This window comes from Streptomyces roseus (assembly GCF_001044425.1).
In the GTDB taxonomy this organism is placed as follows: Bacteria; Actinomycetota; Actinomycetes; order Streptomycetales; family Streptomycetaceae; genus Streptomyces; species Streptomyces roseus.
Genome location: NZ_LFML01000093.1, coordinates 1 through 56,071, shown reverse-complemented (window position 1 = coordinate 56,071; position 56,071 = coordinate 1). Strand labels below are relative to the sequence as shown.

Sequence of the window (56,071 nt, the reverse complement as noted above, 5' to 3'; positions counted from 1 at the left end):
CCGGTCGCCGCGCTCGCCTCCGACATCGCGCGCGAAGGCAGGGGACGTGAGGCCCGTCGCGTCTACACCGAGGGGGTTGCCGACTTCGCCGACTTCCTCGCCACCGACGACCAGGACGGCATCGCCCGCCTCTGCACCCTGTTCGGAGCGCTGGTCCTGTCCCGGGCCACCAACGGCTCCCCGCTCTCCGAGGAGATCCTCGCCGCCGCGCGCGCAGCCTTGACCGAAGCAGGCTGATCAAGGGCGCGTCGCGGGTGTCCGCGGCGCGCGCCAGCGGCGGAAGGATTTCGGCGGCGGGCCGGCCCCGGTGCGTACGCGCGAGCTCCGCGAAGGCCTCCTGATACGGGGCGCCGCAGGTGCCGGAGCTATCGGTGAGCATCCGGTCCAGGTGCTTACCGCTCATAACAAGAACAGCTCGACGAGCTGCGCCGCACCCGCACCGTGCGGGCCCGCCGCCTGCGCAAGGACGCCAAGAAGGCTGAGACCCGTGCCGGATCCGGACGTGGCGACCCTGGCTGCTCAGTTTTCGGACCGGCCGTCGCCCTCCAGCATCAATCCCCACAAGGCGGCCTCGGGGATGTCCGAGAGGGGCGTGAGGTCGGCCTGCCAGGCCTCCAGAGGGTCCGGGCAGCCAGGCCGGCGGGGCGATGCTCGGTATTCCACCACCGAGCCCGGTCCAGGACCTCGGCGGTGAACTCGGCGGATCTGCGTCCTGCCCGACGGTCACGAGTCCTCGATGGAGTAACCGCACTGGGGACGGACCACCGAGGCCGGCCGATCGTGTGGGTGGGCAGCGCACCCGATGACTAGTGACGCTGTGAGCCGGCAGGCAGGACCCCGGGGGCGCTGGAGCGTTTTTGGGCACCGGCCCGCGTCCTGAAACTCCCGCAGTGACGGCGGATGCAGCCGCCTCGGGCCTGCCCGCGGATCCGGGGTCCGGGAGCTGCGCGACCCCCCGGCCCCCTTCTCCCGCCGATCTACGGGGTCCAGCCGCCCAGCCAATGCGAGACCTCGTGGGATGCGGCCTGGGCGTCCGTCAGGTGGGGCCGCTCGGTGCTCTTTGGACCGGCGCCCGGGCCGGTGTTCATGTACTCGGCGAAGCGGTCGTCCTTCCAGGCGAAGCCGCCCATGTCGGCCCAGGGCGTGCCCTTGATCGCGGCGCTGAGGTGGGAGTTGCGGACGGTGGCCTGGGGGTCGGTCGTCTTGTCGCCACCGGGATGCCAGTTCCGGCCGAGGTGGAAGGAGGACGCGGCCACATCGCCGTTGACCGTGGAGCGGTTGATGAGGATGCCGTTGCGGCCCGCCGGGGTGCTCGGGGCGGTGATGTAGCCGGCCGAAGTACCGTTCCAGCGCTTCTTGAGGGTGATGACCGACTGGTCGATCACCGCGGTGGCACGGCCGAAGATGAAGTCGACGTTGCCGACGACGTAGGAGTTGGTGACGTAGACGCGGCCGGGCTTGTCCGGCGCCGCGGTTTCCATCTCCAGGGTGTCCTGGTCGCCGGTGACGATGACGCCGTCCAGCACAATTCTGTCCGCAGCCGTGAGCAGGGCGACTGCCTGGTGGCCGTTCAGGGACTGGTTCGCGGCCTCGTCGAAGTCGTTGGAGACGCTGAGGTTGCGGAGCTGGGAGTCGTCCGACCGGACGGCGACCGTGGCGCTACCCGGTGTGCCGTACGTGCCCGAACCGTCCGGCTTCCGCGTGCCGGCCGCGTTGCCGTACACGATCACCGTGTCCTTGCGGCTCGCGCCCGAGCCCTGGATGGTGATGTGCGGCTTGCTCGCCGGAACGTCCACCGTCTCGCGGTACGTGCCCGGCTTGACCGAGATGACCAGGCGGGAGGGATTGCCGACGGGTACGGCGTCCACCGCGGCCTGGACCGTCTTGTACGTGCCGGATCCGTCCTTGGCCACGGTCAGGGTTGTCGCGGCCGTAGCGGAGGGGGTGGTCGCCGCCCTGCCGATGGCAGGGCGGGGGCCGGCGCCGGACTTCACCTTCGAGGGGACGTCGGCGGCCGCGTCGAGGGTGTAGCGGTAGTAGGTCGTGGGGTCGAAGGCCGTGCCACCGCTCTCGTTGCGGCCCGTGGTGTCCACGAAGACATTGCCGCGCTGCACGAGAGCGGCCGTGCCGTCCTTGATGACCGGGTTGTTAATCCCCTCGAAGTAGCTGTTCTCCAGCACCATCTTCGTCCCGCCGCGCGCGTAGTTGCCGTAGGAGGAGGTGATGGACGAGTCCGGGTCGTCCTGCAGGAAGTTGTTGTAGAGGTGGGCGTGTGCCACGTTGTCTGTCGACGGGTTGCGCTGCTCGGTTTCGTGGAACCAGTTGTGGTGGATCGTGATGTCGGCGGTGACGTGGTCGGTCCAGCCGATGCCGAAGGCCTTGTTCTCGTTCTTCAGCTGGTTCCAGGACACCGTCACGTATGTGGTGTCCTTGCGGCTGTCGATCAGTCCGTCGGCCATGTTCCGCAGGTTGTTGTGGTCGATCCACACGTGGTGGGCGCCGTCCATCTGGATGGCGTCCCAGTCGTGGTCCTTGTCGTTCCACGTGCCGGCGTAGGAGTCACGGATCGTCAGGTTCCTGATGATCACATTGTGGACGCCCTGGCCGAGGAAGAACCCTCCGCCGACGATGTGTCCCGAGGTGCCCGCGCCGACGATGGTCTTGTCAGAGGCGACCGCGATCTCCTTGCCCTTGGGGTTCATGGTGATCGTGCCCGCCACGACGATGACGTACGGCTGCGGGGCGGTCGCGTATTTCTCCAGGTGGGCCAGGGTCTTCACGGTGACGATCGCGCCGTCCCGGCCGCCGTAGGTGCCTTTCTGTCCCAGCGCGTTGACCGAGGCGAAGCCGTCCGCGACCTCACGGGCCCAGGCCGGTCCCGTTGTGGCGGCCGCGGCCTTCGGCCGGGCGGCCTCGCCGAACACTCCGAAGGCTCCGCCATACGACATGCCCACTGCGGTGGCCGTGACCAATGGGATGCTGACGGTCAGGCCGAGTCTGCGCCTGCGGTGCCGTGCCTTGGGCTGCGTGGTCTCCATTGTTCACTGTCCTTGAGGGAGGGTTGTGGGGCGTACACCTGCCAGTTGCCACCGCGGGTGGAAAAGTTGCCGCGTGCCCGGGGCACGACACCCGTTCCGCTCGCCTGGTAACCGCACCGAGAGGCCGATCCACGCCACGGGTCCGCTGCTGGGCGGTCCCGTGGCCTCCTTCCGATCCGCTGCGCTGAAGAGAGCCCCGCCTGGAGGGCCTCCTCGCAGCTCGCCTCTGACCGCCCCATGGACTCTGTGCCCACGACCACGACCTGGACAAGGCCACGGAGTGGCCGGAGGACTGGGCGGACATCACTCGCCGCTCTCGTGTCGGTGACCGCTGGCACCCCGTAGGGCGGAGGTAGGCCCACCGTCGGTGAGGCCCACTGGGGCCAGTACGTTCCCGTGCACCCCGACCCGTCGACCGGGGTGGTCCTGGCGGAGGCCCGGGTGACCATCCCGCGCGGCCGGGTAGCCGGGCTTTGGGCATTCGCTGGAACACCCGATCCGTAGTGCACCCCTGACCTACGGTGCGGGAGAGCGGCGGGTTCTGGCCGGGGCCGCTGTTGCACCACAGGGGTGCAACGCGGTCTTCAGCTCGGGCAGTCATGCCCCTTCCTAGCGTGGGGAAGATCTTGCGCCCTCTGGTCGCCACGGGTGGGGAAGGGTTGCCGCGTTTTCGTCTTGGTCAGTTGTCGTGGCGGGCGAAGTCGCCCGAGACGGCGAGCTGTTCGCTCCGCGTCCGGGCGGTGGCCGCGTAGCGGTCGTTCCGGGCGTCACGGCCGCCGCCGGCGTGGTTGTACTGCCCGGCGAACACCCACTGGCCGGCCGGGACTGTACGACCCTGCTTGAGCACCCAGGTGTGGACGAGGTAGCCGTCCTTCTCGGCGATCGTCAGCGTGAAGTCGGCCTCGGGCAGCGACCGCCACGCACCGGTGGAGGCGACCTGGCCGGTCTGAGCGATCCGCAACTCGACGGTCAGCGCGGTCAGTTCCTCACGATTCTTGAGGGTGACGTTGCTCTGTGCCCAGAAGTCGTTGCTGTGCGGGTCCACGGAGCCGTCCGACCACAGCGATCCGTCCTGCTCACGGGCGGCGGGCGGGCCGGCATCGGGCGTTCGCTTCGGGGAGACGCTCGGGGCGCCGGAGCCGCTCGGTGTCGGGTCCGCGGGCGCCCGATCCACGGGCGCCGGATCCACCGGTGAGGCAGCCCGGCGCGTCGCCTCCGTCGACGGGGCGGGCTTGGAGGTGGAGGCGGGGGCGGGCCTCGGCGGGACCGAGACCGTCTGCTGCGGAGGCATGTCGTTCACCAGGGAGGCCACGCCGTAGCCGCCTGCGGCAAGGATCCCCGCGACCGCCGCGGCGACGCCCACCGCGCGCAACCAGCCGAACCGCCGAGGGCGGGCCGCGCGCGAACGGGGCCGGTCCTCCTGCGCCATGCCGCGTTCGAGCCGTGCCAGGATCCGCGCGCGGTCGGGCCGGTGCGCCCCGGCCGCCTCGTGCAGCCGGGCGCGCAGCTCGTCGTCCACGTCCCCCCGCATCGTCATCGGTCCCTTCCTCCGGCCGTCCCGGTACGCGCCATTGCCGCATGCACCTTACGCGGAGCGTCCTGCGCGCCGAGCAGCCGCTGCAGCTCGGCCATCCCCTTCGAGGTCTGGCTCTTCACCGTACCGACCGACACGCCCAGGGCCAGCGCGGTGTCCTTCTCGGACAGGTCGAACGCATGGCGCAGCACGACGCACGCCCGCTTCCGGAACGGCAGCCTGCGCAGCGCCCGACGTACGTCCACCGCCCCGGCCACGTCCGGATTCTCGGTCTTCTCCTCCCGCTGCGCCCAGAACAGCGCGACACGCCGCCGCTCGCGCACCGCGCTGCGTATCCGCGCCCGGGCCAGATTGGCGACCACGCCCCGCGCGTACGCCACCGGCTGCTCGCTCGCCCGCAGCCGGTCCCAGCGGTGCCACAGCGCGAGCAGCGCATCCGCGGCCAGGTCGTCGGCGGCATCCGCCTCACCGGTCAACAGGTGCGCGAGCCGGGCCAATTCGGCGTGGTGCCGCTCGAAGAAGGCATGGAACTCCACGGAAGCGGCGTCATCGACGATTGTGGCCACGGGCGATGTCTCCTCGCAGCGACCTCGGGGCCCCGGAACCGGGCGCCTGTGCCTGTCATGTGTGCGACATGTGAATGTCCGGACGAGATCCGCAAGAGTAGCAGTGACCAAGCGCTTGCTCTGCCACGTCTCCAGGCGCACAGGGGCGCCCGCAGCCGTGACGGCGATCGGCTGAATCGCTGCGGCGACCGAACCGGGACCGTGGAGCGCGTCTTGGACGCGCAGGCAAAGTCAGAGGCAGACACTCTCGCAAGCTGACCTCCACCCGCCCATGTGGGGCTCGGGCCGGCGGGATGTGTACTCGTGACCTCTTGGTCCCGAATCAGGTTCGGTTGCCGGCCTGGCCTGGCCTGGTCTGGTCTGGTCTGGTCTGGCCTGCAAACCGGCTTCCCGCACGCGGCAACCTTTCAAAGGTCGGCGGCCACTAACAAGGCGTCACCCCGTTAGCCTCTTTCTCCCCTTAAGGAAGCCCCGTGGCTGCTCGCTCCCACCGCCGGTCCCTCCGATCCCGTCGTGGCGCCGTTCTCTGCGCGGCCGTCGTCGTCGCATGCGTCGGCTCTGGTGCTGTCGTGATGAACGCCAACGCCGGGACCGCCGACCTGTACCACCAGACGCTCACCGCGAAGGACGGCTGGGCGTCCTCCGGTACGGGGACCATCGGTGGCACGGAGGCCGACGCCGCCCACACCTTCACCGTCTCCACCCGTGCGCAACTCGTGAAGGCGCTGGGATCGGTCTCCGACACCACACCCCGCCTCATCAAGATCAACGGCATGATCGACGCCAACACCGATGACAGCGGAAAGAAGTTGACCTGCGCCGACTACGCCCTCGGTACCGGCTACTCACTGTCGGCCTACCTCAAGGCCTACGACCCGGCCACCTACGGCCGCTCCAAGCTTCCCTCCGGCACCCAGGAGACGGCACGCGCCGCCGCCCAGGCCAAGCAGGGCAAGAACACTGTCTTCAAGGTCCCCGCCAACGCGACGATTGTGGGCGTGCCCGGCACGAACGCGGGCCTCACCGGGGCCATGCTCCAGATTCAGAACGTGGACAACGTCATCGTCCGCAACCTGACCTTCGCCGCCACCGAGGACTGCTTCCCGCAGTGGGACCCGACCGACGGAGACGACGGCAACTGGAACTCCAACTACGACTCGGTGTCCCTGCGCGGCGCGACCCACGTGTGGGCGGACCACAACACGTTCACCGACGCGCCGCACTTCGACAGCGCCAACCCGAAGTACTTCGGCCGCGAGTACCAGATCCACGACGGCGCCCTCGACATCACCAAGGGATCCGACCTGGTGACCGTCTCGCGCAACCAGTTCACCAACCACGACAAGACGATGCTGATCGGCAGCAGCGACACCGACAGCGTCGGCAAGCTGCGCGTCTCCATCCACCACAACGTGTGGAAGGGCATCATGCAGCGCGCCCCGCTGGCCCGCATCGGCCAGATCCACATCTACAACAACTTCTACGACGTCACACCCCTCAACGGGTACACCCCGCAGTACAGCATCAACTCCCGGGCCAAGGCTCAGGTCGTCGCCGAGAACAACTACTGGAGGCTGCCGTCCGGTGCGAAGGCGGCCAAGCTCCTCAGCGGTGACGGCACCGGATCGGTCAAGGGCTCCGGCAACCTCGTCAACGGCACGGTGACCGACCTCGTCGCCGCCTACAACGCCGCCTCGTCCAAGGACCTGAAGACCACGGCCAACTGGACACCGACCCTCACCACGGGCCTGGAGCCCTCGGCGAGCAACCTTCCGACGTCGCTGGCGACGACGACGGGGGCGGGCGTGCTCAAGTAGCGCCCGGGACACGCGAGGGCCGGGAGGCGACGCCCCCGGCCCCCGCGTACCGCGCCGCGCGGTCCGCCGCCACGAACGGCGAGCGCCCGCCGGGGGGCCTCGCCCAAAACAGCCTCTACGTGGCACCGCCACCGCCGAGCATGCGATCTTCCCGCCGGAAGCCCCCAAGGCCGGAGAGCCACCCGCCCACCATGGCGGGGGCCCCATGCCTGCCGCGTTTCACGCAAGCCACCTGCCTGACCCGCTGTGAGGGCCGTCAGTGGCCGACTTCTCTTTCATGCCCGCTCGTCTGGCCCGCGCCTGGTCGACGTCTGACTCCGACGCGTTCGGCTCACTGTTCGCCGAAACGGCCACCTCCACCGGCCTCGGATACGCAACCAGCCCTCAAGGAAGATCCGAGATCACGGCCCGGCGATCGGAACCTGCTTCACCGCCACCGACCGCCTGTGCGCCACCTCAACCCCCGCAACCGCTGACCCGACTCGGCGCCCTGTCCGGCCGTACGGGCCAGCGGCGCGAGGGCGAAGGCCAGGGTGGCTCGCCATGAGCCTGGTCCACCGGCATGGCCGCGCCGTCCCTCGGGCCGGCGTCCTGCTCGCCGCCGCAACGCTCACCGGATACCACCAGCTCATCACCACCGACCCCGCCGGCATGGGCATCTGGCGCACCGCCGCCCCGATGCTGGCCGTCGGCTTCGGCCTGGGCATGATCGGCGCCCCGCTCGCCGACCTCACCCTCGGCAAGGTCGCCCACCAGCACGCCGGATCCGCCTCCGGCCTCTTCAACACCGCAACCCAGCTCGGCATCGCCCTGGGCACCGCCGCCACCAGCGTCGTCCTGTTCACCCACACCCCCGCGGGCACCCAAGGCCCCGCCATGAACAGCGCCTTCGCCCACAGCCTCTGGTACGTCATCGCCGCCCTGACCACCATGTGGGCACTCATGATCCTGCTCCCCAAACAGACCCGAACCGCCTGAGCCGAGAAGGCGCCGGTGCAACGACAGCGCCGCCTTCTCACAAACGGTCTCTTCCCAAAGCAAGATCAATATCGGGCTGCCGAACCCCCGCCGACTCCGGCTGACCCCTTCAGAGTCGGGAGCGGGCCTGTAAAAGGAACGGTGTAACTCCGATCATGGAGGATTGCACCTGTGACCAGCGAGAACATAGCTATGGAGCCTGAGGCTGCAGCCTCGCCGGCGGCTGTCGATGACCGGTTCCTGAACGAGCTCGTGGCCCGGGCCCAGGCCGAGGGCCTGCAGCTGACGGGCGAGGGTGGTCTGCTCCAGCAGCTGACGAAGCGACTGCTGGAGTCGGCTCTCGAGGGCGAGATGACGGACCATCTCGGCTATGACCGGCACGATCCTGCGGGCAAGAACGGCGGGAACTCGAGGAACGGGAAACGCTCCAAGACCGTCATCACGGACGTCGGCCCGGTGGAGATCGAGGTGCCGCGGGACCGGGAGGGAGCGTTCGAGCCGCAGATCGTGAAAAAGCGTCAGCGCCGGCTGACCGGCGTCGACGAGATGGTCCTGTCTCTGTCGGCGAAGGGCCTGACCCACGGCGAGATCTCCGCTCACCTGGCCGAGGTCTACGGGGCCGAGGTCTCCAAGCAGACCATCTCGACGATCACCGATTCGGTGATGGAGGGCATGGCCGAGTGGCAGGCCCGTCCACTCGACTGCGTCTATCCGGTCGTGTTCATCGACTGTATCAACGTGAAGATCCGCGACGGCCAGGTCGCCAACCGCCCCATCTATGTGGCGCTGGCGGTCACCGCCGAAGGCCACCGCGACATCCTCGGACTGTGGGCCGGCGGCGAAGGCGGCGAGGGTGCCAAGCACTGGCTGCGGGTCCTGACCGAGCTGAAGAACCGCGGCGTCGAGGACGTCCTGATGCTGGTCTGTGACGGCTTGAAGGGCCTGCCCGACGCGGTCGGCGAGGTCTGGCCCCAGACCGTCGTCCAGACCTGCGTCGTTCACCTGCTGCGGGCCTCCTTCCGCTATGCGGGCCGCCAGGACTGGGACAAGATCGCCAAAGCCCTGAAGCCCGTCTACACCGCTCCGACCGAAGACGCGGCCACCAGCCGATTCCTCGAGTTCTGCGAGGAATGGGGCCAGAAGTACCCGGCGATCGTCCGGTTGTGGGAGAACGCCTGGGCCGAGTTCGTCCCGTTCCTGCAGTTCGACGCAGAGATCCGCCGCATCGTCTGCACCACCAACGCGATCGAGTCCGTGAACGCCAGGATCCGCCGGGCAGTCAGGGCCCGCGGCCACTTCCCCTCAGAGAACGCCGCCATGAAGTGCGTCTACCTCGCGGTGATGTCCCTCGACCCGACCGGCGCCGGCCGCAAACGCTGGACCACCCGCTGGAAGCGAGCCCTCCAGGCATTCGACATCGCCTTCGACGGACGCCTCACCCACAACCGAATCTGACCTACGAACCAACCACGGTTACACCGTCTACTGGACAGGCCCGCAAGGAACGGGACGCCCTCGGCGCATAGACCGACGCGTAACCCTCCTGAGGCAGCGGTGCGGGCCGTCGCCCGGTAGGGGGCGACGACCCGTGCGCGCGTGGTGTGGGTTAGCGTCGGCGGCCCCAGGTTTCGGTGTCGACGGTGCGACCGCGGTCATCGCGCAGGGTGGCGGTGTCGCCGTTGTTGCCCCAGATGTACTCGCGGCTGTTCTGGAAGAGGTCGGTGCGGGTGTTGTGGCCGGTGCCGGTGTGGATGCGGATGGTGGCGCGGCCGTTGATGCGGGTGTTGTCGAAGCGGTAGCGGTTGCCGTCCGCGTCGCGCAGCGTCCAGCCGCGCAGGTTGATCGCATCGCGGGTGGTGTTGGTGATCTCCACCCACTCGTTGTTCAGGGAGCGGTTGGTGTGGTCGTCGCGTCCGGGACTGTCGGCCTGGACCCGGCTGATCTCCACCCGCGGGTGCTGACGCTGGCCGTGGTCCTGCGCGGCGGCCGGCAGCGCGGCCGCACCGACCACGGCACCCGCGGCCAGCACGGTGGCGGCGATACGGCGCACGGAAGAGGCAGAAGACATGGGTGGCGCTCCCTCAAGCACAGCACTCCACCAGCCGAAACAAGCCGGTGAAGGCTTCTGTCGTGGTCGGCCCGGATGAGCCGAGGGCCACACTCTCGACCCGGCACGCCCTGCGCCGCAGCCCCCGCCCGATACTAGTTACCGGACGCGGACATATCCGTCACACTCACCTGCACACCGCATACATCCCGCCCGGGTGTGCCCCTGACATCCATTGACCGCTACACGCACCAGCCCCGCGAACCGGACAGCGGGGTCGGCGTGCTCCGGCGCACCACCGGGCGCACTCCTTCTCCGCCTCACCCGGCTGGACCAGTTGCTCGGGTAACAGCCGTTCTGCGGAGTTCTTCGCACACCTGTCCGTTCTTCGTGCGCGCGTCGTTTCCTGCGGCGGGTCGATGCCCTGGGCAGCACGTCTGCGTCCGCCAGGGTTGCGGGCTGCCGAGGGACAGGTCCCGTACCGCTTTCGGTGGATCCCGGTACGCGCACGCCCGGGTCACGGCACCCTGAACGCGTGGAGCGGCCGGTGGGCCGGCTCGATCAAGGCACGGGGAGGGGTTGGTCGTGGTGGACAGGGTGCTGAAGGCGCTGGGAGCCGCGCATCAGGGGGCGGTGGGGGTGCTGCTGGCCGACGGCAGTGAGCCGGGCCCGGTCTACTTCGACGTGGGCAGCGGCCCGGACGTGCCCTCGTCAACGGAGTGGCACGCCTACGACGGCCGGCGAGGGCGGCCCCGGGCCGAGCTGCTGCGGGGCAGCTGCTCGTGCGGCTGGCGCGGCGCGGCCGAGTACCCCCTCGACTGGACCACCCTCGCCGACGACGAGCCGCTGTATGAGGCGGACGTCGACCTGTCCGGGCCGATCGGCGACTACGAGGCCCACGTATCGGTGGTCCGGGACGCATCCGTCCCGCTCCCCGCAGAGCTGACCGGTCTGCTCACCGAGCTCGTCCGGCAACTCGATGTCCTCGCTGTCGAGGAACCGCTGGCGGTGTTGAAAGCGCTCGCCGACCTGCGGTATGTCATCGCCCAGACCGGCCAAGAGGCCGCGTACGAACTCGCCGCCCTCGACGTGCCTCTCAAGGACGTGGCGACCGCCCTCGGCACGAGCGAAACCGCCGCCCGCACCTACCTCAACGACTACCTCCACCCCTGACCCAGTGGCGGGCCTCCAGCCACGACCAGTCCTCGTGACGGTAGCGGGTGCCGAACGTCTCGTCGGAGTACAGCGGAAGGCGGTGCTCGCGCGCGCAGCCGCCGGGCCGGAGCCGCGCTGCCACCGGAACAGCCATGTGTTCGGCAGGCAGAGCGCCGGGGGCCCGGGGGCGTCAGGTTGTCAGCGCCAGTGCGCGGCCCATGTGCGGGCGGCTGTGATCGTCTCGTCGAGCTCGGTCATCCCGTGCTCGCGCCAAGCCTCCCAGGATCGCGCCTCCGCCTCCGCAAGAACCCGTACTCCCTCGCGGGGAGCCTGGGCGAACGCGGGGATGGTGCGGGCCCAGCGTGCTGCGTCCTCGATGCTCTGCTTGCCGTCGAGGACCAGGCGGAATCCCCAGAGTGCGGCGTCGATCCATGCGGGGCCGCGCATGGCCCATGCCCAGTCGATCATCCATACCCGGCCGCTGCGCTCGACCATGAAGTTGGTGGCGGCCGGATCCGAATGCACCAGCCGGTCCCCCGTCAGGAGGCCTTCCTGGGCGGGGTCGCAGTACTCGCCCCACCGGTCCCACGGGGTCAGCCGCACGCCGTCAGGCGCGGGCAGCAGACTCAGCTCGCGCAGGGCCGCGGCGACCGGCTCCAGATGGTCACCGTCCTCGCCGAAGTACGCCCACGCGGAGGCGTGGGCGCCCTCGAAGCAGAGCAGCAGCCACCCGCCGGCCTCCTCCTGCCACAGCATCCTGGGGGCGATCGCAGGCACGAAAGGGGCAACGGCTGCTTCGGCCCGCAGCTCACCGATCCGCGGGTGGTCCAGGGGGAGACCTTTGACGAACACCATCTCCGGGCCCGACTCCGGCCAGAACAGCGACGCGAGCGCGGAACTGGTCCCCGACTCCACCTCCGCCCGCGGGCAGTCCTCCCCCACCCGGGCCGCGATCGCCTGCCGGGTATCGTCGGGAAGCTCCTCGAACGGGAGCCGGTCAACGCGCATGACCGGTCAGCCTCCCGGCCGGGGCTGCTGAGGATTGTTCGGCGGGAACGGCGGGTTCTTGTCCGGACGGGTCGGCGGATCCGTCGACGGACGCCCCGGCGGCGGCTTCGACGTAGGCCCGGGAGACGACGGACGCCGATCAAGCACAGGAACGGTCATGGCGGCGAAAATACCGGCCGTCGGATCGCCGCCACCCGGCAATGGGCGAGATTGGCGCTATCGCGCCGCCACCCCGCCCACCGGGGACCCTTGGGGGCTCGATGGTGTGATCCTCCCGCAGAGGCGAGAACCACGGCCAGCCGCAGACGGTTCCTGGGGTATGAGCGACGAGAGCGTGATCACGATCAAGATCCGGGGCCAGGAGAAGGCCGCACTCGAAGCCGCTCAACGAATCTCGGCCCTGTTCCTGTCCTCAGGTCCGTGCCGGTTGCGCCGTACCCCCGGTGAGGACGAGGTACAGCTGCTCGTGCACGCGGACGTCAGCCGGGACCCGGGTGACGGCGGGTACCTCGACCACAACGAAGCTGAGGGAGCAGGCGCGTTTCTTCGGTGAATCCGGCCGTCCGCACGGGTGAGTTGTCCCCGGGAGCCTGTCGGGGTGGGTATCGGGCCCGCTACACCGGCCTTTGTGATCAAGAACCTGATGCTGCGCGGCCTGCCTGCGCTCGCCCTCTGCACCCTGCCCCTGTTCACCGCGGCTCCGGCCGCGCACTCCGCACCCACCGTCACGGCGGCACCCGCGGCCGCCTTGACCGGTGGCCCGGCCGGGCTGCGGGCTCCGATGCCGCTGTTCGAGGCCATCGACCGCCTGCCCGTCGGCGTCGAGCACCGCGAGGGCTACAAGCGGGACCTGTACAAGCACTGGAACAAGGGCCTCAACGCCGGGGACGGCTGTGACACCCGCAAGGAAGTTATCCTCGCCGAAGCGGTTGTGGCGCCGCAGGTCGCGGCCGGCTGCAAGCTGACCGGCGGATCCTGGCGCAGCGCCTACGACGACGTGGTCGTGACGGACGCGGCGCGGCTTGATGTGGACCACTTCGTGCCGTTGGCGGAGGTGTACGACTCGGAGCAGGTGCCGTGGTCGGCGGCGCGACGAGAAGCGTACGCGAACGACCAGGCCTCCCCGGACACGCTGATCGCGGTGTCCGCCGCATCCAACCGGTCCAAGGCCGACAAGGACCCGGCCGAGTGGCTGCCCTCGGACGGCTCCTACCACTGCACCTACGCCGCCACTTGGGTCGGAACCAAGCTGCGGTGGGACTTGGCCGTCGACGAGAACGAGCGTCAGGCTCTCCTCGGTCTCGCCGAGGACTGCCCCACGACCAGCGTCGTCTACGAACCCGCGCCCTGAGTCCCGGTCGGCTGGCTGCGGTCTGAAGGCCAAGGTCTTCGCCGACCGCAGTCAGGCGTCTGGGTTGAGGCCTGCCTGGCGGGCGGCATGGCGCCGGACCTCCTCGGACACCGGGATCCGGGGCGTGGCCGGGCTGCGGGTGAGGACCAGGCCGTCCATCACCGTCCGGTAGGCCGTGACGAGCACGATCAGCAGACTCGTGCAGAGCAGGACCTGTGAGGTGCGGCCGTATTCATATGTTCCGGCGCCCCAGCCGGCGACCGCCACGAGCACGGCGAGCAGGAATCCGTCCACTGCGATGCGTTCACGACGGCTCAGCATGTCCAGATCCTTCCGACGTGTCCCGCGGGCCGGTCGGAGCCTGCCACCAGCGGCGACTGCCCATGCGGACCGTGAGGGTGACCTGCTGAAAGTGTGTCCGGCCAGCCTCGACCGAGAGCTGCGCGTGCGTCCGGGGACCGGCCCGGCTGCCCTTGGCGCGTCGTCGGCACCGGGCGCCTGTCGCGTCCCCCCACCCCGGCCCGGCTAGCGGCGCCCCTGGGCCGGCTCTGCACAGCGCAGCTCGGCCGCCGGGATGCCACTCCATCACCAAAGCGGCGCGTGACCCTGCTCGGCGCACCACGAGACCGAGAGGCCGTCGCACTCGCTCGGGGCGTATGCGCGGCCTCTCTGTCGTGCATGCGGTAGGCCGGCAGCGGCCGGTGCGCTGTGCGAAGCGCTCGCCGATCCACGCCGCCGCGGTGCGCTCCTGCTCCTGTGCCAGCGGCCTATGTGTAGCGCATTTTCCAGGTGTCCGGAATCGAGTTTTCCATTTTCCATTACCTGATGATCGGATGGGGAAATTGCCTCTTTAGAGTGACAGCCCACGCCGGGGCGCGGCGCTAATCTCATCGCCACACCCTCGGCCCATCAGGGGCTTTCCGAACTTTCCCAGTTTTCCTGTGCGGGTGGCACAGGGGCAGGCCTGGAGGGCGGGAGCGGGGTGTGCAGGTGATCGCTACGGTGTGAGGGAGCTGGTGTGGCCGAGTTGGGTGAAGTGGTGTCGGTGGGGGTGGCGTGGCAGAAGTCGGCGGCCTGCAACGGGTTCGAAGACTGTGTGGAAGTGGCGCGCCTTGCCAATGGGAACGTAGGGTTCCGGAACTCGCGTTTACCTGATGGGCCGATGGTGGAGTTCACCGGTGCCGAGCTGTCGGCGTTTGTGGAGGGCGTTGTCAAGGGCGAGTTCGACTGGATGACCATCTGATACGCGGATTCGGTTGCGAAGAGCCACGCGAGGAACTCAGACTGCGACGGTGGTGAGCGTTCACCACCCTTTGCAAGGGAGATTCGCGTGGCCGATCGGCCCATCCGCCCGCCCGCTCGGACGTCGTTCCGGGAGGAGCTCGACAGGGGCGAGTCCGACACGACTCTGGCCCGTCGGCTGTGGGGATTTGAGCTGCGGGAGGCCCGCGACAGTCTCGGTTGGACCAACGCCGAAGCCGTCCGCCGGGGCGCGGCATCCTCAGCGACCGTTCTGAGCCGCCTGGAGCAAGGGAAGATCAAGGCCAAGGTCACCGAGGAGGTCGCGCAGACCCTGGCCGTCCTCTACGGGGCTGATGAGCGGACTGCCGTGTCCTGGCGCAACCAGGCTGCGCAGATCTCGCAGGAGAGGACCGGGCGCGACGGCGAAGCCTCGCCCGCGGACGGCGATTTCAAGGAATCGCCGGCGTTTGCGGACATCCTCCGGCTGGAGCGGCGCGCCTCGGAGATCATCTCGTTTGCGGGGTTGTACGTCCCCGGGCGGGTGCAGACCAGGCAGTACAGCAAGGTGGTGATGGAGCGGGCCTGTGACGGGCGCAAGGAGCTGCTGGATCTGGTTCCCGGGCGGTTGCGGCAGCGTCACGAGCGGCAGGAGCTGCTGGAATGGGGCACCGCGCTGCACTACTCCATGATCATCGACGAGCATGTGCTGACGACCCCGATCCCGGGGGACGGCCCCATGCTGGAGCAGCTGTTGGAGCTGCAGAAGCTGGCAAAGACCCGCGAGTGGATCCACCTGCGGGTTTTGCCTCGCTGTCAGTGGGAGCACGAGCTTCCGAAGGCCATGACGATGTCGCTCTTTCGCTTCCCGGTGGAGCAGGGTGCGGAGTTGGAGCAGGCGACGACGCCTCCGGCGATTCTCTACCTGGAGGGCAGTAGTCCGGAGCTCAGCCGCCTGTATACCGATCAGGCCAAGGTCGATGCGCACGATGCCAACCTGACCATGCTCTCCAACCTCTCCCTCGACGTGGAGGACAGCCTGGGCTTCGTCGAGGAGCACATCAGCCGTTTCGAGGCGAAGCTGCGGGGCGGCAGCCGCTCCCGTCGTCCCTGCCCGCCGCCGGGGCCGTCACGGTACCCGGGCCACGCCACCGTATTGGACCCAGCCTCCGGGGCTGCGGGGCGCGGGCTGGGGGGGATGACCCGGGTTCCAGCCGGCCACATCGCCGGGAGCGTCCTGGCCGACCATGCGCAGGCCGGTGAAGAAGCGGGCGACGTCGCGGCGGGGTCGGATGTTGCCCCAGTGCCGGCCCAGCGCCTTCCCTAGAAAGTCTCCGACCTCGGCGCGTACGGCGGGGTCGTCGTGGGTGAGGTGGGAGACGACGAGGTAGCTGCCGCCGGGCAGGCGGCCGGTCAGGTCGCGGACCAGGGCCCAAGGGTCCTCGTCGTCGGGAATGCACTCCAGGACCCAGCCGCACAGGACCGCGACCGGCAGGCCGGCTTCGAGCAGGCGCGCGACTCGGGGGTGGCGCAGGATGCTCGCGGTGTCTCGGATGTCGGCACACAGGACGGTCGCGGCGGTGGGGTCCTCGGCCAGGACCAGTCTGCTCTTGCCCAGCGCGACGGGGTCGTTGTCGACGTAGACGACGTGGGTGTCGGGGCGGGATTCGCGGGCGATCTCGTGGACGTGGGGCCGGTGCGGGATGCCCGAGCCGAGGTCGAGGTAGCGGCGGACCTCGTGCTGGGCGGCGAGATGGCGAACGGCGCGGCCGAGGAAAGCCCGGTTGAAGGCGGCGAGTTCACTAAGACGTGGGGCCAGGTCCAGCAGCTGGGCGCAGGCGCGCCGATCGGAGGCGTATCCGCCCTGCCCTCCCAGTAGGTGGTCGTACATCCGGGCGATGCTGGGCTTGGTGACGTCGATCGGCACGGGCTCCCCTGGGGCACGGCTGTTTTCCCTGCCGGGCGGCCGGCGGGGAAGGCAGGGTCGTGGGCGGAAAAGCGTTCATCATAGGGGGTCACCCCCTTGTGAAAATACCTGCCCAGGACAGGCGAGGATCCAATCTCCGGAAATCCGGCGCAATCCTTGCCGATGTGTATTCGTGCTGGTAGGGGGCGCGCGTGAACGCGCCGGTATCGCATTTAGCAGGTGTATATGCCGGGGGACGTTTACGCTGCCGGGTGGGGCACGACGGTTCGGTAGAGCGACTCGAACGCGGCTGATTCCATGCCCATCGCCTCGGCCGCCCGGTCCGCCTGCAGGCCCACGCGATGTCGCAGGAGGAACGCGTCGGCCGCTGGCCTCGGCAACTCGTCGAGAGCGGATCTTGGCCTGCGTGGGTGGTTGTGGACCGCCGAGGACAGCCGCTGCCAGGCGCAACCCGCGGTGGAAGCACATGTGAGCAGCCCGGCCCAGTCCCGCTCGATCTGCGTCCACACCGCTGCGGCGATATCGGCGCCGGCGCCCTCGTCACGCAGGCACACCACCGCGAACTGCCGGTAGGCGGGCTCGAACCGGGCCCTGAAGGCAGCTCTAGCCACGCTCTCGGCGGCTTCTGCATCCATGCCCTGCGTTCGAACTGTCCTCTCTGCGCCGGATTCGTCAGCGCCGGGAGTACCGCCGTGAGGGCCGCCTCCGTAGTTGGCCGTGATCATGGAACGATTCCTCGCTCGGGTGGAAAGGAGTAGCACTGACGGCCGTGACTCTGGCCGGATCTCGTGCCGCCAAACGGGCACCTGCCGACCACAACACGGTCCAGGAGCAGCGCCGTTCAAAGGACGGCACGAGGCCGCGGGCCACCTCTGTGGCGGAGCCGGGATCGCGGGCAGCGGTCCCGGCCTGCACGATGGCCGGCGCGCCCCGGGCAGGGCGCACCGGCTGCGTCAGCGGCGCACCAGCACCCTGAAGAGGAGAGCGGTCCGGTCGCCGAGGACCAACGGCGTTGCCGCCAGCACTGCGGCCTCGTCCACCTCTCCGACGATGACGCCGACCACGAGGAGGGTTGCCAGCACTGATGACCACCGGGCCACACCCGAAAGCGTGGCGTGGAAGCGGGTTTCACGCGGTGGCGGAACCGGAATGCTAATTTCTGGGCTCATCGGTCCCCAGGACCGATCTGCACGTTCGATCATGTCGTTCCTTCGAAGCAGGGCGCAATGGTCGAACCCCCGCGGGGCTTCGGGGCGGGCATGCCCTGAAGCCCCGCTCATCGGGGGATCGAATGCAGCGAAACACGGCCCCCCGGCTGGCCCAAGCGCTTCCACCCGCCGGAACAGCAGCCTGGCGTAGGGCTCTCGACGGGGCCTGAGCCCACCACGGACGACAGAAGTGGACACGATCTGTCGTCTCGGATCACATTGCCTCGCTGCTGGAACATGATCGGGCGGAAATATGCCCAACCCTTCGGAAAATAGAGCAAGTAGCCCGGATGGGCTTCACTCCTGAGGGTGAGCGTTTTCCCTGGGGTCGCCTCGATCCCGCCCTTTCCGGCAAACGCACCCACGTAGCGTTCCATCACGCCCGCGCGCAGCAGGATCAAGGCGGTCAAGCCTTTTCCGGTCTGTCCCTTTCCCAGACGCACCGGGGCTGGCGAGGGCGCGGGCTGCTGACTGGACCGATGTGAAGCCGCTGGGACCTGGTAGTCGCCACGTCCGCGCGCCAGGCCCCCGCAGCCTGACCCAGACCTGCCCCACCACCGGGATCTGCAAGCCTGCCGTGCGACACCGGCCTGGTTCACCTGCACGGTTCGCAGGCGGAGTCGCCCATCAGCGATGGTGGGCAGGCAATCCCCCGTTCTCCGGCCGCCGTCCCCTGTTTCCTGCTCCACTGGGGCGAGCGCAATTTCCCGCAAGCACAGCGATGCAGGGGGCAGACATGGCATTACGGTTCATCGGTATCGACCCGAACTCCGACACCGGGCAGTGCCCCACGGTGTGGGTCGACGAGGACACGGCCGAAGTGGTCATCCAGGGCTGGAAGGCCGACGAGGCCCTGCTCACGGAGTGCCTGGAAACCGGGGCAGTCCCCGAGACCGAGGGCGTGGTGCGGATCCCCGTACGGATGGCGGCGATGCTGAGGGAGGCCTGTGATGCCGCAGAGCGACGTGCCGGGCTTTGACGCCCTGCTCGACGGCGCCCGCCACTCCGCCCTCCACCTGGAGATGCGCGACGGCTACGGCGTCGCGGCGGAATCCGCGGGCTTCGCTCACTGGCTGGAGACCGGCGAACGGAACATTGACCCCGACTCGGAGTACTGGGCGTTCTGGACCAGTCTGGTGCGCCGCACCGTGGCGCGCGGGGTGAGGGTGCGGCGGGCCCGCATCGTCTCGGAACCCCTGTCGGACTACGCCCGCTACAGCCACGCCGGCGCGGTCGTGAACATCGCGGCCGGGGAGGAAGTCCGCTACCTGCCCCGCCGCCGAGCCTCCGACATCGCTCTGCCCGGGAACGACTTCTGGCTGATCGACGGACGGCTCATCCGCTGGAACCACTTCACCGGGAACGGCGCCACGGCCGGCGGGGAGATGTCGGATGACCCGGCCTCGGCCGCGCTGTGTGCCTCAGCGTTCACGGCGGTGTGGGAGCGCGCTATTCCGTATGAGGACTACAAGCCGTAGCCGGCGCATCGTCGATGACCTCGCCTCTGTCCAGTGCCCAGGCTGCCCGCAGCGCGCTCGCCACGCGCCTGCGGCACCTGCGCCTGGACGCGGGCCTGGCCGGCCACCAGCTCTCCCAGGCCTGCGGGTGGCATCCGGCGAAGACCTCCCGGATCGAGAACACCCGGGCCGTGCCCTCCGACGCCGACATCCGCGCCTGGTGTACCGCGTGCGGCGCCGACGGTCTGGCCGAGGACCTGATCGCCGCCGCCCGCCACGCGAACTCGATGTATGTGGAGTGGAAGCGGCTGAACCGAGCCGGGCTGGCCAGCCTGCAGCAGGAGATCGTTCCTCTGCTGGAGCGTACCCGTCAGTTCCGTGTGTACTGCTCCCACGTCGTCCCCGGCCTGCTTCAGACCCCCGCGTACGCGGCCGCCGTCATCACCGCGTACGGCACCTTCCACGGCACCACCGACGACATCGAGGGCGCCGCGGCCGCGCGGGTGAAGCGGTCCGCGGTGCTGCATAAGCGCGGCCGCCGGTTCGCGTTCCTCATCGAGGAGTCCGTCCTGCACTCCCGCATTGCCGACCCTGAGAGCACAGCCGCCCAGCTGGAGCACCTCGTCGAGCTCGCCGCGCTTCCCCAGGTCTCCCTCGGCATCATCCTCACCCGCGTGCCCCGCCCGCTGTGGTCGATGGAGTCCTTCACCGTCTACGACGACGTTCAGGTCGGCATCGAGCTGCTCTCCGCACGGGTCACCATCACCGCCCCCGGCGAGATCGCCACCTACGAGCGGGCCTTCGCCGACCTCGCCACCCACGCCGCGTATGGTGCCAGCGCCCGCACGCTGATCCGACGGGCCGCCGCAGCGCACCGGTGAACCTCCGCAATTTCCCGCAAGAACGTTGAACGGCCACCCGCCCGCTACCTAGCTTCGAGGGTGTTGGGATTCCAGCAGCGGCACGGAGGCCCCTGATGAACACACCCACCAACAGCCCGGACTCCGCCCGGTGGAGCCCCGTCCGGTCGAATTGCGGCGCCCCTTCCCCGGCGCTTCGGGCCCGCGCGAAGCGGGGCCTCGCCCGCTTCCCGGGCGCCCCGGACGCGGAGCGGGCGAGCGCCACGGACGGGGGCGAGGAATGAAGGGCGCCGGCCTCGGGTTCGGGCACGAGGACCATCCGCTGCTGGGCCGCCGGGTCCGCGACCTCGCCTCCGGCACCGAAGGCGAGCTGATGGCCGTCGTCGCCGAAGAGATCCCCACCCACGCCGGCCGACGCTGGACCAGGCACGCATACATCCGCCCCGAAGCCGGAGGACGCGAACTACCCACCGCGGTAGGCAACATCGAACCCCTCGGCACCGACTGAACCAGCCTGCGTTCGAGCGGCGCTGGGGAGCGGCGTACGCGGGCTTCGGCAGCGCCGTGGGCAATCCCCGCGACGAGGCCTTGCGCGGGCGCCCCGCCCTAAGAAGTCGTTTCTCTTGGTGAGAGGGCGCCGGGCATCATGACCACCGGTAGAGGTCACTGTTTGAGAGGACGAGTAAGGCAGATGTCTGGAGGCGTAACGACGGCTTTGACCGAGCTGTGGCAGCAGCACTGGCCCAACTGTCCTCCGGTCGGCTACAAGCTCCGCGACCCGTATCGGAATGTCTGGGTGCGCTTCCACAGCCTGCCGGAGTCGAAGCGATACGCGGAAGACGAGAGCGAGTACACCGTCGTCCTGGAGCGGTACAACACCGCCCTCGATGAGTTGTTCGCCGGTGGGCATGTCTACGTGATCACCCCAGTTTGGGCGACGGAAGCCGAGGTTCCGTCATTCCAGCCAGATGCTGGCTACTGGCAGACCCTGCTGGTGGAGGACGATCCAGACCCGGAGTTCCGTACCTACTGCCACCTCTTCGCCGCCCGCCGGCCCTGGCGATACGGCTGCCTCGACGAGCTGCTCCGTGACATCGCTGACGACAAGGTGGCGGGAGTCCTCATCACCGACACCCAGATGCGGCGCATCTATCACCCCTACGACGGTGGCGCCGATGTCTTCCTCGCCACGCCCGAGGAGCGGGATCAGACGCGCGATCGGCATGCCGACTGGCTTTCCAGTCACCCCTCGGGGCTCTGACGGGACTGGCTCACCACCCCGCCCACGTCGTGGGACTCAGGAAGTCAGCCGACGGAAGCAGATTCGGAGGGCCGCTATGCCGACGAAGGCGAGGAAGTGTTCGGCCTTGCGCTCGTAGCGCCGGTGGAGCCGTCGGCAGCCCGCCAGCCAGGACACGGTCCTCTCGACCACCCATCGGTGGCGGCCGAGCCGCTGCGAGGACTCGACGCCCTTGCGGGCGATGCGGTGGCGGATGCCACGGCTGCGAAGCCACCGACGCAGATGGTCGTAGTCGTAGCCCTTGTCTGCGTGCAGCTTCGCCGGGCGCCGGCGGCGCGGGCCGCGGCGGGAGAGGATGGGCGGGATCCCGCGCACGAGCGGCTCCAAGCCCAGGCTGTCGTGCATGTTCGCACCGGAGATGCCTAGGGACAGCGGCAGTCCATTCCGGTCCGTGATCAGGTGGATCTTCGATCCCGGCTTGCCGCGATCGGTCGGATTCGGTCCCGTCAATGGCCCCCTTTTGCAGCCCGGACGCTGACCGAGTCGATCGCGCACCGCGACCAGTCAAGCTCGCCTCGGGCACCGAGTTCATCGAGCACGACCCGATACAACCGGGCCCAGACCCGGTCCCGGCTCCACTGGGCAAAGCGCCGGTAGACCGTGGGCCAGGCCGGTCCGAATGTCGGCGGGAGCTGCCGCCAGGTGCAGCCTGACGTTGCTACGAAGATGATCGCGGCCAGAGCCTCCCGGTCACCGGCCCGGCGTCGGCCCCCGCCCTGCGGGCGCTTCACCTCAGTCGGCGGCACCACCCGCCGGAACAGCACCCACAACTCCTCCGGCACCAAATGCTCAACCAGACTCGTCATGCACGGCTCAACGAACGATCACGCCAAAGGAAACGACGTCTAAGGATCCGCGGGCACGGAGCTCTGCGTGCCGAACTCCCCATGGTGTCGCCCGCCTGCACCTCACCGCCAGGGCGACGGGCACTCCGATCCGGTACTCGAAGGCCCCTGTGATCGACCGCGTGGCAATCACTGCGGAAAACCTGTCTCGCCCGAGGCGCACGGGGATGCCCGTGCCTGGGACATCAGCGAATCGCTGAGGAGCAGCACCGGGGCTTTCCCCGGCAAGGGATCATCCGATGCCCCTGACGAACACGGGAGCTGACGAACAGACCGAACCCCCTGCTGAGGGTGCAGAGGGCCGCGATGCAGTCGGCACAGGTGGGCCCGAGTCTCCTGAAGATGCGGCTGGGGGAACCGAGTGCCGGTCCGATCCTGGTTTCAGGAGCAGCCCACGTGCAAGCCGCTCATTCCTCTCTCAATGCGCTTCGCTCTGAAAAGATCATCGGGCGGCTTGAGCGACGGCCGTCTCGTGATCCGACAGCGGAGGAACCGAGATCGACAGCGTGCGCGAACAGGCGGCCGTCGTGGCGGAGACCCTCACCACGGCCCTCGATCGGGCGTCCGCTGCCGCCCTCAAAAACCGCGAACCCCACCCTCGCGGGATCGTCTGCCGGGTCACCGTCCCCACCAAGGGCGTACCGTCCACCGACCGGAACCGAACTTCCCACTCAGAGACCATGTCCCGATCGTAGAGACAAGCGCTGCCGTCCCGGCCGCCTGCCCCTCAATCAGCCACCCTCACACTTCGCCGAGCTGACGGAATTCATGCGTGGCGCGGGGGAAAAGGGAGGAGAGGATGTCGGACTGGAGTTCGCCGTTGAGGGAAGATGCAAGAAATTGGGTGCACGATACGGCGAAGTGTTCCCACCGACCACCGCGAGCCTCGTTTACCATGACAGTCCATTGATCCGGGTCAACGCCGGGCCGGACAAGCCAGTAGAGACATTCGCCGTTATCTGTAGTTGCCCACGGAACGACTCGGTTTCCCTCAGTTTCCAGCTCCGTCGGCTTCTTCTCGAATTCCCACAGGTCTTCCAGGTCTTCAGCCTGGTTGCGCGCCCAGTCAATCAGGTCGTAGTTATCATTGGGGCAACCAGGCTCCAAGACGTACAGATAGTCATCCCAGTTACTTCCTCCGTATACTCCGATGAACTCTTTGTAGTCAGACGGAAGCTCATCTCCGAGAGTGGCCTCGACCTCACTCCAGTCCTTCCGGCGAGGCGTAATCGGCGCCGGGAAAATTTCGAGAAGGCGTGCAATAGCATTAGTCATGGCGAATCCTATTCCAACAATGATGGCATCACAGCACAACGGGTACAGACTTGATTGGACGCCTCGTCAGCCACCCCTCTTCACATTGGGTATAAATGCCGTATTCCCCGACTCGGTTATGCCGGTGCTTCTGTGCTGAGTGAATTTAAAGCCGTCCGAGCCGTAAGCTTCGATATAGACCCCGGTTGGAATCGGATCGGTTCCATTATATCGAGGGATTACGCTGTACTGGATGGTCTCTCCGGATTCGACTGCAGCCCTTACCTGGTTCTCGATGTGACGCATGACTGGCGAATTCGCATAGGAATGCATGGTAACGAAGTTGGCGGGGTTGTAGTTTGATCCGCCGAGCTGCGCTCCCAGAAGGTGGGCGCGGTTGTATCCCTTGTCCTTCTGCCACCCCGGTGGGTCACCGTGCGGGTCTGTGGGATTCTTGCCCATCATGTCTTCTCCCAGCGTGGCGTGCATTCCCGTGGGTCGTCCGTGTTCGTCCAGTTTGCCGTAGACGACTCTGCCATCCCATGTAGGGTCGTCCGGCTCGTTCTTCCTGCAGGGCTGGAGCCCGAGGGGATCGCCCCACAGCAGCGGGTTGTCTACGTATGCCGCCGGATTGGGGGCCGGGGCCAGGCCAAGAGGGTCCTGGCTGAGGTAGCGCGCCGATTCCGGGTCGTAGTAGCGGAAGTAGTTGTAGTGGAGGCCCGATTCCGGATCGAAGTACTGACCGGGGAACCTGAGCGGGGTGTAGGCCGTGGCGTCGGCGTTCCAGGTCGTCGTGCCCCAAAGGCTGGTGCGGGTGCGCCAAGCCAGGTCGCCGTGTTCGTCAACAAGCTCCGTCGGGGTACCGATCAGGTCGGTGACGATGGCGAAGAAGCGTTCGTCGCCGGTGTCCGTACGGCGTTCGGTCTGGGACAGCGGGCGCATGCCCAAGTGGTCCCAGGTCAGGACGACGTTCTCTGTCGTCTCTTCGCAAAGCGTCGTGCCGTCCCAGGTGAAATAGACCGTCTGGGAGGGCGACTGCTTGGATATTCGCCGACCCAGAGGGTCGTAGGTGTACTTCCAAAGGGAGCCGTCGGGTGTCGTCACCGCGGTGAGACGGTCCTCCGCGTCCCACTCGTAGCGCCACGTGTCGGGCTTTCGGGAGAGCCGGGTCTTCTGACGAAGGACGATGCGGCCTTGATCATCGTGTTCGTAGCGGAGGGCACCAGCGCTGGTGATCCGGGTCCCTTGGTACGTGCGTGCGCCCGTCGCCGACTGGGACGCGTGCGTTGACGGCCAGGAGGCCTCGGTCTGGTTGCCGGCGTCGTCGTAGGCGTAATGCTCCGTCCAGCCTCGCGCATGGACGGCCGTAACGCGGCCGCCCGCATCTACGTCGAAGCCACGTGTCCCGGACAGTGCGTCCGTGATGCCGACCAGGCCGCCGCCGGGGCTGTAGGTGTAGGTGCGGTGCTGGATACGGCTGCCCCGGGATGAGACCTCCTGGTCCGTCAGGCGGTTCAGCTTGTCAAACGAGGAGGTCAGTGTCGCGAAGTCCGATACGGTGCGTTCCACCTCGCGGCCCAGGGCGTCGAAGGCGAAGGCGATCGCGCGGCCGGAGGCGGTGAGGTGCGTCCGGCGGCCGGCTGTGTCATAGGCCCAATCGCTGACCGCGCCGCCGGGTGTCGTCCTGCGCACCCTGCGGCCCAGTTCGTCGTACGCGTACGTCAGCGTGCGGTCGTTTATCTTCTCGGACTGCAGCCGGCCATAACGGTCTCGCAGGCGCTCAAGCGTTGCGTCGGGGCTGACAGCGACGGCGAGCTCGTCAAAGACGTCGTACTCGAATGTTGTGGCTGCGCTGCCATCGGCCTCCTTGCGGATCACCTGGCCGAGAGCATTGTGGGTGAAGGCAATGCGCTGGCCCATGCCATTCACTCGGGCGGCCAGACGGCTGGCAGCGTCGTACTCGTACCTGAGTACCCGGCCGTCGAAGTCGCTCTCGGTGACGAGCCGGCCTGTTGCGTCGTAGGCGTAGTCCCACGTCAAGCCCTGCGCGTTGGTGACCTGCGTCAGCCGGAGGTTGGTGTCGTGGGAGAACTCGTGCCTAACTCCGTCAGGGCCCGTACGGGCCGTCATCAGGTCGAAGTCCGTGTAGGTGAAGCGGGTTGTGCCACCCAGCACGTCCGTGTGGCTGAGGCAGTTCCCCTCGCCATCGTAGGTCCAGGACTCCACCATTCCGTCAGGAGCGGTGCGCCGGGCCGGCCAGCCCTCGACCGTCCACTCCACTCGTGTCTGTGCCCCGAGAGCGTCGGTGACGCGGACCATGCGCCCGAAGGCATCGTGTTCGAAACGGCTCGTGGCACCCAGAGGGTCGGTGACCTCGACGGGGAGTCCGCGGGGGTCCAGGGTGAACCGGGTCGTGGCGCCGCGCGGGTCCGTCACTGTGGTGAGCCGACCTGCCTCGTCGTACGTGAAGTGCGTCGTCGCACCCGCAGCGTCGGTCACCGACGTGCGATTGCCTCGCGCGTCGAACGTCTGTCGGGTGACGTTTCCGTCAGTGCCGATGAGACGGACCGGCATCCCGTTGTCGTCATACTCCGCACGCGCCTGTCGGCCGTCTGGACGCTCCAGCACCGTCAGGCGTCCGTGTTCCCCATAGGTGAAGCGGGTCACGTGGCCCAACGGGTCCGTTCGTGACATAAGCCGGTTGTAGCGATCGTACGAGAAACGGGTGATCGCGCCCATGGCGTCGATCTCGGCGACTACCTGCGAACGCTCGTCGACCACGAAGCGCTTCGTGTTGCCCAGGCCGTCGGTGAGTGAACTGGTGCGCAGAGCGGTCACCGGGTCAATGCCGTCCCAGGTGAAACGGGACTCCAGGTGGCCACGGGCACCGGACTGGTAGACGCAGCGGTCCTGATCGTCGTAGACGTAGTCGTAGCGGCTACCGTTGCTGTCGGTCCACGAAGTGATACGGCCGTATTCGTCGCAGCCGAAGCTCAGAGGACGGCCCGAAGAATTGGTGACCTCGGTCAGATGGCCGTCGCTGTAGCCGTATCGGAGAATCTCCTGATCGGATCCGCTCGCCGCTGCCTGGGCGAGGTGGAGGGCCGTCACCCGGCCCTCGCTCGTCGTGAGCTTCAGGTGATAGCCGCCGTGGTGGATGATCGAGGTCGGGGCGCCCTTCTCGTCGTACTCGAAGCGGATCCACCGGCCGTTGCGGTCCTCGATCCGCTCCAGGAGCGCGATGTTGCCGTCGTGGTCGACGAAGTACCACACCCTGCCGCTGTCGGGATCAGTGAGCGTGTAGCCGTCGTGCACGCGATCCAGCGGCCACCGTCGGCCGTGGGTGGGCATGACCGGGACGCCGGGGGCGGGGTGGGGGTACGCCAGCAGGCTGCCCTCCTCGCAGCTGAAGACCACACCCTCCGAGTCGACCTCAAGCCGCTGGTCCACCGTGGACGACCAGGTCGGACCGAACCAGCGTCCTGAACGGTGCGAGGAGTCGAACGTGCGTCGGAAGAAGAGCGGCAGTGATCCGGGCAAGGCGATGTCCGTCTGCGGCAGCAGCATCCGGCCGGTCGCCATGTCGACGGGGTCGCCATCGCAGACATTGTCATCGCACTTGTTGCTGTTGTGGTTCGGATCTTTCTCGTGATCCCCCCGGGCGCCGCCACGCCCCTTGCCGCTGGGCACGTCGTCAAGGTGCCTGGCGGCCGAGCCCAACTTCTTGAGGGAGCCAAGGCCCTTGGAGCCAATCAAATCGGGGATGAGCTTGCCGACACCTTCGGAGGGGTCTTTCATAAACTCGTCGAGCATCTGCTTGCCCGCGCCCCACGGGTCGTTGGCCATGGTGACCAAGCCCGCGGCCGTCGAGTTCAGGCTGGTGAGGTACTCGGCGGGGTGGGTCAGGTTGTACGGATCCATCGGATTGAGCGCACGGGCGAAACTAACGGTGCCCGCCACACCCTTGACGACACCGCCGACCAGGTGGGTGGACGCGAGGTCGAGGTAGTCGAGGCCGTCGCCGAGCTGTTGGGCGTACGAGGGCTTGGGCGGGGCGGCGTCCCGGGCGGCGCGCACGGCAGCGGCGGTGGTGTCGGCGACCTCGTTGCGCTGCTTGCGGGCGTTGTCGAGCTTGTCCTGGGCGGCGGTGGCCAGTGCCTTGCCGGGGTCGACGAAGTCCTTGGCGTCGACGGGCCTGGGCGGCAGGGGGTCCTGCTTCGCCTCCACCGCGTCCTTGTAGGCGGTGACCTTCTTGTTGTGGGCGTTGCGGGCGTCGGTGGAGACCTTCTGGGCGTGCTCGTACTCCTCCAAGGCTTCCTTGGCCTTGCCCTGGGCCCATTCGACGGTCTCGGCGAATCGATTCATCGCTTCGGCGGCCTTGCCGAACGCGTCGGCGGCCTTGAACCAGCGCGGCGGCTCCTTGGCCACCGTCTCGCGGAAGGTGTCCGCCGTCTTGCCCCTGAGCCCTTCGGGCTGGGTCATGGTCTTCAGGCCGTTGCCGACGGACTCGAAGGCCGCCTTGAAGTCGTCCAGATGGGAGACCTGCGCGCGGATCTTGGAGACGCTGCCGTAGATGAGCTTCTTGGGGTCGTCGGTCTGACCGAGTTCCAGTTCGGAGACGTCCGCGCCGAGCTGGTTGGCAGCCGAGCGCGACTTGTCCCGGATCCAGTCGCCCGCGTCGTCGAGCCCGACCTCCTCGGCCAGGTCGGCCGTCTTGTCACCGGCCCACTCGATGGCGTCGCCGACCTTCTCGACCCCTTCCTCGACCTTGTCCTCGATCGAGTCCGGTACGAAGTCCCGCCAGCCCATCAGTTACCGCCCCCGTCGCCCTTCGTCTGCTCCAGCAGGTCCTTCAGCGACCCGATCTTCCCCGTCGAGGTCACCGTGTCCTTGGTGTCGGACCAGGTCTTCTTGATGTCCTCGGCGCCCTTCTCGAAGGACTCCCGGCTGTAGTCGGGCTTGTAGACGTCCGCGCTGAAGATGTCGCCCCACGCCTTCTGCTCGATCTCGTCCTCACTGGCGTGCGGATTGCCGTAGCCGGCGTTGACGGCCACCTTGAACGCGCCCTGCACGTACTGGTCCTCCTCCCACACCGTCCCCGCGGCGATGCCCAGGTTCCCCGCCAGGGTGGAGGCGTCCTGGATCAGGGCGCGCACGCCCCACTCCCAGCGCTCGCAAAAGTCCTCGAAGTCCTTCGACAGCGTCCCGTGCCCGGTCTCCATCGCCGTCATCGACAGGTTCTCGAACCCCGCCCCCTGCGAGGCCCCGGCCGCATCCCCTGACTCGCGCAGCTCCGCTATCGCCGCCCGCAGGCCCTTCTGAACCAGGGCGACCGCCTGCGGGGAGACTTCGAGGTCACCGTCACCGGCCATCAGGCAACCCGCGCCGCGGACTCGGACCCAGCCTCGACGTCCACGGCGTACGCGTCGGGAACGATCCCGGCGACCGGCGGGAACAGCATCGACCCGTCCGCGTCGGCCACGTTCACCGCGACCCCGGCAGGCCCGTCCGCCTCCGGAACGACCGCATCGACCAGACGCGCACCCAGGACCGCCAGATACTGCCACTCGCAATCGGCCTCCCCCCGGGCCACAGCGAACCGGGCCATCGCTTCCTCGTCCGTGAACGCATAGAACCAGCGGATCCCACCCGAGACAGCCGACATCAACCCGCCCCCGCCATCCACCGAACCACCGGATCGCGGCACCAGCAGGACAGCCCGCCGGAACTCCCCCACCAGACGCCCCGGATCCCCGACACCCGTCCGGTACGCGGATATCTCTACGGTCAGCTCCATGGCCCTTGCCCCCCCCGTTCAAGGTCATCGACACCCGAAGGGAAACAGTACCTTGATCGTTAATCCGGCCATAAGGGTCAGTCCCTGGTGGCGCTGCCCATGCCGGCCAAGGGTGGCGTGGCCTCTACTCCGGGACAACCAGCCGCGGGAACCGCGCTTCTGGCGGTTGCGTGCCTGGTCGGCCTTGTCTGGTGCAGCGGATTCCGCGGCGGCGCAGGCAGGCGCGGTTTGTGCGGGGAGACGTACGCCTTGTCGGCCCGCACGCGGTCGGGGCGGACGCGTGGCCGGCCAGGCCCGATGCGGGTCACACGGACCTTCCTCTCCCCGGGCCGCGGGCGAAATGCAGTTCCGGATCGGCTCACGCCTCGCCTGACGCCCGCCCCCGGCCCCCTGCTGCAAGCGGCTCAGGACGCATGGAGTGCGGAGCCCGTTCGTGGGCGGGGGTGACGGCTATGCGCTGGGGAAGAGGTCGGCGACGAGGACGGCGAATTCCTCCGGGTCGAGGATGCGGATGCCCAGTTATTCGGCCTTGGCACGCTTGGAGCCGGCCTTCTCGCCCGCCACCACGAGAGTGGTGCGCTTGGACACCGACGAGGAAGCCTTTCTGCCGGCCCGCTCGATCAGTTCGTTCATCTCGTTCCGGGACAACACCGCAAGGGAGCCGGTCATGGAGCCCGTTACGACGACGGCCTGGCCGGCCAGCGGTCCGCCCGCCGAGTCTTGGCCGCCGCCCGTGTCGGCCGCGTCGGTCGAGGGCTTCTGCGGCTCGTTGACCTGCGTGCCGACCTGCTGGGCCTGGAGCTCGTCGAGGAGCGGTGCGAGTTCGAGGAGCTCGGCAGCGATGACGCGCGCCTTCTCGGTGCCGATGCCGTCGACCTCGGCCAGGGTGTCCGCGTCGGCGGCCCGGATCGCGGCCATCGACCCGAAGTACGCGGCGATACGACGGGACATGGTGCGGCCGTGCCGCGGACTCCTAGGGCGCAGAAGACCCGGCTCAGCGCGGCGCCGCGGGCGGTCTCGATCGCGGTCAGGAGGTTGGCCGCGCTGGTCTCGCCCATCCGCTCCAGGCCCAGGAGCTGCTCGCGGGTCAGCGTGAAGAGGTCGGCGACGTCCTTGACGAGGCCGGCCTCCACCAGCTGGATCGCGCGGGTCCCGCCGAGACCTTCGATGTCGAGCTGGTCCCGGCCGGCCGCGTAGATCACCGAGGCCACTGCCTGGCAGCTCCGGCCGCGTACGCACCGCCACTGCTGCTCGGTGGTGTCGATCGCGTCGCCACAGCGGGGGCACGCCTCGGGGAAGGCGATCGGGGGTACGTTCGCAGTACGGGGTGCGGCCCTGGCCATTCAGAGGCCGCGATGGGGGCCGTACCCCGGCATCGACAGCTCGAAGGACACCGCCGATGCTCCGCGTGCTGGCACCAAGGTTCGCAGGGGCGAGTGCACCGCTAACTGTGCAGGACTCCGGTTCGGGCGGCGATGCCGCGCAGCTCGGGTGTGGTGCGTCCGGAGAGCAGCAGGCCGGAGACGAGTGATTTCACGGCGGGGCGGGCGTGGGTTTCCTGGGGGGCCCAGTACTCGGCTTGGAGGAGGGCGCGGATGCATTCGTCGCGTCGGCCCCATTGTGCGAAGGCTTTCGCGCGGTCGGTGAAGTAGAGCGCGCGCCGTTCCGTGGTGGGGAGAGCCTGGGGTGCGAGGGCGTCGGCGGCGGCGATGGCGGCTGAGGGGTCTCCGGCGGTGTTCTCGGCCGAGATCAGGTGGAGCTGGACGGTGGCCCAGCTGAATCCGCCGTTGGTGTCCCGCAGGTGGGTGACGGAGCCCAGGCTGCTGGCGATGGCGGTGGCCTCGCTGGTCAGCTCGCGCATGCCGGCTTGGTCGCGTTGGTGGGCGACGGTGTAGGCGGCGCACTGGATGAGCAGGCCGCGCTGGGCGGTCCCGGCGTTGCCGAGTGCGCGCAGGGCCGGGTCGTCGGCGGCGTTCAGGGCAAGGCTCAGGGCCTGGTCGTGCCATCCCGCCTTGCGGGCGAGGACGGCCTGCTGGCGGGCCGCTTCCCCGACCGCCACGGGCGTGCCGCCGGCGGTGGCGAACTGGCGGGCGCGGTCGGCCGCCATCCAGCCGAGTTGAGGCTCGTCGAGCTTGACGAGGATGCGCGTCGCCAGGAGGTAGGCCTGCGCCAGCACGGCGAAGGTGTCTCCGCTCCCGGTCGACCGGTGTCCGGCCGAGATCAGACGTGGCAGCCGTAGCGCGAGGCTGGAATAGGCGCAGTTGTTGAAGTCGGACGTGGCCCGGTGCAGTTCTGCCGTGAGGAGATCCAACGGCTTGTCGGGGGCTGTGCGGTCCAGCCCCAGCATCGCGTCGCGCAGCCCGGCGGTGAGCGTCTCGCCGAGCTGTGCCTCTTCGGTCTTGGCCGGGGCGGCTCCGGCGAGGGGTGCGCCCATGGCGGCCGCCGCGGTGACCGCCAGGTTCGCGAGCAGTTGCCTTCGCGTGCGCACCGGGTCCTCTCCGTCCTCGCGCCCTGGGCTTCCCAGAGTAGGGGTGGGTAGGCCGGGATACGGACCGGTTGGCTGACTGAGTGGATCCGGATCTGCGTCCGGGGCCGGTGCGAGACCGAGGTCCTGCGGTGGGATGTCGAGCGCGCGGGCGAACCGCTGGAGCACGGAGACGTCCGTCATGGCGGACTTCCCGCGCTCCAAGCGGGACACCTGGGCGCCCGAGTAGCCCGTCAGCGACCCGAGCTTCTCCAGGGTCATCCCCTGGACTCTGCGCACGGCCCGGACCACCTCGCCGGGTGTAGGCGCGGGTGTCACCTGCGGCTTTCGAACTGCGTCCATTGCCCCGTCCCGGTGTAGCCGAGGCTGCGTAACCCCTCATGAGCGGGGGATCACACGCGGCCGTCCGAACTTGCACGAGATGCAAACTCCTTGCACCCCTATGGCTACGGACTGTTGTACCGCGTCCGGGTGCGGTGGTCTTGAACTTGCCGCGGTCCACCAGCACCGCGCACTCCCCCACCCCGGTGAGCACTCCCAAGAAGGGACTTCTCCGTGAATCGGTACTTGCAGCATCGCGAACGTCTGCTGACGTCGTCCAGGCCACTGCCGGACTTCGAAGCCGTGGGCTCGAACGGGCCCTGGCTGCACCTCGCCGACGGCCGCCGCATCTTCGACGGATCGAGCGGACTGCTCTGCGTAAACGTCGGGCAGGGCAGTGCGGCGGTCTTCGCCCGCATCGAGAAGCAGTTCTCCCGCTACTCCTTCGGCGGAGCCGCCGTCGTACAGCCCCACGTCCAGATGGAACTGATGGACCGCCTGTGCCACGCGGTGGGCCGGCCGGAGGACTCCGTCGCGCTGACCACGTGCGGGACGCTCGGCGTGGAGATCGCGGTGGGCCTGGCCCGCAACATCGTGCGCGTCCGCGACGGGAAGCGGCGCGGGGACATCCTGACGTCCAGCCTGAGCTACCACGGCAACAGCGTGTTCACCCTCGGCATCGCGGGCAACCAGATCCGCAACCCCCGTCCCGAAGACCGCTACGGCCTGGGCCCCGCCTTCCCCGCGCCCTACCCGCCGGCCCACGGCCACGCCCACCAAGGGCAAGGATGCGACGCCTCCTGTGCGGAGGAGGTGGCGCTCGCGATCGACGGCAGGGGCGCGCAGAACGTCGCGGCGGTCTTGATCGAGCCCGTCAACGGGACCACGGGCGGCGCCTTCGTACCCCCGGACGGCTACCTGCGGCGGGTCTCGGAAATCTGCCGGGAGCGCAGTGTCCTGGTCATCCACGACGAGGTCCTCACCGGGCTGTGGCGCACCGGTACACCGCTGGCGAGCCGGCACTGGGACGGGTGCGTGCCCGACCTGGTCATCCTGTCCAAGGGCCTGGGAGCCGGCTACACCGGTGTGGGTGCGGTACTCGTGTCGCCGGAGATCGCTCCGCTGCTGCGGCACAAGGACGTGGACCCGCTGCCCGCGATGGGCACCATGGCCACCCACCCGCTCCAGGCGGCGGCCTGCCTGGGGGTCTTGGACGAGCTGGAGGCCATGGACTTCGGCGCCTTCACCGCTCGCGGAGAGCGTCTCGGCGCGTCGCTGAGGTCCCTGACCGATCACGCGGCGGTGCGGGAGGTCCGGGGCGTCGGCCACCTGTACGGGGTGGAGGTCACCGCGAGCCTGCTCTGGCCGCTGATGGAGGAGTGCGAGCGGCGCGGCGTCTTCTTCTACCCGTTCACCGGAGCCGGCCACCCGCGCAGCGAGGGCCTGGTCGTCGCACCCCCGCTGACCTCCAGCGACGACGACATCGACTTCCTCACCACCGCGCTCGCCGACGCGGTCGCCACCCTCAGCTAGCCCACCCGCTCCCCGCTCACGGGGACGGACCGTTTCAACTCAAAGATCAAGGACACGTCATGCAGTTTCCCGTCACGGTCATCGACCAGCTCGACGAGGCTCAGATCCGCAGGTGGAACGACTTCTACGGAGTGAGCGCCGACCGGCCCCGCTTCGAGGAGGAGGGCATCTGGCGGCGCACCCAGCAGGAGGAGACCGCCGCGGACTCCGGCTGGACCGGTGAGGGCGACGCACGCCGCCGCATCGTCCACTACTGGCACCAGTACGGACTCGTCGACACCACGGCCGCACCCGCCCTCGCCATGACGCAGATGTACCTCTACCACTCGGTGGCCGCCCCGCGATCCGAGATCGACGAGGCGTGGGAACAGAACCACGCGATGCTGACCGAGGGCGGCTGGAAGAAAGTCGGGCCGAACCGGTTCGAGCTGGGCGACCTGCGCGTCCACCTGATCCGCATGGAGCAGCACCCGGAGGACCTGCGGGCGGGCCGCCGGCTCCCGGCGGACTACGAGGTCATCGACACCGTCTTCACGTCCGTCAACTGCTTCCCTCCCCGGACGGTCCGGCGTCGGCCGTGGGAAGTCCTGACCCACGGCGTCCGGGTCAAGGACACCCCCGGCAAGCCGGTCTACGCCCAAGACCTGGCGCAGCTCACGGACTTCCTGCCGTTCCAGGTCGAGGTCGGCTGCGGCGTCTCCTACGAAGCCGGGATCCCGCCGCTGCACCGGCTCCACGAGATGTACCACGTGAATGAGATCGAGGACGAGCAGCTCGGCAAGGGCTTCACGTTCGTCCTCGCCCCGGGGAGGGATCCGCTGCTCGCACAGATGTTCCTCGACACCGAGGACAAGGTCGGCGAGCTGTCGGACATGTACCGGGCGTGCTTCAACGCGGAGGTCACCCCGGCCCTGCGCGCGCTCAAGCGGATGGAGGAGGCCGGGCACATGGTCGGCCCGTTCATCACGAACAACTTCGACGCGCTCGGGGCCCGTGCCGGGTTCGAGGAGCAGTTCATGCGCCGCTACGACCAGCGGATCCCGCCCCTCACCCTCCGCCCCGAAGCGAAGGCCCTGCTGGTGATCGGGCTGCACGCCGACCGCCGGTGGGTGGCCAGGCGGGCCCGCGCGGCCGGCCTCAAGGTATTCATCGTCGACCCGGAGGGATTCCCCCGTCCGGACGGAACCTGGTTCGACTACCCGCTGGAGGCCCCGCAGGACGGCGACGTCGTCGTACGGCAGACCGCCGCCAACGCGATCAGCGCTCTGGAGCGGATGCTGAACCCCGCATGACCAGCGTGTGAAAGAGGTGGTCGGGGAACAGCGCTAGCCTCTGGGCTCGTTCCCCGGCCCCCGCACGGGCCCCTTTCAGGATGAGAGTCAAGGAATGCGCGTTTCAGTAATCGGCTGCGGACACCTCGGCATCCCGCACGCGGCCGCAATGGCAGAGCTGGGCCACGAGGTCGTTGGGGTGGACGTCGACCAGGCCAAGGTCGACCGGCTCAACGCCGGCCAGTGCCCCATCTACGAGACCGGCCTCCCGGAACTGCTCACCACCCACACCGCGAGCGGGCGCCTGCGGTTCACCACCGACATCCGCGAGGCGGCCGACTTCGCCGAGCTGCACTTCATCGCTGTCGGCACGCCGATCGACGCGGACGGCCGCTCCTACGACACCGGGCAGGTCTTCGGCGCGATCCGCCAGCTCGCCCCGCACCTAACCGGCCCGTGCACGATCGTCGGGAAGAGCACGGTCACCGTCGGCACCACCGTCCAGGTCACCGCACTCGCCCAGCGCCTCGCCCCCGCCGGCACCGCGGTGGAGGTGGTCTGGAACCCGGAATTCCTCCGCGAGGGACACGCGGTCCAGGACACGCTGCGCCCCGACCGGCTCATCGCCGGCCTCACCACCGTGGAAGCCGAGAAGGCGATCCGCGCCGTCTACGCCCCGATCCTGAACGCCGGTGTCCCCCTCTTCGTCACCGACCCGCAGACCGCCGAACTCGCCAAGGGCGCCGCAAACACCTTCCTCGGCCTGAAGATCAGCTACATCAACGCCGTCGCCGACATGTGCGACGCGGCAGGCGGCGACATCTCCCAGATCGTGGAGATCCTCGGCATCGACCCGAGGATCGGAAGCGGCGGCATGCGGCCGGGCATCGGCTACGGCGGCGGCTGCCTCCCCAAGGACGTCCGCGCCTTCACCGCCTCCGCCCGCCAGCTCGGCGCCGACCGGGCCGCCGCCCTCCTGCGCGCCGCCGAGGAGATCAACGAGTCCCGCACCGACGTCGCCATGGCCCTCATCCGTGGCGCGCTCGGCGACCGCCCCGTCAAGAACGCGAAGATCACCGTGTGGGGGGCCGCGTTCAAGCCCGGCACCAACGACGTGCGGGAGTCCCCGGCGCTCGCGCTGGCCCACGCCCTCCAGCAGGCCGGCGCCACCGTCACCGTTCACGACCCGAAGGCCGTGGCCACCGCCATGACCCGCAACCCCGAACTCGACTACACCGACAACCTGCCCGCGTCCGTCGACGGAGCCGGCCTCGTCGTCCTGGCCACCGAATGGCCCGAATACGGCCAGGCAGACCCCCAGGACCTGGCAGGCCGCGCGGCCGTCCCCCTGCTCGTCGACTGCCGCACCACCCTGGACCCCGAGCCCTGGCGCACGGCCGGCTGGACCGTCCACCAGCTCGGCCGCCCCGGAAAGTAGCGCCACGGCCTGAACGAAGGCCCTGCACCACGTCACCGTCCCCCTGGATTGCCGGAGGTACCACACGATGCCCAGCAGCGACGTTGTCCTCCGCCGCGCCACCGGCGCCGACGCCCGTGCCGCGGCCGACGTGTGGCTGCGTTCCTTCACCGCCGCCTTGCCGACCGTGCGCTGCGCACACGAAGAAGCCGACGTCCGCGACTGGTTCGCACGCGTGCTCGTGCCGCGGTACGAGACCTGGGTCGCGGTCACCGGCGGCAACGTGGTGGGGCTCATGGTGCTCAACGGAGAAGAACTGAAACAGCTCTACCTCGACCCCACGTGGCGCGGACGGTGTATCGGCGACCGGTTCATGAACCTGGCCAAGGAGCGGCAGCCGGACCGGCTGACGTTGTGGACGTTCCAGGTGAACACTTCGGCGCACCGGTTCTACGAGCGGCACGGCTTCATTGCGGTCGAGCGGACGGACGGGGCGCGCAACGACGAGCGCGAGCCCGATGTCCGCTACCTCTGGCAGCCGTCAGCGGCATGCTGACGATGGAGGCGGTCACCCGAAGTCCTCGGTGACCGCCTTCATTGCTGTAGAAGCGGTCTACGGTGGCGCGATGACAGTTCTGATCGTGGGCGGCAGCGGTTTCCTCGGGACCGAGCTGGTCCGGCAGGCAAGAGCAGCGGGGCATTCGACCGTCGCGACGTACGCGACGAAGCCCGGCTCCGCCTCCCCCACCGCGTGGCGCCACCTCGACCTGCGGGACGCCGGAAACCTGGACGCCGTCATGTCCGAGGTGCGCCCGCACCTCGTCATCAACGCATCGAGCGGTTCGGCCCACTGGCCGACCACGGCAGAGGGCCCCATCCGTCTCGCGATGGCCGCGGCGAAGTACGGAACCCGCATAGTCCACGTGTCCAGCGATGCGATCTTCTCCGGCTCGGACCTGGACTATGACGAGTCCAGCCTCCCCGACCCCGTCACACCCTATGGCGCTGCCAAGGCCGCCGCGGAGACCGGCGTCCTGGCCGTGCACCCGAAGGCCGCGGTCGCCCGGACATCGCTGATCATCGGTCACGGGCGGTCCGTGCACGAGAAGGTCGTGCACGACCTCGCCGCCGGCACGCGCGACGGCGTCCTGTTCACCGACGACATCCGATGCCCCGTGCACGTCACCGACCTGGCCGCCGCCCTCCTGGAGCTGGCCGCCGCCAACGCGACCGGCATCCACCACCTCGCCGGACCCGACGCCGTCAGCCGCCACGAACTCGGCATCCTCATCGCAGAACGGGACGGGCTCGACCCCTCAATGCTCCCCGCCGGCCTGCGGGCCGAAAGCGCGCTCCTCGGCGCTCTCGACGTACGCCTCGACAGCCGGGCCACCCAGAGAAGCCTGCACACCACACTGCGCGGGGCCCGGCAGTTCCTGCGGCCCGGAAGCGCGCGGGCTGGGTTCAGCGTTACTGGGACCACGACCGGGCCGACCTCGGTCACCACGGTCTTCGACCGGGTCCCATTGCGGGTGTTGCCCGAGCCGGCCCTCTCATGCTTCTCATGCCCGAGGTGGTCGGTGATCTCGCCTTCCAGAGCCGACTCGAGGATCCTGTTCGGCAACTGCTGCAGCAGACCACCCTGGCCCGTCAGCTTGATCCCGTCGGCCTTGGCCCGGTCCACCAGCTGACTGATCAGCTGATCGTCCAGAACATCAGGCACCAACCCGGACGGCTGCACCTCCGCCACGGCCTCCGCCGACACGGTCACTTCTGTCATCAGGCGTCACTTCCTATTCGAAGATCCACCGTTGACCGTACAGACCCACGAGAACGGGAGATATTGTTTTGGCTTCGTCGGGTTGCGGTCTATGCGCTGAAGGGAATGCAATTCTCGCTCTCGGCGGCAACGCAGACGAAGTGATCTTTACGGCCGCAGTGCAGGTCCGGAAGAATGCAGACGACATGCTCGAAGCAATGTCAAAGCCGGTCTGCGTTGGATGCCAGACCGACTATCCGCCGTCCATGTTCGTTCCAGGCATAATAGGAGCCCCGGGCGGACCGTGGGGAGGCTAGGAGAGGCACGTGGAGCTACTAGAGTTGGAACTGGCCCGGCACGATTGGGCCAGCATGCTGTGCGGCTGTGGATCTGGCGAGCATGTGCAGGTCATCTTCCGAGGACTCATGGACTCAGTCGAAGAGTCAACTGTGAGGCAAGGAGATCTCCATGACCACGCAATCACGCCAGCTGGAGCACTGACGGAAGTCTCCCCGGCTGTCGCATCTTCCTGTCTTGCCGCCCTGGCGGACGGTGTTCCTGAACCCGCTAGGCGATATCTTTTGGAGGCTCTTCTCTTCATCCACTCAGGCGACGGGCAAATCGAGGCGCCTGAAGTGCGTGAGCGTGACCTTTCAAGAGAATGTGAGAGAGAAATTGAGCGAGGTCTGTGGGTACTTTGCTCCGAGGTGCTTCAGGCATCCTCTGTAGGATCTGCAAGCTACGCGTATGAAATCTTGTCGATCATGAGTGCAGGGCAGCGATATCTTCCCGGATTGAGGGAAGTCGCTGGGGATCGAATCTCGACAGATCTTCATCAAGGATAGCTAGACCGAGCACAAGAAGCGGGCACCAGACCCCCATCGGCAGTTCTGCCGATGGGGGGTCCTCGGCCTTTAGGCAGTGTGCTGGATGGGTGGTTTTCCGTTCACTGGTCTCCGGGAGTGCCGGGCCCGCCTGGACCTCGCCTCCTCGCCAGAACGTCAAGGCGAACTGGTCCGGGTCACCCTCGACGACCTGTGCGAGCGTCTGGGGGCGGCGGTCACTTCTCCCGGTACACCGACGGCACGGTCGCCATCGCCACCTCTGCCTCCGCTCCGGAAGCTCCGCCCGGTCGTAGAGGGCGTGCCCTTCCCCCAGGTCGCGCACGCTTCCGCGGTCGGCAAGAGTCTCCTCGCGCAGCTCGACTTCGCCGGCCGTATGGACCACCTCGCCCGCTACAAACCCCGCGCCCTGACCGGCCGGACCATCACCGACCCCGGACGGCTATTCACCGAACTCGACGTCCACGGCCCCCACGCCGGCCAGTTCGACCTCCTCGAATACTCCGACAAGGAAGTCTGCGCAGCGTTCCCCCTGGCCATGCCCGGCCGCGCCGCCTGCATCACCCTATCCCTGCCCGCCAACCTCCACCCCAGACTCCTGAACACCGCCCACACACTCAGCCAACACTCCGCCGGCATCCACCTCGCTCCTCCTCGCAGCCACCGCCGACACCCACCCCACCAGCCCACCCGCCTCAACCAGGCCAGTAAGGAGCAGAGTCGCCCTCGCCCTGCCATGACCACCGGCCGCCGATACTGGGCCCAACCCGCCAACCGGGAAGCCATGGCACAGCGGCCGCAACCACAGGGCGCCACCACAGCAGTACGGGGCCGCCACCAGACCCGGTGACGGCCCCGAAGCTGCTCTCTAAAGATCCGGCCGCCGAGCGGGGACGCCGCCGAGTGGCAGTGCCCCGGCTTCCCCAACCCGGAACGACAGAAGGGCAGTGCAGCGGCAGCCCTGATCAGCGAAGGGCTACACGGCAAGGGTTGGCCGGGGGCTTTGCAACGGTGGTCACCGCTATACGTGGCGGGCGTAGCGTTCGTGGGCGGATTGGCGTGTGCAGCCCAGCGCGGTGCCAATCGCCTCCCAGGAGACCATCGCCTGCCGGGCCGTACGGACCGTGGCGAGGGCGAGCGTGGGGGCGGTGTCCTGGAGGCGGGCGGCGGCGCGCAGTGCGGTTACCGGGCTCGTCTTCGCAAGTTCGGTGATCCGGTCCTGGAGGGAGGTGAGTAGCTGTTCGACGTCGCGGGGGATGAGGCCTTCGGTGGTGGTGACGTGGTATTCCCAGTCCGCGAACGGTCCGGTTCTCGCCTCCTCGCCCTCGGTCGCCGTGACATCACTCCACACGACCGGGGTGGCCTCCGCGCGCCAGCCGCATCCGCAGGCGCTTTTCACCGCGGCAACGCGTTCGGAGACGGTGCCGTCGCTGTCCCACCACGCGGTACTCCCGCCCAAAGCCTCCACCGGCAGCGCTTCACTGCCATCGCCCAAAACCGCGACGACCGAACCCTCATGACGGCCCGTCTCATCCACCCACACCATGCCCCGCACTCCTCTCACACCTTCAGCGATGTCAGGACTCCCTGACACCATCACCATGTCAGGGAATCCTGACGAGCAGTGGCGCTTTCCGTGAACCGGTACGCCCGACAGCTCCAGGTCGAACCGCCGCCGGGGGTGACCGGCGGGGGCGCCGGCCGTTGTTGCGGGTATGGACGAGACCCTGGACCTGCTGGACACACTCCTCGACGGGGTGAGCGAGCCACGGCTGAAACTGATCAGCGCAGACGAGGCACGCGCCCTGATCGTGCTCCTCGGGCTGCTCGAAGAAGGCGACCACGGCAAAGACGTACGCCGGGCCGCGGGCGACATGCGTTTCCGCCTCGGATCCCGCCTCCCCTGACCCGAATCACCGCACACCAGCCAGCGTTCTCCCGGCGCCAGCCTCACCGGCGACGCCCCCCGTATCGGATGCGAGCGGCCAGCCCCGCTCGAAGAACGGAGCCCCGACACCGAGGAGGAGTCGGGGCTCTCATCCTGTCCGGCGGCGGCTACGGAGCAGGGGTGAACTCCACCTCGGTGCCACCGCATCCAGCCGCGATGTCCAGCAGGCGCTCGCGCTCCAGCTCGTCGACGGCCAGGCCCCAGCGGAGCTTGGTCGCCGTCCACTCCGCCCCATACCGGCACAGCGCAACCGGCGCCGGCGGCAGCCATTCGGCCGGGTCCTGGTCCGCCTTCGACCGGTTCGAACGGGCCGTCACCGCGACCAGGGAGGACAGCTGGCCCTGATCGTTCGCGTAGGCCTCACGCCGCGCAGCCGTCCAGGCACTGGCGCCAGCTGGCGGGGAGCGTCATTCGAACCGTGCGGTATACCACGGTTCGGAGCAGCTGATGGGCACAGGCGGAGACGTCAGCGGTGGTCGCGGCGCCACTCATAACGCCACACCTCGTCGAGGTAGCTCTCCTCTTCCAGGGAACCGCGCTGCGGCGGGCCGAGAAGGCGTGCTGCTTCCACGCACCGTTCGTCGTCGTGGAGGGCAAGCCCGTAGACGGCAGCCAGCTGGACCAGACGGTCCGTGTCGTCCAGCACAGCTGCCATGGCGTCCGCGAACACGGGATCGTGGTCCCTGCCCCCGGCAACCACGCGGCAGGCGGTTTGCCGTACCACCGCGTCCGGATCGGCCATCAGCCCCAGCAACGCCGTGCGGGCATCGCCGGAAAAGACCGGCGGTGAGGTCAAAGCACTGAGCCCTTGCGCCACCGCACGCCGTACCCGGGCATCGGGATGGCCGACGTGGGGCAGAAGGGCCGCCTCCGCGTGGGGGTCGCTGTGTTCGCCAAGAGCGACCAGCACTTCGGTGAGGACGGCGACGTCCGTCTCCGCCGCCGCCCAGTCGGTGAACAGGTCCAGAGCGGGACCAGCGAACGCGTCCTCGTCGCTGTCGTCGAACAGATGAATAAGGCGGAGCACCTCGGCACCGAACAATCGGCGGGATGGGTCCGGGCTCGTACGCAGTGCCGCCGCAGCGGTCCAGGTCGCCTCCTCTCGCCGTCCACCCAGCTGAAGGCTGGCACGGCTCCACGTTGCATGGTCCTGCTGATCGACCTGGGCCAACGCGCGGTCCATGAGCTCCTCGAACGAGGTGCGTACCCCGAGGAGTTCCTCGACGTACGTGAGGATCGCCCCATGGCCGTCCCGCACAGTCATGCCACCAAGGGTGAACTCGACGACGCTGTCGTACTCGCCGTCTTGAACCGGCGTACGGCCGACGGCATCCCGAGATCCGGTACGGCGGCGCAGCTCGGCCTCAACCCCCGTCTCGTGCCAGCGGCGCGCGAGGTCCCGTGCCTCCAGAAGTTCGATCTCGGGATACCTGCCGCGGATCTCGTGGTCCAGGAGCGCCTCGAACAGAGCGGGCGAACCCGAGTCGACCGCCTCACTCAGGGGGATGAGGTCATCGGGGCGGCTCTTGCCCGAATCCGCACCGCACTGGAGCAGCAGTTGGGCGATGCGCCCGGCGTGCATCCGGACGGCCAGGCAGAACGCGGCGTCCAGGTAGTCGGAGTCGCTGTGCTCGTGGAGAAGGATCCTCACCAGGTCCGTGTCTCCAGCCTGGACCGCGGAGATCAGGGAGGACTGGCCGTCCACCGCATTGCTCGTACCCTTACCCACGCCCATGGTCCTGTTCCCCCGTAGCGTTCTCGCGGACCAGTGTAGATCTGCCGAAATCGGCCCGACGGGGCGGATAGCAGCCACCATGGTCTGGCGGACTTGCCTGACGACCGAATCAGGGCCTGGGGTATGGAGGCCCATCGGTAAGGGCACGCTGGCGTGCTTGGATGTAGGCGGTCCAGTCGGTGGCGGCGCGGCGACGCCACTGGACGGCCGTGATCGGGTGAAGGCCGAGCATCGGGCCGAGGACCGCGGGCGGCAGGTCGCACGCGAGGGCCACCAGGGCGGTGGTCCGGGCGGGCCGGTTGGGGATGTGACAGGCGGCCAGGCGTCGGCTGAGGGCCGCGGCGGAGATGTGGGCACCGGGCAGGTGGCCGGGGAACAGCCAGCCGGCACTCGTGTTCGCGGCCCAGCCCTGGGGAGCGGGGCGGTCGGCGAGGGTGGTCAAGAGGTCGGCCAGGGTGGTGGGCAGCGGGATCGGGGTCCGGCCCAGGGTGAGGAACATCGTCCCGTCGTGGTTGGTCAGGGCGGTGATGGGCAGTGCTGTGATCCGGGTGAGGTGTTGACCGAACAGCAGGAGGATCGCGCCGGCGACCCGGACGTCGAGGTCGAGGCGGGTGTCGGTGAGGCACTTGTGGAGGAGGTCCCAGTGGGAGTCCTCGTCCAGGCCGACCGGGTCGGCCTTCGGGCGGTGCGGCACGAGGAGGTCGCGGGCGTGGTGGCGGCGGTGGGCCCAGACGACGAAGTCGCGAACCTCGTAGCGGGTACCTGGGTTGGCCGCGAGCCAGACGTCGAGTCGGCCTTGGTCGAGGGTGGCGATGGTCAGGCCATGGCCGGCAGTCGTGGTGAGGAGTTCGGCGGCGAGGTTGATGCGGGTGTAGGCCCAGCGGATCGGGTGCTTGACCCCGCCGGCCCGGGCGGCCTGGTGGCGTCTGGCGCGGGGCAGCAGGGACCAGCGGACGTAGGCGCGGAGCAGGGAGCCGTGCTCGGGGTGGCGGGCGACGGTCCGTTCCAGGTGCCGGTCGATCCGCACCGTGAGTTCGTCCCGGGGATCCATGACCTGGTAGGCGGTCAGCAGGCCGCGCAGGTACTCGGCGGTCATCGCCGTACCTCGGCCGTCGATCGTGGCGTCGAGGTCGGTATGGGAGAGAGAGCGGCCGGTGGTCATGAGGTCGCGCAGGAGGCGGGCGGAGCGGGAGCCGCGCAGCCAGTTCAGGACCGTTCCAGCATCCGGGGCCTGAGCCAGCGCAGCCCGCATCGCCGCGAGCGACCCCGTGCCCGCCGCGTCGGGTACGTCGGTGAACAGGTCCTCCAGGTGGTCGGCAACGGCGCAGCGGTCGCAGAGTCGGCCGACCTTGTAAGAGCGCGGTCCAGCGCAGCGTTCGCAGGCGTAGGGGTCGGGGACGCCGGCGCAGGGCCCGCAGACCCGGCGGTGCTCGGCGCGGCCGATCAGTACCCGGGTCCGGCCACAGTCCGGGCAGGGCAGGGGGTGGCTGCGGGCGGTCCGGTAGCAGGGGGTGCAGACGGGGCCGAGCGGCCAGCGTGCGGTGACGGGGGCGCTGGTGTGGCAGAGGGCGCACAGGGCCGGGGGCCGGGGGCGGCAGTTCGAGCAGGGGTCCAGCTCGGCCGGTTTGCCGCACGTCGAGCAGTTTCGGGTCGCCGCGATCTGCCGGCGGCGGCATGCGGCGCAGGTGTCCCGACTCGGCCGGGGTCCGGTCTTCCCACAGCTCGTGCAGGGGCCGATATTGCCGCGGGCGGCGAGGATGCCCTCGCAGCCGAGACAGACCCGGCCACCCGGTACGGCTCGGCGCAGCGGCCGGACGCGTCCGCAACGCAGGCAGGCCGGGGCCCGCACTCCGGTGACCCCGTGCTCGGCCAAGGTGGTTATGAGGGCCTGGACAGAGCGGGGTGCGGCGGAATCGCCGCTGACCAGGGCGTCGGGGTGGGTGGTGAGGTGGGCCCGGATGCGGCCGCGGGCGGATGGGGTCAGGTCGGCGACGATCCGGGCCGCGTCCGGATCGGCAAGGTCGGGGAGGGACGCGGTCATCAGGCGGGCGAGTTCCCGCCAGGTGTCCGGGGCGGAGGCGGGGGCAGTCATCGTTCTCCCGGTCGGGTCAGGCGTACGCGGCGTGCCGGCGGGGCCTTCGCGGCGTTGGTGGTCTCGCCGGTCGCGGTCGGCTTGGCGACCTGGACACGGGTCTCGGTAACGGTGATCAGGTCGGCCGGGGTGACGTGGAGGATCGAGCAGAGCGCGGCCAGCACGTCCATCGACAGCCTCTGCGGGACCTGGGCGACGAGGCGGTAGACCTGCTCGCGGGAGAGATGGATCCCGTGCTCAGCCAGGGCCGGGATCAGATCGGTGGTCTGGAACATGTCCCGCTCGGCCATCAGCCGGCGCAGGTTCCACACGATCCCCATGCGCTTCACCACGAAAGCGCCACCTCCTTCTTCGTGCCGGGCTCCAGCCGTCGCCGCAGCGCGCTCTCGATCAGCCGGTTGCGGTACTCGTCGGACACCCACGTGTACAAGGCCGTCGTCGAGCCGTAGGCGTGTCCGACCTGCTGCTGCACGAACCGCTCCGGATACCCGAACTCCACGAGGTGCGTGATGTAGGTGTGCCGCAGGCAGTGCAGGTCCAGCTCGCCCGGCAGCCCGGCGCGCTCGCGCACCGCGGCGAACACCTCGTCCAGGCGCCGCGCCCCGATCCGGCCGCGCCGCTCCGTCACCCACAACGCCGGATGCCGCCCCGGAGAGAAGCCGGGCCTCACCTCGGCCACCCACTCCTCGACGAGGGGGACGATCCACTCGACCTCCGGGACCGTCAGCACCGTCCGCCGCTTCGGTGGACTCCCCCGCGAGGCCTTCCCGAAACGCACCTCCACCGCACCCACCCGCCCGTACTGCGGCGCCCGCGGATTCCGCCGTAGGTCGGCCAGATCCAGCGTCCGTCTCCCGGCGCCGCGTCCCGTAGGCGTAGACCTGCTTGAGGAGGATCGCGTCCCGCCACGCCGCGAGCACCCCCTTGCGCTGCTTCCGGCGGGTCTCCTCGACCCGATCGTCAGCGGCGTCGAAGAACGTCTGGAGCTCGTCGAACGTCAGCGCCCGCCGCCCCGGCCGGCCCTCGTACTCGACGACGTGAGCCGCGGTGTTCCAGTCGTGACACACCTGGACCGGGAACCGGCCGAACTCCTGTGAGCAGGCCGCCGCCCAGCCGTACCGCGCATCGGTGATGAACGCACAGAACGACTCAATGTCGCCCTGCTGCCCCCGCACCGTCGACCACACGAGCTCGCCGCGCGCGAGCCGGGCGGCGAAGTACGCCTCGACGTCCTCAGGGGTCCAGTCCCATGGGTAAGTGCCGGCGAACTCGGCGAACCGACGCACCAGACTGAGCCGGTCGGTGATCGTCTTCCTCGTCAGCAGCCGGCTGCGCTGCTGCTGTTCCCACCCGGTCAGCATCGCGGTGAACATCGCCGCCTCCGGATCCAACGCGGCCACATTCGCCGCCCGCACGAGCCGGATCGCCCCCGGCAGACTCGCCCCGCTCAACGCCACCTCCGAGAGTTGCATCAGATGCAACATCGTGGCGTCGAGTGCGCCGTCGCAGGCCAGAACGCACCTACCGTCACCTCAACGAGCGACAACCCCGTTCCCTACCTGCCCCAGGCCGTCAGCCCGCGGGAGCAGAATGATGCATCGAGCCCAACTCCGCCTACTTGCTGTCCCACGCCTCCGCGAGCGGGACCATGTGGTCAATGTCCAGCTTGGAGGCCTCGGTGACGGTCGTGTCGTCGTAATACGACCACCACACCCCACCCGTCAGCGCGCAGCCCGGACCGATCTCCGGATACTCCACCGCCTCCGACAGCAGTACCTCCGCCCTCGTGTTGCAGCCGTCCGCGGGGATCTCGCCGGCGTTCCAGTGCTTGAACGAGGTCCGCTGATAGCCCGTGCGGTTCTCAATGGCGAGCGGGAGCGCGGAGACCGCGGCCCCCATCGGCAGGACCTGCGGAACCACCGCCGGCTGTTCCGCGGCGTGCGCAGTGGTGGGAAGGGACAGGGCGAGAGCAGCGGCCGCCATGACGGCTCGCATCATGATCACCACGAAGGCGGTTCCACCGGCCTCACGCGCCCGAAGGCAGGCCCCGGGCTGGCAGTTCACCCGCCCGGGGCGACCGGTTCACCGGCGAAACGCCACTGCACCCACTCCCGTGCGTTACCCCGCCACGGTCTCCGCCAGGCGCACAGCGAGGCGTAGATCGTCCCGCGCCTTCTGCGGCGGCCGGACGAAGCGCTGGTTTCCTCTGCCGTCCACCACCGGGTGACTGTCGGCCGGGCGAAGGCGCAGGGGCGCCTTCATACTCTGCGCCACCGCGTCAAACAGGGCTTCGATCCTGGAGGCACTGCGGTCCAGATCGGGGCGTCGGGTGATCTCGTGGAAGGCGAGTTCCCACTGCTCCAGCGAGCTCCCGGTCAGGCCGCAGGCGGTCAGGAAAGCGACCATCTGCTGGCGGCTGGCCGGCAAGGCCTGCCGGTTGACGATCCGGCCGGCAGAGCTGACCGGCAGCAGGTGGCGGCCACCCGCAAGCTCCCCGAGGCGCCGCAGCGAGGGCGCGCCGGCGGCCTCGTAGAAATACTCCAGCGCCGCGCTCAGCTCCCGGCGGCTGTTCATGAACTGCGGAAGGCCCGGCTTGCGGAGCTGCGCGAGCCGGCCCCGATCGGCGATCCGGGCGTCGAGCCAGAGCCTGCGCAGCCCGTCGAGCTTGCCCCCGCAAGCCGAGACGAACGTCATGACCGTCTCCTCCGAGGGGACGGACTTCCCCGACGCGGCGCGCTTGAGTGTGGCTGGCGACAGACCGGTCTCGGCGGCAAGCTCGTCGTAACTCCTGCCAGCCCGGGCACGGCACCGCCGCAGGACTTCCGCGAGTTCGCCGCGTTCGGGAATGGTGTGGTCCACGGGGAGTTCAGGGCGTCCCATGATTCCCCCCTCACCGGCCTGCGGACAGAGCAGCGCGGACCATGGCCGCCACTGTCCCGCGCCCGCCCGGCGTCAGGCTGAGAACGAGGGCCGCTCCGATCCCGCCGGCGCCGCCCAGCACCTGGAAGGCCTCCGTCATTGCTACGCCGTCCAGCCGCATCACCACGGCCAGGACCAGCACGACGGTGAACACCACGCTGCTCAGAAGCGCCTGCGGCATCGTCAGACCCGGCGCGCCGCCGCTCGGCTCCCGTCGACCACCCGAGCGGGCAGCCCCATCCTGTACAGCCATCAGCGTCCACCAATCCGGAGCGCCGACCGGCGCCCCTGAAACAGGATGAGAGGGCGCGGGACTGCGCCCTCCCGAATACGGTGACTCCGCGCCAAGTGGCGCTATCCCGGTGGTGATTGCCGTCGCGTTCCAGGACCACAAGGATGCCAGCCACCGAGCTTCCGGCCTAAGCCCTACCGATCCCAGGTAGTCCAGAATGACCGTAATTTCCTTTTGTTAGTTCACCCGTGTCCAATTGCAGATATCAGCATGCAACCAGCCTCTGGCCTGCGGTGATGCAGCCTCGAATTTCGGCGTTCCCCGGACGAGCACCCCCCCAACGCCGTGGAAAGTAGAACGAGGGACTCGTTCGTCCAGCAGCGTCCAAGCTGGGCTTGCACTTCGTGCAACCCGACAGGCACGGTGGGGACACCACTTCGCCGGGAGACCGGCGGCCCCTGAAGCCGGTGACTCCGCAGCAGGGACAACAGCAGCGCCGCGTTGCCGCGCGAGTGCCGCACACGCAGGGCCGACCCCAGGGTCGGCCCTGTTCCATTACTTGCCTCCCGTGACCGCACCTGCCGCGTCAGCCTCCCAGTGGCCGTCCAGCTCCTGCTCGCACGCCACCGCAGCCCCCATCTCGGCCGGGCCCGGCACGGACTCTGCGGCCTTCGCCAGCATCGGCTCAACCGGCGGCCTGAGCATCCCGGATCCTCCCTCACGGCGCCCCCGTCCAGGGTCGGCCAGACCAACCCGCTCCGGCCCGGCGGTGGCCGCCGCATCCACCCATCCGAGGGGCACGGCGGGGCCGTCACCACTGGTGCCGGGGGCATCTGCGGCACGGTGACGGCATGCGCCGCTGGTCCCTGCCCCTGCTCCTCGCCGCGCTGCTCGCGGCCTCTGGATGCGTCACCGTCCACCCCGCCCCCACTGGGCCCGCCGACGCTTCCCCTGTCGCGGGCCTGGCGGACCACAAACAGCCCGCCACCCCTCGGACCGTGCGGCCGGACACCAGCGCGGCACTGCCCCTCTCCCGGTTGCCCGAGCCACCCCTCGCCTCTGGACACGACAGCCCGCCCGGCCCTGCCCACCGCGAGCCAGCCAGCCCCGAGGCACTGAGCCAGAGCCGGCACACCCGGCCGACCACACCCCAGCACAGATCCGAGGAACGACAGCGCAGGGCCGCCCCGCCACAGCGCGCCGCGCAACCCAATCCCAGGAAGACCAAGGCGCGGCCGAGCCGTACGCCCGCCCGCACGACACGCCCCGCGACAGGAAGCGGGACAACCGGCATGACGGCCCTGTGCCGCGCCGCACACGGCGTGACCAACCCCGCCGTCACCTCCCTGTGCCACCAGACGTACAGCTGGTGACCTGCACACACTCGCCCACATAATCGAACATGAGATCTAATAGAAGTGCCGCCCTCCGCACCGCCCAGGAGCCCCCGATGACCACCACCCCCGACACCCCCGCCAGACCCCAGCCCGCCACCTGGGCACCGAGCCAGACCGGACCGTGTTCCCGGTGCCACGCTCCCACCTGCCGCTACGGAGTGGGCGCCTCGCCGCTCTGCCCGGCGTGCAAGGCCGCACGGCAGGCGCAGTACGGGAGCTGAGCAGTGTCCGAACTCCCGCCCGACCTCCCCCGCCTGCGCACCGTCGTCACCTACCTGCGCGGCGAACTCAACCGCGCCGAACGGGCGCTGAACACGGCGGAAGAGCGAGAGGCCCTCGCCGCGCGGCGCCGCCCGCCGACCGAGCCGCCCGCGTGGCTGATCGAGCGCGGAATCGGGGCGGGCAGGCTCCCGGTCCGCGTCCACGCCGGGGGCTGCTGGGGCAGCCGAAAACGCTGCACGGCCGTCACCATCGACCAGGCGCGGCAGGCGTTGGCGGAGGGCATACAAGCCTGCCCTCACTGTCGGCCCGACGCCGCCCTCGGCATCGAGTGAACCCCGTGCCGCCAGGCACCGCGACGGGACGCGCTCGGGGGCTATCAGGCGGTTCGCTGCTGGTCGGTGCGGGGGCGAACGCACGGTCGGCGCGGCGGCGGTGATAGACGGCCTCGGGTCGGATCCCGGCGGCAAGAGCGACCTGGCGCAGCGCGACACCGGGACGTAGAGCGCGGAAGAACGCTTCCCAGTCGTCGGTGCCGGGCGTGGGGTCCGGGGTGCGGGGGTGTGCGTGGTGGGCGGCGTCCATGACTGCGGCGAACGCGGGGTCGCGTTTGCGGCGCTGGTAGATCACTGCCGTGGTGATCCCCACCTGGGCCGCGGCGGCGGTGACCGACAGGCCGGACTCCAGGTGTTCGAGGAAGGTACGGCGGCGGTCGGGGGTGAAGCGGGGCGACCTCGCGGGCGCTGGCCGCCCGGCCCCGAGTTCATTGACCGCATCGCAGGCCCGCGCGAACACGGGATCCTCCTGGCGCCAGTGACTGGCCTTGCCGGCTCCATCAAGCAGGATCTGGGCGGCGAGGCTGGGGGTGCAACCAGAGCCAGAAGCCTGAGGTAGTCGGCCTACCCCCGGCTTCTTGCGCATCCCGTGCGGTCCGTTGTGGGGGCCTTGCCCTGCCCGGAGGCGGGCGTGATCCCGTCAATGCAGTGTCGGCGAGCTGGACGTCGGTCCAGTCGGGCGGTGCGCCGGAGCTGGCCGCAGGCCAGGGCGCGGCGGGGTGTCCGAGGAGCGCCCGGGTAAGCGAATCCCCGCCCTCGGCTGGGCTCGGCGTGGAGCTGGCCGGGATCCGAGGGCGGCATCGCAGTCCAGCGCCCACATGGATACGGCAATCCGGATCCCCTTCACTCCGATCCGGTTCCGGCCCGTCGGCGCCCGCCAGGCCGCCCGCGCCCGTACCCGGTCGGTCCACGCCCGGACACCGCGCCCGCGGCGTCCGGGCGTTGGAGCCTCGGCCGTCACCGCGTACGCCCCGCACCCCCGGCGACCGGGTGCGGCCCTTCAAGGCGTACGGCTCGGCTACGGGGCTGGTCGAGTGACTTTGAGGAAGTCGACCTCGCCGCCACTGGAACCCCTTCCATTCCGCATGGCCCGACGTCTGGCCTGCAGGCTGGAAAACTCTCACTGGGTGCGCGACTTTGAGTGACTTATGATCTACGTTCAGCTATCAAGTGGTTTGCGTCGATGCGGCCGCACGACTCTGAAAGAGGTATGCGCATGATGCGACGCATGGCGAGGGTGCTAGGGGCTTGCGTGGCGGCCGCGACGCTCGCACTCGCAGCTCCGGGCAGCGCCTACGCTGCCCACGGGTTCCTGGTCGTCGACGGTGTGGCCCACGAGGATCCGAGCGGCTGCTTCCCGCTTGGTGACTTTGTTCCGCCTGTGGTGTCCAATCACACGGATGCGATCGCGGAGGTGCACTCGGGGCCGGACTGCACGGGACAGGTCACCTGGCTCATCTATCCCGGTGAAACTTACCGACCGAACGGCAGCGGAAGCGTCTTCGTGCTCTGACGCCCCTCGGAGCCACTCAGTGGCTGGGGCACAGTCCGCCAGCTCACGAGCGAAGCCAAAGGCGAATGGCTGCCCGCAACAGCGGTGGGTAGCTCTGTTGCCGGGCCCCGGCCTCGGCGCCTCAGCGGATGAACACCGCGTCCAGCTCGGCCATCAGCACGACGGCCGGTTCGTCGAAGGTGACGAGTCCGTCCCGGACCGACCAGTCGGTTCCGGTGACCTTGGGGATCACGGGGCGGGCGTCAGGCATCGAACACCCCGCCCCTGAAGCTGGGCCTGCCTCACCTGGCCGAGGCCCTGACTCAGTACGCTCAGCGGGCTGACGAGGCCAAGATGGGTTACCTCGATTTCATCGACCTGGCCCTCTCGGAAGAACTCGCCGTCCGTAAAGACCGCCGCATCCGCACTGGTCTGCGAATCTCGAAGCTGCCGCACCACAAGACGCTGGACGACTACGACTTCTCGTTCCAGCCTGAACTCGACCCGCGCAAGGTCAAGGACCTCGCCACGTTGTCGTTCGTCGAGGCCAAGGCCAACGCTGCCCTGCTGGGGCCTCCGGGAGGGGGCAAAACACATATTGCCGTCGCTCTCGCGGTCGCGGCCTGCCGGGCTGAGTACTCGATCTACTTCACCAGCCTCGACGACATGGTCCGCAACCTCAAGGCCGCCGAGGCCACCGGGCGGCTGACCAGCAAGCTCGGCAGCTACCTGCGGCCTGCTGTTCTCGTGGTCGACGAGGTCGGCTACCAGCCCCTCGAGCGAGCTGAGGCCAACCTGGTCTTCCAAGTCATCTCAAAGCGCTACGAAAAAGGCTCCATTATCCAGACCTCGAACAAGACCTTCAGCGAATGGGGACAGGTGATCGGCGACGAGGTCCTGGCCACCGCCACCCTTGACCGCCTCCTGCACCACTGCGACGTGATCTCCATCAACGGTCCCAGCTACCGGCTCAAGAACCGGCTCGCAGCCATCGAGCGAGACCAGGAAAGCGCCGCCTGATAGTTCATATGGTCGACAATGAGCGCATGGACGTCCCTAAGCTGCTCGAATCAGCTTCTCTGCTTGTTCCGGAAGAGACCGCCACCGAGAACGACATCACGTTGCGAGACATCTGGGACTACCTCGTCCACGACGAGTGGGAGATCGCCCTGGGCCTGCTGGAGGAGCTCGGGGAGGGTCGCTCGCTCCCACTGGCGTTCTGGGAGAAGCTCGCCGACGCGGCTGAGCAGCTCCGGCTTGAGCGGAGCGCGGCCTGGTGCCATTGGCGGTGCTCCGAGATCCGTCACGGCGTGATCCGAGCGGATCTGACGCTCCGTCCTGCCGCCGAGGCACGACGCGCCACGGCAATCTCCGGCGCCGGTGTTCTGCGGCCTATGTGGGACATCGGACACCTCTCGCCCACCGGTGAACGTGCCGTCAGTATCGCCCGGCTCTGGGTTGAGGACATGCCTTATCTGGAGCCCGGCGGGCGAGCCACCGTTCGCCTCGTGCCCCTCACCCCCTCCCACTGGACGCACCTCCAGCCCGGCCGGCGGATCAACATGCACGAAGACCGAACCGTTGCCGGCACCGCAATGATCCTGGAGGTTCATCGCCCTGCCACCGCCATGCCCGCGGGATGACGTGACTGGCTCACAGCTTCCCTCACTGGTGCACATATCTCTGTACTTGGTGGAGCACTCACAGGAGTACGCCGACAGCAGGCTCCACGGTCGGCCCCTGCGGACCGCATCCGCACCCTCGCGCCGCAAGACGGTCACCAGCTTGCCGAATTGGCTCGGGCTCAGCCCCGTGAAAGGGGCTATCCAGGCAGACTCCGATGCTGCAATCACACAGGCCACACCAAGATCAGTTCATGTGGTGACCAGCAGCTGGACTCGCCTCTCACCTTCCGCTGAGCGGAGACTCCCACGTGGGGTCGTGCAGGGACCTTCTCGTGAGGTGGGCCAGCAGGTGCTCCGCCGCGTTGGAGGCAGTGTCTTGTGGCACGCCGACCACCGCCAGTGCGGAGGTGAGCCTGGCCGACGCCTCTTCTGGCACATCCGGGTCGGTAAGAAGCGGAAGCACCAGTAGGAGGCGGGCTGCCGTGTCCTGGATACCTTCGGCACCGGAGGAGGGGCTGTCGGCCATGCGGACCAGTTCACGCCACGTCAGCCCGGTACCCCTGAAATCTCCGTCCCAACTCGCGATCTGCTGAACGTAGCTCCTGCCAGGATGGGTGAGGAGATAGTCGGTGCCGTAGTCGCCGTCCAGGTTGCGGTAGACCACCACGGCTCCAGGACCGGTTTCGGCCAGCACCCGAAACACTGGCCAGCATCCGGGATCGAAGAGGACCTCGGACAGGGCATCGGCATCTGCACCGTCGTCGCCGAACCACTCCGGAACCGGCCGCTCGACACACCCCCCGTCGCTGCACATCGTCAGAAGGTAGTTCGACCAGAAGCCCGGGCAGGCCAGAAGCGACTCGCCTGCCACCAACGCGTCGGCGTCGTATCCCATGATCAGCACCCCTCAATCCTGTCACCAGCCACTGACACGGTCCGCTCCGGGATCGGCAAGGGGGAGCCGCCCAGTTACGGGACAGGTCTTAAGCTTGACGTTTTTGGTCCGCCGTCGAACTAGGCTCGAACTTGTTCGGGGTTTCCCCTGTTCACGGCGTGTCCACGGGGCCGGGGCCTGATTCTGCGGGCAGAGGTCGGCGCGGCGGTGGAGGCCGGATCGTGGAACGGGTCGAGCACGGGGTTCAACGAGACGCGTTCGCGGCGGTGACGGCGTTCCGCACCGAGCTGTACGCCTCCCTGCTCGCTCGGAGCGACGCCCTGTTCGAGCTGTGCGACGCCTTGTTGTGCACCGACGGTCCGGTTCGCACGCTCGTGGACCTGGCTCTCGCGCCGGAGCATCGGCGGGGGCACGGCGCCCTCTACGCCGGGCTGAACCAAGGCCGGATCGACGTCGCCCGGCTCCGCCGGGCCCTGGCAGGGGTGCCGCTGCCCCGCGCGGCCGACGGGCGTCTGGTGCTGGCGGTGGACGTGTCTCCGTGGCTGCGGCCGAACGCGGACACGTGCTCGGACCGGTCGTTCTGCCATACCTTCGGCCGGGGCTTGGGCAAGCACCAGATGGTGCCGGGCTGGCCGTACTCGATCGTCGCCGCGCTGGAGACCGGCCGCACCTCCTGGACTGCGCTGCTGGACGCGATCCGGCTGGAGCCCGGCGCCGACCTCGCGGCCGTCACCGCCGTCCAGGTCCGCGAGGTCGTCGAACGCCTCATCGCGGCGGGCCAGTGGCAGCGGGGTCAACCGGACGTCCTCGTCGTCCTCGATGCCGGCTACGACGCTCCCAGGATCGCGCACCTCCTGGCGGACATGCCGATCGAGGTCCTGGGCCGGCTCCGCTCGGACCGGGTCATGCGCAAGCCGGTCCCCGTTCCGTGGATCTGCCCGCCGCAGGGCGGTCGCCCGCCGAAGCACGGCGGTGAGTTCGTGTTCGGTGACCCGCAAACCTGGGGTGAGGCGGCGGCCATCACCTCGACCGCGACGGAGCGGTACGGGACCGCGACCGCGCAGGCGTGGGACCGGCTGCACCCCCGGCTGACGCGCCGGGCGGCCTGGGAAGATCACGAGGGGCCGTTGCCGATCATTGAGGGCACAGTGATCCGGTTGACCGTGGCGAAGCTGCCCAGTGGCGGGGTCAACAAGCCGGTCTGGCTCTGGTGGTCGGGGACCGGCGCCGGACCCGCGGATGTCGACCGGTGCTGGGAGGCGTTCCTGCGACGGTTCGACGTCGAGCACACTTTCCGCCTGCTCAAGCAGACCCTCGGCTGGACCCGCCCCAGGCTCCGCGACTCCGCCGCGGCCGACCGCTGGACCTGGCTCGTCCTGGCCGCCCACGCACAACTCCGCCTCGCCCGGCCGCTCGCGCGGGACCTCCGCCGGCCGTGGGAACGACCTGCGGAACCGAACAAGCTCACCCCCGCCCGAGTCCGCCGAGGGTTCAGGAACCTGCACGCGCGGACGGGCACGCCAGCCAGTGCACCGAAACCGAGCCGGCCCGGCCCCGGCCGCCCGCCCGGCTCGAAGAACAAGCGGCCCGCCACCCGCTACGACGTCGGACGCGTCCTCGCCACCGGCGAGTCCTACACCAGACCCGCACACCACAAGATCGGCACCAAACCCCGCAGAACTGGGCCACCGGCAAGCTGAGCTGCCACCCGACCTCATCGCCACGACCCCGACGCTGTTGGATAGCCGCATGGTGAGACGCAAGAAGGAGAAGAAGAAGCGGCCGGACTGGGGCATCCCGAAGGGGATCGTGCTGTTGGCGACGCCAGAGGGCTGGCGCCACAGCGTCCTCACCATGGAAGGCGGCATGCTCTGCGGGCGTCTGGACGTGCCGGTCAACACCGACCCACAAGACGCACGAGACGCGGCGGCTCAGATGGTGACGGAACTCGCCCGCGACTTCCACGACACCGACGTCGAGGTGAGCTGGGATCCTCCTCAGGAGCCCTGGTCATGGACCGCTCAGGTCGCCCTCACCGCCGGGACCGAACCGGCCGCGCTTGATGCCGAGGGTTAAATCGCAAGTTAAGAAGTCGTTTCTCTTGGTGAGAGGGCGCCGGGCATCATGACCACCGGTAGAGGTCACTGTTTGAGAGGACGAGTAAGGCAGATGT

51 protein-coding genes and 6 pseudogenes (1 of these 57 cut by a window edge) are annotated in these 56,071 nt (G+C 68.9%); 28 read left to right on the top strand and 29 right to left on the bottom strand.

Annotated elements, in window-relative coordinates:
* Window positions 1-237, top strand: the 3' portion of a protein-coding gene (locus ACS04_RS22670) for a TetR/AcrR family transcriptional regulator (protein WP_048478542.1). Its footprint begins 324 nt before the window's first position; 237 of the gene's 561 nt are visible here — the last part of the coding sequence; its start codon lies off the left edge, out of view; it ends in the stop codon at window positions 235-237.
* Window positions 238-977: 740 nt separating this feature from the next.
* Here the strand turns inward: ACS04_RS22670 and ACS04_RS22665 are convergent.
* The 3 genes from ACS04_RS22665 to ACS04_RS22655 form a co-directional block, all read right to left on the bottom strand.
* The gene (locus ACS04_RS22665) at window positions 978-3,038 is read right to left on the bottom strand and encodes a pectinesterase family protein (protein ID WP_048478541.1); all 2,061 of its coding nucleotides are present in this window, start codon (window positions 3,036-3,038) and stop codon (window positions 978-980) included.
* Between the two features lie 679 nt (window positions 3,039-3,717).
* Entirely contained in the window at window positions 3,718-4,575 is an 858-nt protein-coding gene (locus ACS04_RS22660; protein WP_048478540.1) for a hypothetical protein, read from the bottom strand.
* Entirely contained in the window at window positions 4,572-5,138 is a 567-nt protein-coding gene (locus ACS04_RS22655; protein ID WP_048478539.1) for a SigE family RNA polymerase sigma factor, read from the bottom strand. Before ACS04_RS22655 ends, ACS04_RS22660 begins: the two co-directional genes overlap by 4 nt.
* Window positions 5,139-5,611: 473 nt before the next feature.
* Between ACS04_RS22655 and ACS04_RS22650 the strand changes: the two genes are divergently transcribed.
* The 3 genes from ACS04_RS22650 to ACS04_RS22640 all read left to right on the top strand — a co-directional run bounded on the left by ACS04_RS22650 (window position 5,612) and on the right by ACS04_RS22640 (window position 9,388).
* Window positions 5,612-6,955 (top strand): pectate lyase family protein, encoded by a 1,344-nt coding sequence (locus ACS04_RS22650; RefSeq protein WP_048478538.1) that lies wholly within the window; start codon window positions 5,612-5,614, stop codon window positions 6,953-6,955.
* Window positions 6,956-7,498: 543 nt separating this feature from the next.
* Window positions 7,499-7,933, top strand: a complete 435-nt coding sequence (locus ACS04_RS22645) for an MFS transporter (protein ID WP_048478537.1) — start codon at window positions 7,499-7,501, stop codon at window positions 7,931-7,933.
* Between the two features lie 192 nt (window positions 7,934-8,125).
* Window positions 8,126-9,388 (top strand): IS256 family transposase, encoded by a 1,263-nt coding sequence (locus ACS04_RS22640; RefSeq protein WP_209441752.1) that lies wholly within the window; start codon window positions 8,126-8,128, stop codon window positions 9,386-9,388.
* Between the two features lie 151 nt (window positions 9,389-9,539).
* Here the strand turns inward: ACS04_RS22640 and ACS04_RS22635 are convergent, their stop codons facing one another.
* A complete protein-coding gene (locus tag ACS04_RS22635) occupies window positions 9,540-10,001 on the bottom strand; it encodes a lamin tail domain-containing protein (RefSeq protein WP_048478535.1) in 462 nt (153 codons plus the stop codon).
* A gap of 564 nt (window positions 10,002-10,565) precedes the next feature.
* Between ACS04_RS22635 and ACS04_RS22630 the strand changes: the two genes are divergently transcribed.
* Window positions 10,566-11,153 carry a hypothetical protein gene (locus ACS04_RS22630; protein ID WP_053080901.1) on the top strand — a complete coding sequence of 196 codons (588 nt, stop codon included), beginning with the start codon at window positions 10,566-10,568 and terminating at the stop codon, window positions 11,151-11,153.
* A 180-nt stretch (window positions 11,154-11,333) separates the two neighbouring features.
* Here ACS04_RS22630 and ACS04_RS22625 read toward each other — a convergent pair whose 3' ends face one another.
* Window positions 11,334-12,143 (bottom strand): protein kinase family protein, encoded by an 810-nt coding sequence (locus ACS04_RS22625; protein ID WP_053080900.1) that lies wholly within the window; start codon window positions 12,141-12,143, stop codon window positions 11,334-11,336.
* Between the two features lie 319 nt (window positions 12,144-12,462).
* On the opposite strand from ACS04_RS22625, the gene ACS04_RS22620 reads away from it, so the two are divergent.
* Window positions 12,463-12,696, top strand: coding sequence for a hypothetical protein (locus ACS04_RS22620; RefSeq protein WP_048478534.1), 234 nt, complete (start codon window positions 12,463-12,465; stop codon window positions 12,694-12,696).
* Window positions 12,697-12,786: 90 nt separating this feature from the next.
* Entirely contained in the window at window positions 12,787-13,494 is a 708-nt protein-coding gene (locus ACS04_RS22615; protein ID WP_048478564.1) for an HNH endonuclease family protein, read from the top strand.
* 51 nt (window positions 13,495-13,545) lie between these two features.
* Here the strand turns inward: ACS04_RS22615 and ACS04_RS22610 are convergent, their stop codons facing one another.
* Window positions 13,546-13,815, bottom strand: a complete 270-nt coding sequence (locus tag ACS04_RS22610; protein WP_158977443.1) for a hypothetical protein — start codon at window positions 13,813-13,815, stop codon at window positions 13,546-13,548.
* A gap of 697 nt (window positions 13,816-14,512) precedes the next feature.
* On the opposite strand from ACS04_RS22610, the gene ACS04_RS22605 reads away from it, so the two are divergent.
* Both ACS04_RS22605 and ACS04_RS39495 read left to right on the top strand, forming a co-directional pair.
* Complete coding sequence (locus ACS04_RS22605) at window positions 14,513-14,737, top strand: DUF397 domain-containing protein (RefSeq protein ID WP_048478532.1); 225 nt, start codon at window positions 14,513-14,515, stop codon at window positions 14,735-14,737.
* Between the two features lie 87 nt (window positions 14,738-14,824).
* Window positions 14,825-15,778, top strand: a pseudogene (locus ACS04_RS39495) (DUF5753 domain-containing protein); the annotation flags it as partial.
* Window positions 15,779-15,862: 84 nt separating this feature from the next.
* On the opposite strand, the gene ACS04_RS36540 reads toward ACS04_RS39495, so the two are convergent.
* The 3 genes from ACS04_RS36540 to ACS04_RS38300 form a co-directional block, all read right to left on the bottom strand.
* Window positions 15,863-16,624, bottom strand: coding sequence for an SAM-dependent methyltransferase (locus ACS04_RS36540; protein WP_078865170.1), 762 nt, complete (start codon window positions 16,622-16,624; stop codon window positions 15,863-15,865).
* 275 nt (window positions 16,625-16,899) lie between these two features.
* Window positions 16,900-17,295: a hypothetical protein gene (locus ACS04_RS22590; protein ID WP_048478529.1), complete on the bottom strand. Its 396-nt coding sequence runs from the start codon at window positions 17,293-17,295 to the stop codon at window positions 16,900-16,902.
* A 318-nt stretch (window positions 17,296-17,613) separates the two neighbouring features.
* Entirely contained in the window at window positions 17,614-17,862 is a 249-nt protein-coding gene (locus ACS04_RS38300; RefSeq protein ID WP_158977440.1) for a hypothetical protein, read from the bottom strand.
* A gap of 742 nt (window positions 17,863-18,604) precedes the next feature.
* On the opposite strand from ACS04_RS38300, the gene ACS04_RS22585 reads away from it, so the two are divergent.
* From ACS04_RS22585 to ACS04_RS22565, 6 genes are all read left to right on the top strand, one after another.
* Window positions 18,605-18,847 (top strand): hypothetical protein, encoded by a 243-nt coding sequence (locus tag ACS04_RS22585; RefSeq protein ID WP_048478563.1) that lies wholly within the window; start codon window positions 18,605-18,607, stop codon window positions 18,845-18,847.
* Window positions 18,819-19,346: a DUF6879 family protein gene (locus ACS04_RS22580; RefSeq protein WP_048478528.1), complete on the top strand. Its 528-nt coding sequence runs from the start codon at window positions 18,819-18,821 to the stop codon at window positions 19,344-19,346. The genes ACS04_RS22585 and ACS04_RS22580 overlap by 29 nt, the downstream gene beginning before the upstream one ends.
* Before the next feature lie 14 nt (window positions 19,347-19,360).
* Window positions 19,361-20,206, top strand: coding sequence for a helix-turn-helix domain-containing protein (locus ACS04_RS22575; RefSeq protein WP_048478527.1), 846 nt, complete (start codon window positions 19,361-19,363; stop codon window positions 20,204-20,206).
* 95 nt (window positions 20,207-20,301) lie between these two features.
* Entirely contained in the window at window positions 20,302-20,469 is a 168-nt protein-coding gene (locus tag ACS04_RS38295; RefSeq protein WP_158977437.1) for a hypothetical protein, read from the top strand.
* Complete coding sequence (locus ACS04_RS22570) at window positions 20,466-20,693, top strand: hypothetical protein (protein ID WP_048478526.1); 228 nt, start codon at window positions 20,466-20,468, stop codon at window positions 20,691-20,693. Before ACS04_RS38295 ends, ACS04_RS22570 begins: the two co-directional genes overlap by 4 nt.
* Before the next feature lie 207 nt (window positions 20,694-20,900).
* Complete coding sequence (locus tag ACS04_RS22565; RefSeq protein ID WP_245236495.1) at window positions 20,901-21,446, top strand: DUF3885 domain-containing protein; 546 nt, start codon at window positions 20,901-20,903, stop codon at window positions 21,444-21,446.
* A gap of 36 nt (window positions 21,447-21,482) precedes the next feature.
* Here ACS04_RS22565 and ACS04_RS37595 read toward each other — a convergent pair.
* From ACS04_RS37595 to ACS04_RS22530, 7 genes and pseudogenes are all read right to left on the bottom strand, one after another.
* Window positions 21,483-22,291 (bottom strand): IS5 family transposase gene (locus ACS04_RS37595; protein WP_398025604.1). Its coding sequence is split into 2 segments (ribosomal slippage): window positions 21,483-21,937 and window positions 21,937-22,291, totalling 810 coding nucleotides; the frame shifts between segments, so codons are not numbered across the junction.
* A 780-nt stretch (window positions 22,292-23,071) separates the two neighbouring features.
* On the bottom strand, window positions 23,072-23,605 hold the full coding sequence (locus ACS04_RS36535) for an SMI1/KNR4 family protein (protein ID WP_078865158.1): 534 nt from the start codon (window positions 23,603-23,605) through the stop codon (window positions 23,072-23,074).
* A gap of 66 nt (window positions 23,606-23,671) precedes the next feature.
* Window positions 23,672-28,393, bottom strand: a complete 4,722-nt coding sequence (locus tag ACS04_RS22550; RefSeq protein WP_053080899.1) for a putative T7SS-secreted protein — start codon at window positions 28,391-28,393, stop codon at window positions 23,672-23,674.
* Window positions 28,393-28,956 carry a hypothetical protein gene (locus ACS04_RS22545; protein ID WP_048478522.1) on the bottom strand — a complete coding sequence of 188 codons (564 nt, stop codon included), beginning with the start codon at window positions 28,954-28,956 and terminating at the stop codon, window positions 28,393-28,395. Before ACS04_RS22545 ends, ACS04_RS22550 begins: the two co-directional genes overlap by 1 nt.
* Window positions 28,956-29,381, bottom strand: a complete 426-nt coding sequence (locus ACS04_RS22540) for a hypothetical protein (RefSeq protein WP_048478521.1) — start codon at window positions 29,379-29,381, stop codon at window positions 28,956-28,958. Before ACS04_RS22540 ends, ACS04_RS22545 begins: the two co-directional genes overlap by 1 nt.
* 522 nt (window positions 29,382-29,903) lie before the next feature.
* Window positions 29,904-30,706: pseudogene (locus ACS04_RS36525) on the bottom strand (helix-hairpin-helix domain-containing protein); the annotation flags it as partial.
* 119 nt (window positions 30,707-30,825) lie between these two features.
* A complete protein-coding gene (locus ACS04_RS22530; protein WP_078865157.1) occupies window positions 30,826-32,208 on the bottom strand; it encodes a helix-turn-helix domain-containing protein in 1,383 nt (460 codons plus the stop codon).
* 225 nt (window positions 32,209-32,433) lie between these two features.
* Between ACS04_RS22530 and ACS04_RS22525 the strand changes: the two genes are divergently transcribed.
* From ACS04_RS22525 to ACS04_RS22505, 5 genes and pseudogenes are all read left to right on the top strand, one after another.
* Complete coding sequence (locus ACS04_RS22525) at window positions 32,434-33,720, top strand: aminotransferase class III-fold pyridoxal phosphate-dependent enzyme (protein WP_209441751.1); 1,287 nt, start codon at window positions 32,434-32,436, stop codon at window positions 33,718-33,720.
* Between the two features lie 59 nt (window positions 33,721-33,779).
* Window positions 33,780-35,012 (top strand): hypothetical protein, encoded by a 1,233-nt coding sequence (locus ACS04_RS22520; protein WP_048478519.1) that lies wholly within the window; start codon window positions 33,780-33,782, stop codon window positions 35,010-35,012.
* Window positions 35,013-35,106: 94 nt separating this feature from the next.
* Complete coding sequence (locus ACS04_RS22515; protein ID WP_048478518.1) at window positions 35,107-36,429, top strand: UDP-glucose dehydrogenase family protein; 1,323 nt, start codon at window positions 35,107-35,109, stop codon at window positions 36,427-36,429.
* Window positions 36,430-36,496: 67 nt separating this feature from the next.
* On the top strand, window positions 36,497-36,964 hold the full coding sequence (locus ACS04_RS22510; protein ID WP_048478517.1) for a GNAT family N-acetyltransferase: 468 nt from the start codon (window positions 36,497-36,499) through the stop codon (window positions 36,962-36,964).
* A 70-nt stretch (window positions 36,965-37,034) separates the two neighbouring features.
* A pseudogene (locus ACS04_RS22505) lies at window positions 37,035-37,853 on the top strand (SDR family oxidoreductase); the annotation flags it as partial.
* A 26-nt stretch (window positions 37,854-37,879) separates the two neighbouring features.
* On the opposite strand, the pseudogene ACS04_RS36520 reads toward ACS04_RS22505, so the two are convergent.
* Window positions 37,880-38,188 (bottom strand): annotated as a pseudogene (locus ACS04_RS36520) (transposase); the annotation flags it as partial.
* Between the two features lie 1,122 nt (window positions 38,189-39,310).
* On the opposite strand from ACS04_RS36520, the gene ACS04_RS35415 reads away from it, so the two are divergent.
* Window positions 39,311-39,859, top strand: a complete 549-nt coding sequence (locus ACS04_RS35415) for an IclR family transcriptional regulator domain-containing protein (protein ID WP_053080896.1) — start codon at window positions 39,311-39,313, stop codon at window positions 39,857-39,859.
* A gap of 171 nt (window positions 39,860-40,030) precedes the next feature.
* On the opposite strand, the gene ACS04_RS35410 is transcribed toward ACS04_RS35415, so the two are convergent.
* Window positions 40,031-40,555 (bottom strand): hypothetical protein, encoded by a 525-nt coding sequence (locus tag ACS04_RS35410; protein WP_053080895.1) that lies wholly within the window; start codon window positions 40,553-40,555, stop codon window positions 40,031-40,033.
* Window positions 40,556-40,724: 169 nt separating this feature from the next.
* Between ACS04_RS35410 and ACS04_RS22490 the strand changes: the two genes are divergently transcribed.
* Complete coding sequence (locus tag ACS04_RS22490) at window positions 40,725-40,916, top strand: hypothetical protein (protein WP_048478516.1); 192 nt, start codon at window positions 40,725-40,727, stop codon at window positions 40,914-40,916.
* A 148-nt stretch (window positions 40,917-41,064) separates the two neighbouring features.
* On the opposite strand, the pseudogene ACS04_RS22485 reads toward ACS04_RS22490, so the two are convergent.
* The 8 genes and pseudogenes from ACS04_RS22485 to ACS04_RS22450 form a co-directional block, all read right to left on the bottom strand.
* A pseudogene (locus tag ACS04_RS22485) lies at window positions 41,065-41,352 on the bottom strand (HNH endonuclease); the annotation flags it as partial.
* A 71-nt stretch (window positions 41,353-41,423) separates the two neighbouring features.
* Entirely contained in the window at window positions 41,424-42,692 is a 1,269-nt protein-coding gene (locus ACS04_RS22480) for an ankyrin repeat domain-containing protein (protein WP_158977434.1), read from the bottom strand.
* Between the two features lie 109 nt (window positions 42,693-42,801).
* The gene (locus tag ACS04_RS22475) at window positions 42,802-44,784 is read right to left on the bottom strand and encodes a hypothetical protein (RefSeq protein ID WP_048478515.1); all 1,983 of its coding nucleotides are present in this window, start codon (window positions 44,782-44,784) and stop codon (window positions 42,802-42,804) included.
* Window positions 44,781-45,116, bottom strand: coding sequence for a helix-turn-helix domain-containing protein (locus ACS04_RS22470; protein WP_048478514.1), 336 nt, complete (start codon window positions 45,114-45,116; stop codon window positions 44,781-44,783). The genes ACS04_RS22475 and ACS04_RS22470 overlap by 4 nt, the downstream gene beginning before the upstream one ends.
* The gene (locus ACS04_RS40300; RefSeq protein ID WP_342449515.1) at window positions 45,110-45,514 is read right to left on the bottom strand and encodes a tyrosine-type recombinase/integrase; all 405 of its coding nucleotides are present in this window, start codon (window positions 45,512-45,514) and stop codon (window positions 45,110-45,112) included. The genes ACS04_RS22470 and ACS04_RS40300 overlap by 7 nt, the downstream gene beginning before the upstream one ends.
* A gap of 884 nt (window positions 45,515-46,398) precedes the next feature.
* The gene (locus ACS04_RS22460) at window positions 46,399-46,791 is read right to left on the bottom strand and encodes a hypothetical protein (protein WP_209441750.1); all 393 of its coding nucleotides are present in this window, start codon (window positions 46,789-46,791) and stop codon (window positions 46,399-46,401) included.
* Window positions 46,792-46,902: 111 nt separating this feature from the next.
* On the bottom strand, window positions 46,903-47,643 hold the full coding sequence (locus ACS04_RS22455; RefSeq protein ID WP_053080893.1) for a helix-turn-helix domain-containing protein: 741 nt from the start codon (window positions 47,641-47,643) through the stop codon (window positions 46,903-46,905).
* 31 nt (window positions 47,644-47,674) lie between these two features.
* A complete protein-coding gene (locus ACS04_RS22450; protein WP_158977431.1) occupies window positions 47,675-47,956 on the bottom strand; it encodes a hypothetical protein in 282 nt (93 codons plus the stop codon).
* A 1,600-nt stretch (window positions 47,957-49,556) separates the two neighbouring features.
* Between ACS04_RS22450 and ACS04_RS22445 the strand changes: the two genes are divergently transcribed.
* Window positions 49,557-49,886, top strand: a complete 330-nt coding sequence (locus tag ACS04_RS22445; RefSeq protein WP_048478512.1) for a DUF6233 domain-containing protein — start codon at window positions 49,557-49,559, stop codon at window positions 49,884-49,886.
* A 1,252-nt stretch (window positions 49,887-51,138) separates the two neighbouring features.
* Window positions 51,139-51,399 carry a hypothetical protein gene (locus ACS04_RS22440; protein ID WP_158977425.1) on the top strand — a complete coding sequence of 87 codons (261 nt, stop codon included), beginning with the start codon at window positions 51,139-51,141 and terminating at the stop codon, window positions 51,397-51,399.
* Between the two features lie 121 nt (window positions 51,400-51,520).
* On the opposite strand, the gene ACS04_RS40090 is transcribed toward ACS04_RS22440, so the two are convergent.
* Window positions 51,521-51,649 (bottom strand): hypothetical protein, encoded by a 129-nt coding sequence (locus ACS04_RS40090; RefSeq protein WP_280921023.1) that lies wholly within the window; start codon window positions 51,647-51,649, stop codon window positions 51,521-51,523.
* 14 nt (window positions 51,650-51,663) lie between these two features.
* Between ACS04_RS40090 and istB the strand changes: the two genes are divergently transcribed.
* Both istB and ACS04_RS22430 read left to right on the top strand, forming a co-directional pair.
* Window positions 51,664-52,398 carry an IS21-like element helper ATPase IstB gene (istB, locus tag ACS04_RS22435; protein WP_048478511.1) on the top strand — a complete coding sequence of 245 codons (735 nt, stop codon included), beginning with the start codon at window positions 51,664-51,666 and terminating at the stop codon, window positions 52,396-52,398.
* A gap of 26 nt (window positions 52,399-52,424) precedes the next feature.
* Window positions 52,425-53,021 (top strand): hypothetical protein, encoded by a 597-nt coding sequence (locus tag ACS04_RS22430; protein WP_048478553.1) that lies wholly within the window; start codon window positions 52,425-52,427, stop codon window positions 53,019-53,021.
* A 78-nt stretch (window positions 53,022-53,099) separates the two neighbouring features.
* Here the strand turns inward: ACS04_RS22430 and ACS04_RS36515 are convergent.
* Window positions 53,100-53,240 (bottom strand): annotated as a pseudogene (locus tag ACS04_RS36515) (IS5/IS1182 family transposase); the annotation flags it as partial.
* 43 nt (window positions 53,241-53,283) lie between these two features.
* Window positions 53,284-53,898 carry a hypothetical protein gene (locus ACS04_RS22425; RefSeq protein ID WP_245236497.1) on the bottom strand — a complete coding sequence of 205 codons (615 nt, stop codon included), beginning with the start codon at window positions 53,896-53,898 and terminating at the stop codon, window positions 53,284-53,286.
* Between the two features lie 221 nt (window positions 53,899-54,119).
* Here ACS04_RS22425 and ACS04_RS22420 point away from each other — a divergent pair, with 221 nt between their 5' ends.
* Complete coding sequence (locus ACS04_RS22420; RefSeq protein WP_107438664.1) at window positions 54,120-55,598, top strand: NF041680 family putative transposase; 1,479 nt, start codon at window positions 54,120-54,122, stop codon at window positions 55,596-55,598.
* A gap of 49 nt (window positions 55,599-55,647) precedes the next feature.
* Complete coding sequence (locus ACS04_RS22415) at window positions 55,648-55,974, top strand: hypothetical protein (protein ID WP_048478509.1); 327 nt, start codon at window positions 55,648-55,650, stop codon at window positions 55,972-55,974.
* Window positions 55,975-56,071: the final 97 nt, after the last annotated feature.

What these genes read in the sequence shown, in the direction of transcription:
- ACS04_RS22610 (WP_158977443.1), bottom strand. Translation starts at nt 13,815, where the DNA reads ATGCTGAGCCGTCGTGAACGCATCGCAGTGGACGGATTCCTGCTCGCC.
- ACS04_RS35410 (WP_053080895.1), bottom strand. Translation starts at nt 40,555, where the DNA reads ATGGTGTGGGTGGATGAGACGGGCCGTCATGAGGGTTCGGTCGTCGCG.
- ACS04_RS38295 (WP_158977437.1), top strand. Translation starts at nt 20,302, where the DNA reads ATGAACACACCCACCAACAGCCCGGACTCCGCCCGGTGGAGCCCCGTC.
- ACS04_RS22540 (WP_048478521.1), bottom strand. Translation starts at nt 29,381, where the DNA reads ATGGAGCTGACCGTAGAGATATCCGCGTACCGGACGGGTGTCGGGGAT.
- ACS04_RS40090 (WP_280921023.1), bottom strand. Translation starts at nt 51,649, where the DNA reads ATGCCTGACGCCCGCCCCGTGATCCCCAAGGTCACCGGAACCGACTGG.
- ACS04_RS22450 (WP_158977431.1), bottom strand. Translation starts at nt 47,956, where the DNA reads ATGGCTGTACAGGATGGGGCTGCCCGCTCGGGTGGTCGACGGGAGCCG.
- ACS04_RS22490 (WP_048478516.1), top strand. Translation starts at nt 40,725, where the DNA reads ATGGACGAGACCCTGGACCTGCTGGACACACTCCTCGACGGGGTGAGC.
- ACS04_RS22640 (WP_209441752.1), top strand. Translation starts at nt 8,126, where the DNA reads ATGGAGCCTGAGGCTGCAGCCTCGCCGGCGGCTGTCGATGACCGGTTC.
- ACS04_RS22430 (WP_048478553.1), top strand. Translation starts at nt 52,425, where the DNA reads ATGGACGTCCCTAAGCTGCTCGAATCAGCTTCTCTGCTTGTTCCGGAA.
- ACS04_RS22480 (WP_158977434.1), bottom strand. Translation starts at nt 42,692, where the DNA reads ATGGGCGTGGGTAAGGGTACGAGCAATGCGGTGGACGGCCAGTCCTCC.
- ACS04_RS36540 (WP_078865170.1), bottom strand. Translation starts at nt 16,624, where the DNA reads ATGTACGACCACCTACTGGGAGGGCAGGGCGGATACGCCTCCGATCGG.
- ACS04_RS22510 (WP_048478517.1), top strand. Translation starts at nt 36,497, where the DNA reads ATGCCCAGCAGCGACGTTGTCCTCCGCCGCGCCACCGGCGCCGACGCC.
- ACS04_RS22620 (WP_048478534.1), top strand. Translation starts at nt 12,463, where the DNA reads ATGAGCGACGAGAGCGTGATCACGATCAAGATCCGGGGCCAGGAGAAG.
- ACS04_RS38300 (WP_158977440.1), bottom strand. Translation starts at nt 17,862, where the DNA reads ATGATCGAACGTGCAGATCGGTCCTGGGGACCGATGAGCCCAGAAATT.
- ACS04_RS22625 (WP_053080900.1), bottom strand. Translation starts at nt 12,143, where the DNA reads ATGCGCGTTGACCGGCTCCCGTTCGAGGAGCTTCCCGACGATACCCGG.
- ACS04_RS22645 (WP_048478537.1), top strand. Translation starts at nt 7,499, where the DNA reads ATGAGCCTGGTCCACCGGCATGGCCGCGCCGTCCCTCGGGCCGGCGTC.
- ACS04_RS22615 (WP_048478564.1), top strand. Translation starts at nt 12,787, where the DNA reads ATGCTGCGCGGCCTGCCTGCGCTCGCCCTCTGCACCCTGCCCCTGTTC.
- ACS04_RS22635 (WP_048478535.1), bottom strand. Translation starts at nt 10,001, where the DNA reads ATGTCTTCTGCCTCTTCCGTGCGCCGTATCGCCGCCACCGTGCTGGCC.
- ACS04_RS22545 (WP_048478522.1), bottom strand. Translation starts at nt 28,956, where the DNA reads ATGGCCGGTGACGGTGACCTCGAAGTCTCCCCGCAGGCGGTCGCCCTG.
- ACS04_RS22660 (WP_048478540.1), bottom strand. Translation starts at nt 4,575, where the DNA reads ATGACGATGCGGGGGGACGTGGACGACGAGCTGCGCGCCCGGCTGCAC.
- ACS04_RS22570 (WP_048478526.1), top strand. Translation starts at nt 20,466, where the DNA reads ATGAAGGGCGCCGGCCTCGGGTTCGGGCACGAGGACCATCCGCTGCTG.
- ACS04_RS22665 (WP_048478541.1), bottom strand. Translation starts at nt 3,038, where the DNA reads ATGGAGACCACGCAGCCCAAGGCACGGCACCGCAGGCGCAGACTCGGC.
- ACS04_RS36535 (WP_078865158.1), bottom strand. Translation starts at nt 23,605, where the DNA reads ATGACTAATGCTATTGCACGCCTTCTCGAAATTTTCCCGGCGCCGATT.
- ACS04_RS22530 (WP_078865157.1), bottom strand. Translation starts at nt 32,208, where the DNA reads ATGGACGCAGTTCGAAAGCCGCAGGTGACACCCGCGCCTACACCCGGC.
- ACS04_RS22590 (WP_048478529.1), bottom strand. Translation starts at nt 17,295, where the DNA reads ATGGATGCAGAAGCCGCCGAGAGCGTGGCTAGAGCTGCCTTCAGGGCC.
- ACS04_RS22580 (WP_048478528.1), top strand. Translation starts at nt 18,819, where the DNA reads ATGCCGCAGAGCGACGTGCCGGGCTTTGACGCCCTGCTCGACGGCGCC.
- ACS04_RS22415 (WP_048478509.1), top strand. Translation starts at nt 55,648, where the DNA reads ATGGTGAGACGCAAGAAGGAGAAGAAGAAGCGGCCGGACTGGGGCATC.
- ACS04_RS22425 (WP_245236497.1), bottom strand. Translation starts at nt 53,898, where the DNA reads ATGGGATACGACGCCGACGCGTTGGTGGCAGGCGAGTCGCTTCTGGCC.
- ACS04_RS22475 (WP_048478515.1), bottom strand. Translation starts at nt 44,784, where the DNA reads ATGACTGCCCCCGCCTCCGCCCCGGACACCTGGCGGGAACTCGCCCGC.
- ACS04_RS22575 (WP_048478527.1), top strand. Translation starts at nt 19,361, where the DNA reads ATGACCTCGCCTCTGTCCAGTGCCCAGGCTGCCCGCAGCGCGCTCGCC.
- ACS04_RS22585 (WP_048478563.1), top strand. Translation starts at nt 18,605, where the DNA reads ATGGCATTACGGTTCATCGGTATCGACCCGAACTCCGACACCGGGCAG.
- ACS04_RS22520 (WP_048478519.1), top strand. Translation starts at nt 33,780, where the DNA reads ATGCAGTTTCCCGTCACGGTCATCGACCAGCTCGACGAGGCTCAGATC.
- ACS04_RS22515 (WP_048478518.1), top strand. Translation starts at nt 35,107, where the DNA reads ATGCGCGTTTCAGTAATCGGCTGCGGACACCTCGGCATCCCGCACGCG.
- ACS04_RS22550 (WP_053080899.1), bottom strand. Translation starts at nt 28,393, where the DNA reads ATGGGCTGGCGGGACTTCGTACCGGACTCGATCGAGGACAAGGTCGAG.